A 46,223-nucleotide genomic window follows, 5' to 3' on the forward strand; every position below is an offset into this window, starting at 1 on the left:
CGCCGCCGCCCCGTCTGGCGTCCCGTCGAGCGCCTCAGCGCCGCCGGTGAGGGGCCTTTTACGGATAGCCCCCGGGGCCTGCAAGCGGATTTTTCCAGGCCGAGGGAAGTTTTTTGGAAATCTCTAAAAAACAACATGAACACAGGAGGTTATGAGCCAAAATATTTGCGGGCTCCCGCATCTTCGCGCCCCTTCCCCAGCGTCCGCCAAAGCCGCCGAGATCCTACGCGGATCCAGATATTGCGCGACTCACAGGGTTATCCACAAGCCCGCGCAAATCTGGCTCCGAGTCAGCCCCGACTCGGCCCGCCAAAGCGACGCGAGTCGACTCGAGAGCGGGCCGATGCACAGGCGATGCGAACCATGCGCAGCGTCGCCGCCCCTAGCCTCTCGCCCTTCCGGCGGTACCCAGCCGGCCAAAGCTGCGCTTCTTCAGCCTCAGGGCGAGCAGCAGCACGGCCGCGCCCAGGTAGAGCAGCGGCTCGATCTGGAATCCCTTGGCCAGTAGCACGAAGTGCAAAGCGCCGAGCAATACCGCCGGGTATGTCAGCATGTGGAGCTTGCGCCAGCGCTTGCCCAGTCGCCTGACCGAGAGATTGTTCGAGGTCAGCGCCAGCGGGATCATCAGCGCGAACCCCAGCATGCCGACGGTGATATAGGGACGCTTGACGATGTCGGCCCAGATCTGTGCGAGGATCTGCACGTCGAGGGCCAGCCAGACCAGCAGATGCAGGGTGATATAGAAGAAGGCGAGCAGCCCCAGCGCCCGGCGGAACCGCAGCAGGTTCAGCCCGGCGTAGCGGCGCAGCGGGGTGATCGCCAGGACCAGCAGGAGGATTTGCAGCCCCAGCTCACCCAGCTTGTGTTCGAGCGCACGGATCGGCTCGACTCCGAGCCCTCCGGTGAAGCCGAGGTAGAGGAACCAGGCGACCGGAAGCGGCGCAACCATGTAGAAAAGCCAAGGCGGGAGGCGCCGACTGGCGCTGTTGATCCAGTCAATCATGGCTAGAAGTTCTTCGAGAGGTCCATGCCGTCATACAGGGCCGCGACCTCCTCCTCGTAGCCATTGAACATGAGCGTCGGCTGGCGCTTGGCGAAGAAGCCGCCGCCGATGGGTCGCTCGGTGGCCTGCGACCAGCGCGGGTGGTCCACCTCCGGGTTCACGTTGGAATAGAAGCCGTATTCGCGCGGGTTGGCCTTGTTCCAGGAGGTCGGCGGCTCCTTGTCGGTCAGCGTTACCCGGACGATCGACTTGATCGACTTGAAACCATACTTCCACGGCACCACCAGCCGCAGCGGCGCACCATTCTGGTTAGGGATGTCCTTGCCGTAGATGCCGGTGGCCAGAAGGGTCAGCGGATTCATCGCCTCGTCGAGCCGCAGCCCCTCGACATAGGGCCAATCGAGCACCGGATAGGCGGTGCCGCGCATCTCCTCGGGGCGGTAGAGGGTTTCGAAGGCGACATAGCGCGCACCGGACTGGACGCCCGCGAGTTCCAAAAGGTCGGCAAGCTCGAAGCCGTTCCAGGGCACGACCATCGACCAGGCCTCGACACAGCGGAAACGGTAGATGCGCTCCTCGATGGTCATCTTCGACAGGATGTCCTCGAGCGCGTAGTCGCCAGGGCGGTCGACCATGCCGTCGATGGTCACCGTCCAGGGCTTGATGGTGAGGGCACCGGCATAGGCCTTGGGGTCCTCCTTGTCGGTGCCGAACTCATAGTAGTTATTGTAGCTGGTGATCTCTTCCCAGCTGTTGGGCGTGAGCGCGCCCTCCCCCTCGGCGCGGCCGCGCCCGGCCAGACCGGCGAGCGCGACCCCGGCGGCGCCGCCGATCAGCTGCCGGCGATTCAGCCAATGCACCTCGTCGGTGACGTGATGGTCCTTGAGATCGCCTTTCCAGCGGAACGCCATGGGATGTCCTCCTGCACATCTGCCCCGAAACGGGTTCGGGGCAGACTAGCGGAGAACCGCCGATCCGCCAAACCAAGCGATCTCACGTTGCGGTGTCTCCCCTGTAACTCGGGCGCAGCTTGGAGAAGGGGATCGAACTGCCGTCCGCCTGCACGATACGCACGTGGCGACGGCGCATCTGCCGGGGCTCCGAGACGCCGACCGAATGGGCGATGGTCTCGACCTCCTTGATCACCGCCTTGGCGTAATTGGCGACCTTCTTGTACTTGTCCTCGACCACGAGGCCCTTCTGCAGGCGCGGATCGTGGGTGGTGATGCCGGTCGGGCAGGTGTTGCGGTTGCACTTCAGCGCCTGGATGCAGCCCATCGAGAACATGAAACCGCGCGCCGAGGTGACGAAATCGGCGCCGAGGCAGATCGCCCAGGCGACATCGGCGGGGTTCACCAGCTTGCCGGCGGCGACGATGCGGATACGCTCTTTCAGCCCGTAGCGGTCGCGCAGGTCGACGATGCGCGGCAGCGCCTCACGAATCGGCATGCCGACGAGGTCGATCAGCGGCATGGGTGCGGCACCGGTGCCACCCTCGCCGCCGTCGATCGTGATGAAGTCGGGCGCGCTCTCGGAGCCGCGCTCGGCGATGAGCTGGAACATCCGCTCCCAGTCGTCAGACGAGCCGATCACCGTCTTGAAGCCGACCGGACGGCCCGAGACCTCTCGGATGTGGACGATCATGTCGAGCAGGTCCTCGAAATTGTCGATCTCGCGGTGGCGGTTCGGCGAGATGCCGGGCTGGCCGACCTTGAGGCCACGGATCGCCGCGATCTCTTCATTGACCTTCTCGCCGGGCAGGATGCCACCCTTGCCGGGCTTGGCACCCTGCGCCAGCTTCAGCTCGAACATCTTGACCTGCGGGCGCGCGCCCATGGCGGCGAGCTTGGCGTCGTCGATGTTGCCCTGATCATCGCGGATGCCGAACTTGGCCGTGCCGATCTGGTAAACCAGATCGCAGGCGCCGAGCTCGTGGAAAGGTGCAAGGCCGCCCTCGCCGGTATTGAGCCAGATGCCCGCCTCGGCGGCACCGCGGCTCAGCGCCTCGACCGCCGGGCGCGAGATCGCGCCGTAGCTCATACCCGAGATGTTGAAGATCGAGCGCGCCACGTAGGGGAGCTTCGCGGTCGGCCCGATCACCATGGGCTCGGTCACCGAGAACTGGTCGTCGAGCGGCGGGAAGACCGCGTTCACGAAGATCGGTGTGCCGGGGATATTGAGGTTGCGGGTCGAGCCGAAGGCGACGGTGTTATCCTTGCCCTTGGTGGCATGGTAGACCCAATCGCGCTGCGCACGGTTGAAGGGCATCTCTTCGCGGTCCATGGCGAAGAAATACTGGCGGAAGAATTCGCCGAGCTTGGTAAACCAACCGCGGAAGCGGCCGATCACCGGGTAGTTGCGGCGGATCGCGTCGCCGGTCTGGGTGGTGTCGATCAGATACAGGAGTACCACTGCCAGCACTGCAAAGCCGATGGCCACCAGGAAGACCAGTGCCAGGATCTGCAGAAGGTACATTGCCGCGCCCATAATTTCCTCGGATGTCTATAGAACGTGTTGGTTGTCGAAGCGGGTTCGGCGGCATGGTTACTACGCCCTGCCGGGACAGCAAGGCGCGAATGCCCTAATTTTGGGCTGTTTGAAAACTGTTAGCGCAACATCCTGTGAATGCCTGCTCAGAAGGGTCGTTTGCCTGCAAAAACGCCACCTGGCGTATTCAATCTCCAACCGCTTCTACGGCCCGCCGGCTGCCCTCATGACCGCGAAGGTGATCCAACCGCCGACCCGGCGCGTATCCCCGGTACATCCACGGCACATGGAGGAGTTACCGATGATCCGCATGACATCCCTGACCCTGACCGCAGCATTGCTGACCGCCGCGCCCGCGCTGGCCGACGACCACATGGGCAAGACCATCGTCGAAACCGCGCAGGAGGCTGGAAGCTTTTCGACCCTGCTCGCCGCGGCCGAGGCCGCCGGGCTGGTCGAGACGCTGCGCGGCGAAGGGCCGTTCACCGTCTTCGCGCCGACCGACGCGGCCTTTGCTGCGCTCCCCGAGGGAACGGTCGACACGCTGCTGATGCCCGAGAACAAGGACCAGCTGACCGCGCTGCTGACCTACCACGTGGTGCCGGGCAAGATCATGTCCACCGACCTGAGCAACGACATGACGGCCGAAACGGTTCAGGGCGACAGCCTCGAGATCATGACCGAAGGCGGGGTCACCGTCGACGGGATCAACGTGACCCAGCCCGACATCGAGGCTTCGAACGGGGTGATCCACGTGATCGACGGGGTGCTGATGCCGCAGTAATCCTCCTTGCGGTGCCGGCACCCACTCATCCCCAGCCGGCGCCCTGCGGCATTAGCGAGGGGGCGCGGCAGCCAGCGCCGCGCCCCCTCTTTCGTAGTTGGGACAATGCACCTCCAGCAGCAAAAAGGCCCGCCGAACCGGCGGGCCTTTTCTTACTTTATATATATATACGCGGTTCAGTGGACCACGGCGTCGTCCGGGCGGGGCCGGCTGCTGGCGCCGATGCGATCGCCGATGATCAGCCCATCGGCCCCGGCACTGACCGGCACCGTGTCGCCGTCGTGGATGTCTCCACCAAGGATCATCTCGGCCAGCGGATCTTGCAGTGCGCGCTGGATCACCCGCTTGAGCGGACGCGCCCCGAAGACCGGATCGTAGCCTTCCTCGGCCAGCCACTTCTTCGCATCCGCATCGAGCGTGAGCGTGACCTTGCGGTTCGCCAGACGCTTGAGCAGCCGCGCCAGCTGGATCTCGACAATGCCGTCCATGTCCTCGCGCTTGAGCCGATCGAAGATGATCGTTTCGTCGAGACGGTTGAGGAACTCGGGGCGGAAGTGCGCCCGCACCGCATCCATCACGTCGCGCTTGGCCGCGCCGCTGTCAGCCCCTTCCGGCAGCTGGCTGAGCGCCTGCGAGCCGAGGTTGGAGGTCAGCACGATCAGCGTCTGCTTGAAGTCCACGGTCCGGCCCTGGCCATCGGTCAGCACGCCATCGTCGAGCACCTGCAAGAGCACGTTGAACACGTCCGGGTGTGCCTTCTCGACCTCGTCGAACAGCACCACCTGGTAGGGGCGCCGACGCACGGCCTCGGTCAGCACGCCGCCCTCGTCATAGCCGACGTAGCCCGGAGGCGCGCCGATCAGACGGGCGACCGCGTGTTTCTCCATGAACTCCGACATGTCGATGCGGACCATCGCGTTGTCATCGTCGAAGAGGAACTCGGCCACGGCCTTGGTCAGCTCGGTCTTGCCCACCCCGGTCGGCCCGAGGAACAGGAACGAGCCCAGCGGACGGTTCTCGTCATTCAGCCCGGCCCGCGCCCGGCGCACCGCGTTGGCGACGGCGCGTACGGCCTGGTTCTGGCCGATAACTCGTTTGTGCAGACCATCTTCCATGCGCAGCAGTTTCTCGCGCTCGCCTTCGAGCATCTTGCTGGTCGGAATACCCGTCCAGCGTTCAACAACCTCGGCGATCTGCTCGGGACGCACGGCCTCTTCGACCATCACGTCGCTCTCGCCGCTCTCGGCCTGCTCGAGCTGCTTCTCGAGTTCGGGGATCTTGCCGTACTGCAGCTCACCGGCCTTGGCGAAGTTGCCTTCGCGCTTGGCAATCTCGAGATCGGCGCGCATCCGGTCGAGCTGTTCCTTGACGTCCCGCGCCGAAGCCAGCTTGTCGCGCTCGGCCTGCCACTTGGCGGTCATCTCGGCAGAGCGCTCTTCCTGCTCGGCCAGCTCCTTCTCGAGTTTCTCGAGCCGGTCCTTCGATGCCGCGTCATCCTCGAGCTTCAGCGCCTCGACCTCGATCTGCATCTGCAGGATGTTGCGGTCGATCTGGTCGAGTTCCTCGGGCTTGCTGTCCACTTCCATGCGCAGGCGCGAGGCGGCCTCGTCCATAAGGTCGATCGCCTTGTCCGGCAGGAACCGGTCGGTGATGTAGCGGTGCGAGAGCGTCGCCGCAGCCACAAGGGCAGAGTCCGAGATCCGCACGCCGTGGTGCAGCTCGTACTTCTCCTTGATGCCGCGCAGGATCGAGATCGTGTCCTCGACCGTCGGCTCCTGCACCATCACCGGCTGGAAACGCCGGGCCAGCGCCGCGTCCTTTTCGACGTGCTTGCGGTACTCGTCGAGCGTGGTGGCGCCGACGCAGTGCAGCTCGCCGCGGGCCAGTGCCGGTTTCAGCAGGTTCGAGGCATCCATCGCCCCGTCCGCCTTGCCCGCGCCCACCAGCGTGTGCATCTCGTCGATGAAGAGGATGATCTCGCCGGCGGCGGTTTCGACCTCCTTAAGGATGGACTTCAGGCGCTCCTCGAACTCGCCGCGGTATTTCGCCCCGGCGATGAGCGCGCCCATGTCGAGCGCCAGCAGCCGCTTGTTGCGCAGGCTCTCGGGCACGTCGCCGTTGACGATGCGCAGCGCGAGGCCCTCGGCGATCGCCGTTTTACCCACGCCCGGCTCACCGATCAGCACCGGGTTGTTCTTGGTCCGGCGCGAGAGCACCTGCATCGAGCGGCGGATCTCATCGTCACGGCCAATGATCGGGTCGATCTTGCCGTGCTCGGCGGCCTCGGTCAGGTCGCGCGCGTACTTCTTGAGGGCGTCATAACCCTCTTCAGCGGTGGCGCTATCAGCCGTGCGGCCCTTGCGAATGTCGTTGATCGCCTCGTTCAGCTTCTGCGGTGTGACCGCACCGGCCTCCAGCGCCTCCTTGGCGCCACTACGCTCGATGGCCAGGGCCATGAGAACCCGCTCGACGGGCACGAAGCTGTCGCCCGCCTTCTTCGCGATCTTCTCGGCCTCGTCGAGCACGCGCCCGGTGGCCGAGTCGAGATACACCTGACCGGCGTCGCCCGAGACCTTCGGCTGTTTCGCGAGTTTCTGTTCGAGGGCTTCCATCACCCGCTGCGGCGCACCGCCGGCCCGGGTGATCAGGTTGCTGGCGAGCCCCTGGTCATCGTCCATCAGAGCCTTCAGCAGGTGTTCGGGAACCAGCCGCTGATGGCCTTCCCGCATTGCGATGGTCTGCGCGGCCTGAATGAACCCACGCGACCGTTCGGTGAACTTCTCCAAGTTCATGCTGTCTCTCCTTCCACAAGCGCCCGTCTGGATGTGCCCCGCCTGCCAGGCAGCACGGGGAGGTATCGGGCCTCGGGGTAGAGATGGGCGCAGGCCCTGAACGGTTCAAGAACATCGCGGGTGAAAAAATGCCGCATCAGGGGCTTGGCCGCGAACTCGACGCCGTGTCGCACACTGCTAATTAATCTCTTTGCCGCACCCTGATCCAAGACTTGTCCAGCCCAGTTGGCGCCCAGCAGCAAAAGGATTCAAGCCATGCACGTCGAGCGCGTCGAATTCGACGATTTCCAGCCGATCGGCGCTGCCGGTGCCCGCCGCGACGCCGCGCTCGATCCCTGGATCGAGGGGCCGCACCCCGGGGCGGTGTCGCTGGTCGCCCGAAACGGCCAGCTCCATGTCGCGCTCAGCGCCGGCCCGACTGAGCCGCGCCGCGCCCTCGTCGCCGCGATCCGGCAGCTCTTGCGCATGGCGGACTTTCGCGGTGGCGCCCACCGGCTAACATTCTCCCGGACGCTGCCGCTTGCCGGGTCCACGGGCCGGGCCGGTGCGCCGACCCGGCAGGAGCGCGGGCCTTGACCGCGCGGCCCGGGATCAGCCCGCCTGCCGCAGGTCGTCGATCATTGCGTCGATATCGCCGCGGCGACGGTCGAGCATGGCACCGATCTCGGTCCGCTCGGTGAGCAGCATGTTCACGCCCTCCACATACATGTTGTAGAAGCGCCCCGATTTCTCGCCGACGAAGAAGCTCACCTCGAAGGGCGACTGCCCGCGCAGCTTTGCAACCGTGGCGACCTGGTAGGCGTTCTTCACCTTCTGCGTGCCGGAGACGGTTATCGCGCTGCCGATGAACTTGCGGAACTGCTTGCCGTACTTGCGCGCTGCATAGGCCTGGAAGGCGGCGGTGAAGGCCTTCTTCTGCGCCGGCGTGGCGCGGCGGCCGTCGGCCCCCATCACGTAGGCGGCGATATAAGGCATGTCGCCGTAGCGCACGAAAATGCGCTCGAACTCGGCGATCATCGCGGATTCGGGCGCGCCCGAGGCGATCACCGCATTGACGTCATCGACCAGCCCCTGCACCAGCTTCTCGGCCTGCGCCGCGCTCGCCGCGCTTGTCACGCCCGGCAGCCCCGCCAGCGCGGTGGCGCTCAGCGCCCCGGCAAGAAAACCGCGCCTGCTCGTGAAATGCCTCATCAGAAACCCTCCGTGTCCATGGCCTCGGGATCGATGAACCCCGAGCCTTCGATACTGTCATCGCCCAGCTCGTGCCGCCGCTTCTCGAGCCAGATCACCCGTGCCTGCGCGTAGCTGTCGGCGCTGCCTTCCATCACCGCGTCGATCGCGTCGCCGTAATCGCTGCGCTTGATCATCAGCTCGCCGAGCCGCGCGCCATAGCGGACATAGCGCTGCGGCGAGGGCAGCACATAGGCGAAGGGATCGGTGAAGAAGTCGACGAAAAGCCCCACCGTTTCGCGCTCTGTCGAGGGACCAAGCACAGGCAGCTCCATGTAGCCGCCCTCGGGGAGTCCCCAGACATAGAGCGTCTCGCCGAAGTTGCTGCGGTCCTCGGGCAGCCCCATGGGGCTCGCCACGTCCATCAGGCCGGCGATCCCGAGCGTCGCGTTGATCGAAAACCGCAGCGTGTTGCGCGAGGCCCGCAGCAGCCGTCCCTGCAGCAACTGATTCACCACGGTCTGCGGCAAGGCGACCGTATCGGAGAAATTCACCACCCCATTTTTGACAGGATCTGGCAGGGATTCGACGAATCCGGGCTCTCCGTCGCCCGATAGGCGGGAATAAACCCTCTTGTTGAAAGCATGTACGCGGCGATTGGCGGGTTCTTGCGGATCAAAGACACCGTCGCGCGTTTCGCCGGGTCCGGGAGTCGCGCATGCGGCGAGCCCCGTGATAAGAACCAAGGCCGCAAAAGCCCGAAAACCAGGAGCACGGCCGGTCAGCCCGGGAATTCTCATTAGGAAAAATCCGATCTTGATGTACAAGATCTTCCTACTTGCTATCGCGACGGACCCCAAGGGGCCTCGTATTTCCTGCTGGCCTCGTGTCGTGAAAGTAACATGAAAATTCTTCGAGTCTGCTCCGCAGACGGGATATTCACAATTGGAGAGCGAAATAGCGCTCATGAAAAATAGAGTGAAAGCCGCAGGGGCAGACGAACTCGCATCTGTCCGCAAGCAAAGCCGACCCTACTATTGGTTCGTCGGCATATTCAGTTTCTTTGTCAATCTCTTGATGCTCACAGGCCCGCTCTACATGCTGCAGGTCTACGACCGTGTGCTGGGGTCGCGTTCCGAAGCCACGCTGCTCGCCCTCACCGCGCTGGTCGTCTTCCTCTATGGCATGATGGGCATTCTCGATTACGCCCGCGGCCGGGTCATGGCCCGCGTCGCCGCCCGTTTCCAGGCCGCGCTCGACATGCGCGTGTTTGATGCGGTGATCCGGCGCTCGGCGGTCAAGTCCGACGAGCTCGCCGCCACCGGTCTCAAGGACCTCGAGGCGGTGCAGCGGTTCATCGGATCGCCGGTTCTCATGGCGCTCTTCGATCTGCCCTTCACCCCGCTGTTCATTGCCGGCATCTTCGTCTTCCACGCCTGGCTCGGCTATCTTGCCATCATCGGCGGCCTGATCCTTGTGGTCATTACCCTGCTCAACACCACGCTGAGCCGCAATCCGACCCTCAAGTCGAACCGCGCCGTGCTGCTGGCCGAACAGACCTCCGAGCAGATCCGCCTCGATGCCGAAACCGTGCAGGCCATGGGCATGCGCGGCGCCGCCTTCAACCGCTGGGACAAGGCACGCTCCGAGGCGCTGAGCGGCCAGATCTCGACCAACGACCTCGTCGGCACCTTCACCACGATGACCAAGAGCTTCCGCATGCTGTTGCAATCGGGGATGCTTGGCCTTGGCGCCTATCTGGTGCTGCAGAACGAGCTCACCGCCGGTGCGATGATCGCCGGCTCGATCCTGATGGGCCGCGCGCTCGCCCCGATCGAGCTTGCCATCGGGCAATGGCCGCTGGTCACCCGCGCCCGCAAGGGCTGGGACAACCTGTCTGAGCTGCTGGGAGAGATGCCGCAGGAGCCGACCCGCACCGCGCTGCCGAAGCCGCGCGCCCTGCTCGAGGTGCAGCAGCTCACCGTCGTCCCGCCGGGCGAACAGCAGGCCTCGCTGCGCCTTGTCTCCTTCGACTTGAAACCCGGCCACGCCATCGGCGTGATCGGCTCCTCGGGCGCCGGCAAGTCGACGCTGGCCCGGGCTATCACCGGGGTCTGGCGCCCCGCCGGCGGGCGCATCCGCCTCGATGGCGCGACGCTCGACCAGTACGACGAGGATCTCGGCAAGCACATCGGCTACCTGCCGCAACGGGTCAGCCTGTTCGACGGCACTATCGCCGAGAACATCGCCCGGCTCGCCGACGCCCCCGATCCGCAGAAGATCGTCGAGGCGGCCAAGAAGGCCGACGCCCACGAGATGATCCTCAAGCTGCCCAAGGGCTATGACACCCGCGTCACCGCCACCGGCGGGCGGCTCTCTGGAGGTCAGATGCAGCGCATCGGCCTGGCCCGTGCGATGTACGGCGATCCCGTCATCCTCGTGCTCGACGAGCCCAACTCGAACCTCGACAACGAGGGCAGCGAGGCGGTGAACGCCGCGATCCGCCGCCTCAAGGAAGAGGGCAAGTCGGTGCTCATCATGGCGCACCGCCCGGCCGCGATCCGCGAATGCGACCAGCTGCTGATGCTCGAGCACGGCGCCCGCGTCGCCTTCGGTCCCAAGGACGAGGTGCTCCGCGCGCAGGTCAAGAACCACGAACAGATCACCCGGCACGCCGGGCCCGGAGGTGTCCGCTGATGTCGCAGACAACCGACAAGCGCTTCCCGCTTAAGAAACCGCTTATCCTGGGGCTTAGCGCCCTGCTCATCCTCGTCGGAGGCTTTGGCACCTGGGCGGCAACCACCAACATTTCCGGTGCCATCGTCGCCGGCGGCCAGATCCAGGTCGAGCGCAACCGCCAGGTCGTGCAACACCCGGATGGCGGCGTCGTGCAGGAGATCCTCGTCGACGAGGGTGACACCGTCGAGGAAGGCCAGGTTCTGGTCAAGCTCGACCCGACCCTGCTGCAGTCCGAGCTGAACATCGTCGAGGGCCAGTACTTCGAGCTCGTCGCCCGCCGCGCCCGCCTGCAGGCCGAGCGCGACAATTCCGACGAGCTGGCCTTTGACGAAACGCTGCTCAAGGTGGCCGAATATGACGACGAGGTCGAGGACCTGATCGAAGGTCAGCGCAACCTGTTCTTCGCCAGGCTCGAGTCGCTTCAGCGCGAATCCGATCAGCTGGCCAAGCGCCGCGACCAGATCGTCAACCAGGTCGAGGGCATCGACGCCCAGCAGACCGCGTTGAAAAGCCAGCTTTCGCTGATCGAGCAGGAACTGGGCGACCAGAAGTCGCTGCTCGACCGCGGTCTGGCACAGGCCAGCCGTGTGCTGGCCCTCCAGCGTGAAGAGGCCCGTCTCGCCGGCGAAGTGGGTGATCTCACCGCCCAGAAGGCCGAGGCCGAGGGTCGGACCACCGAGATCGACATCGAGATCCTCAAGCTCGCGACCACCCGCCGCGAAGAGGCGATCACCCAGCTGCGCGACATGCAGTACCGCGAGCGCGAGCTGGCCGAGCAGCGCTCGGCCCTGCTTGAGAAGCTCAAGCGGATGGAGATTCGCGCCCCGGTCAGCGGCGTGGTCTACGGGCTGACGGTCTTCGCGCCGCGCTCGGTGATCCGGGCTGCCGATCCGGTGCTCTACCTGATCCCGCAGGACCGGCCGCTGGTGATCACCGCCCAGGTGCCGCCGATCCACATCGACCAGGTTCACGTCGGCCAGCAGGTGACCTTGCGCTTCTCGGCGCTTGACCAGCGCCGCACGCCCGAGACCTTCGGCACGGTGACGCAGATTTCGGCCGATGCCTTCACCGACCAGAACACCTCGTCCACCTTCTACCGCGCCGAGATCATGCTCGACGACGGCCAGATCGAGCGCCTGCCCGAGGGCACGACCCTGGTCCCCGGCATGCCGGTCGAGGCGTTCCTGCGCACCGCCGACCGCACGCCGATCGCCTACCTGGTGAAACCCTTCACCGATTACTTCTCGAAGGCGTTCCGCGAGTAACCTGCGACAAGACTTTTGATCAGGGGCCGCATCCAACAGGATCGCGGCCCCTTTTCTTTGCCGCCGCCCGGGTCTAGCGTCCGCTCAAATCCAAAGGAGGCCCCCATGACCGACATCACCGCCCGCCTTGAAGAGCTCGGCCTGACCCTGCCCGACGCCCCCGCCCCCGCCGCCAACTACGTACCCTACGTGCAGAGCGGAGCCATGCTCTACGTCTCGGGGCAGATCAGCATGGATGCGGACGGCCTGATCACCGGCAAACTCGGCGACACGCTGGATGTCGAGGCCGGCGCCAAGGCCGCGCAGCGCTGCGCCCTGGCGCTGATCGCCCAGGCCAAGGCGGCCTGCGGCGGCGACCTGTCGAAGCTCAAGCGCGTGGTCAAGCTGGTCGGCTTCGTCAACTCCACCCCCGAGTTCACCGAGCAGCCCAAGGTGATCAACGGAGCCTCGGACCTGATGGTCGCGGTCTTCGGCGATGCCGGCAAGCACGCCCGTTCCGCGGTCTCCGCCGCGTCGCTGCCCATGGGGGTGGCGGTCGAGATCGAAGCGATCTTCGAGCTCGCCTGATGGTCGGGCTGCCCGCTGCCTTTCTCGAGCGGCCCATCGCGCACCGCGCCCTGCACGACCTTGCGACGGGCCGTCCCGAGAATTCCCGCGCCGCCATCTCCGCCGCCATCGCGGCGGGATACGGCATCGAGATCGACCTGCAGCTCTCCTCAGACGGGGTGGCCATGGTCTTTCACGACGAGCGGCTGGAACGTCTGACCGGCGCGCGCGGACTGCTCGGCGCGCGCGATGCCGCCGAATTGTCCTCGCTGAAGCTCAAGGGCGGCGAGGAGGGCATCCCGACGCTCTCCGAGGTGCTCGAGCTGGTTGCCGGCCGTGTGCCCCTGCTCATCGAGATCAAGGACCAGGACGGCGCGCTCGGCCCGGATGTCGGCACGCTGGAGAAGGCCACCGCCGACGCACTGCGCGGCTACGAGGGGCCAGTGGCGGTGATGTCCTTCAACCCCCATTCCATGGCGCGGATGGCGCGGCTCGCGCCGCAGGTGCCGCGCGGGCTGACCACCGACGCCTTCGACCCCGAGGAGTGGTCCGGCGTCCCCGGCTCGCGACTCGAGGAACTGCGCGGCATTCCCGACTACGCCCGCACCGGCGCCTGCTTCATCTCGCACAGCTGGAAGGACCTCGACGCCCAGCGCGTCGCCGAGCTGAAGAAGCAGGGTGCCGCGATCCTCTGCTGGACCATCCGCACGCCCGAGCAGGAGGCACGGGCCCGCGCGGTGGCCCAGAACGTGACCTTCGAACAGTATCTCGCGTGAGCGTGTCTTGATCCCGGCCGCGCCGGGATCAGATACTCCCGCAGATGACCCGAGCCGAGATCACCGCATGACCGATCAGAGCCCCAGCCCGACCTCCGAGCCGCCATCGGGCGACACCATCGCCGTCAATGTGCTGACCTCGCTGGACCAGATCGCCGAGACCGACTGGGATGCCTGCGCCTGCCCCGAGGCGGCGCAGGGCGGGCACCCCGACGATCCCTTCACCACCTGGCGGTTCCTGCGCGCGCTGGAGCGCTCTGGCTCGGTAGGGCGCGGCACCGGATGGGACCCGCGCTACCTGGTGGCGGAAAAGGCGGGACGCATCATCGCCGTCGCTCCGCTCTACGCCAAAGGCCACAGCCAGGGCGAGTACATCTTCGACCACAGCTTCGCCCATGCCTACGAACAGGCGGGCGGGCGTTACTATCCCAAGCTGCAGATCGCCGTGCCCTTCACCCCGGCCACCGGGCGGCGCTTCCTCACCCGCCCCGGCCACGAGGCCGAGGGCATGATGGCGCTGGTGCAGGGCGCAGTGCAACTCACCGCCGAGAACGATCTCAGCTCGCTGCACGTCACCTTCTGCACCGAAGGCGAGGCAATTGCCGGCGAGCGCATGGGGCTGCTGCGCCGCGTCACCCAGCAGTTCCACTGGCTGAACCGGGGCTATGCCGACTTCGACGGCTTCCTCGCCGATCTCAGCTCGCGCAAGCGCAAGGCGATCCGCAAGGAGCGCGCCCGGGCGCAGGCCTTCGGCGGCACGATCCGCACGCTCACTGGCGATGAGATCGAGCCCGAACACTGGGACGCCTTCTGGGCCTTCTACCAGGACACCGGCGGGCGCAAGTGGGGCACGCCCTACCTGACCCGCGCCTTCTTCGACGAGGTGCACGCGACGATGCGCGGCGACGTCGCGCTGGTGATCTGCGAGCGCGAGGGCGTGCCAGTGGCGGGGGCGCTCAACTTCATCGGGAGAGATGCGCTCTTCGGCCGCTATTGGGGCTGCACCGAGGATCACCCCTGCCTGCACTTCGAGGCGTGCTACTACCGGGCCATCGATTTCGCCATCGACCACGTTCTCTCGCGCGTCGAGGCCGGGGCGCAGGGCGAGCACAAGCTGGCGCGCGGATACCTGCCGAGCCAGACCCATTCGCTGCACTGGTTCCCCGACAAGGGGTTTGCCCGCGCCGTGGCGCACTATCTGGAGGCCGAGGCGCGGGCCGTGGATGAGGACATCGAGGTGCTCACCGCCTACGGGCCGTTCCGGAAAGACCACGGGAAGGACACCCAATGACAGAGAAACTCTCAGACACCGGCCGCGCCACCATGCTCGCCCCGCTGCTCGAGAACGGATGGGAGATGAACGCCGCAGAGGATACGCTCTGCAAGACCTTCGAATTCGCCGATTTCACCGAGGCTTTCGGCTGGATGACCCGCGCCGCCCTCTGGGCCGAGAAGTGGAACCACCACCCCGATTGGCGCAACGTCTACAAGACCGTCGAGGTCAAGCTCACTACCCATGACGTGGGCGGTCTCAGCGCGCTCGACGCCAAGCTCGCGCGCAAGCTCGACTCGCTCTGAGCCAAGCGGCAGAGGTGCCCCACGCGGCGCCTCTTCCGCCCCGCACCGCGGCGGGAAGGTCGCAACATGCGTATTTGGAAAGAGAAGAAGGTCAGGTCGCGCTTCTTCCCTTTGCAAATACGCACATCCGGCGGCAGCAGAAGCGCCGCCGGATGCGGTTTCGCTCAGATCGCCGACAGCAGCGCCTCGCCGCCCGACACCTCGCAAGTGCCGCGCCCGGTCTCCTCGTGGAAGACTTTCACCGTGCCGTCCTCGACATACATCGCGTAGCGCTTCGAGCGGCGGATCAGCCCGGCGGGCTCGGCGGTGAACTCCATGCCGATCGCCGAGGTGAAGGCACAGTCCGCATCGGCGAGCAGGGTCAGCCCGGCCTCTGTCGCGCCCGTGGCCTCGCCCCAGGCCTTCATCACGAAGGGATCGTTCACCGAGATGCAGATGATCTCGTCCACGCCCTTTTCGTCAAAGCCACCCTTGGTGCGGATGAAGCTCGGCACATGGGCGACCGAACAGGTCGGGGTGAAGGCTCCCGGCAATGCGAAGATCACCACCTTGCGGCCCGCCAGCTTCTCGCCAAGCGATACCTGTTCCGGGCCGGCCTCGCCCAGTGTCAACAGCTCTGCCTCGGGCAGCCGGTCTCCAGCGGATAGCGCCATGCCGTTTTCTCCATCATTTGCGTTTCCGACAGGGCGAGATATAGGTTTCGCGCAAATCACGGGAAAGCGGAAAAGAGGGCAGCCATGGGGCATGTTGTTGTGATCGGCGCGGGACAGGCCGCGGCCTCGCTGGTGGCGCGCCTGCGCGGCAAGGGGTTCGAGGGCGAGATCACCGTGATCGGCGCCGAGGCCGAGCCACCCTACCAGCGCCCGCCGCTCTCCAAGGCCTACCTGCTGGGCGAGATGGAGAAGGATCGGCTCTACCTTCGTCCTCGTACCTATTACGACGAGCAGAACATCACGCTGATGCTGGGTGAACCCGCCGTCTCGGTCGACACCGAGGCGCAGCATGTCATCGCCGGGGGGGCGCGAGATCGCCTATGACGATCTGGTCTTCTGCACCGGCTCCGCCCCGCGAGGCCTGCCCGCCGCGATCGGCGGCGATCTGGACGGCGTCTGCGTGGTGCGCGGCATGTCCGACGTCGACGCCATGCGCGCCCGCTTCGCGGCGGGCGCCCGCGTTCTGATCGTCGGTGGCGGTTACATCGGGCTCGAGGCGGCGGCGGTCGCCTGCAAGCTCGGCCTGAAGGTGACGCTGGTCGAGATGGCCGAGCGCATCCTGCAGCGTGTCGCCGCCCCCGAGACCTCGGATTGGTTCCGCGCCCTGCACAAGGGCCATGGCGTCGATCTGCGCGAGGGTGTCGGTCTCGGCACGCTGCTCTGCGAAGACGGCAAGGTCACCGCGGCGGAACTGACCGACGGCACCAGCCTGCCCGTCGATTTCGTCATTGTCGGCGTCGGCATCCTGCCCGAGACCTCGGTCGCCGAGGCCGCCGGTATCGAGATCGAGAACGGCATTCGCACCGACGCCTTCGGCCGTTGCTCGGTGCCGCACGTCTGGGCGGCGGGCGATTGCGCCTCCTTCCCGCTCGGCGGCGCACAGCTGCGGCTGGAAAGCGTCGGCAATGCCATCGACCAGGCCGAGGCGGTGGCCGACAACATCCTGGGGGCCGAGGTTCCCTACCAGCCCAAGCCCTGGTTCTGGTCCGACCAGTACGACGTGAAGTTGCAGATCGCCGGGCTGAACGCCGGCTACGACAAGGTCGTGGTGCGGGACGGCAGCGCGGGGCCGGTGTCGCACTGGTACTACCGCGAGGGCCAGCTCATCGCGCTCGACGCGATGAACGATCCTCGCGCCTACATGGTCGGCAAGCGGCTGATCGAGGCGGGCAAGAGTGCCGATCCCGAGGTGGTCGCAGACGCGGGCAGCGACCTCAAGGCGCTGCTGAAGCCATGAGGATCATCGCCGGAGACTGGCGCGGACGCGCGCTCACCGCCGTCGGCAAGGGCGATCCCGGCGCGCATCTGCGCCCCACCACCGACCGGGTGCGCGAGAGCCTGTTCAACATGCTCGGCGGCGGACGCTTCGGCGAGCCCTTCGAGGGCGCGGTGGTGCTCGATCTCTTCGCCGGGACCGGCGCGCTGGGGCTCGAGGCCCTGTCGCGCGGGGCAACCTCGGCGACCTTCGTGGATGACGGCCGCGTGGCGCAGAAACTCATCAAGCAGAACATCCGGCTGCTCGGCTGCGCAGACCGCGCCCGGACGCTGTCGTGCAACGCCACGCGCCTGCCTTCTGCCGAGGCGCCCGCGACGCTAGTCTTTCTCGATCCGCCCTACGGGCTGAACCTCGGCGCCAAGGCGCTGGAGGCCGCACGCGCGCAGGGCTGGCTTGCCCCCGGGGCGCTGATCGTCTGGGAGGAAAGCGGCCCGCAGGACGCGCCCGAGGGTTTCACCCCGCTCGACAGCCGCCGCTACGGCGACACCACGGTCACCCTGCTCGAAGCGCCCTGATCCTTCGTCCCGGGACAACTGCTCCGAAATCGCATGGTGACGTGGAAGGCGGGCCTTTGCCGCCATTTCGCAACCACTTGTCGCGCGGGCCCTGCGTTTCTATAACCGCGACAACTCAAGGGGAGCCGTTCCATGCGTTTCGACCAGCGCCACCTTCTGGGCATCGAGCCCCTCCGTCCCGACGAAATCACCACGCTGCTCGATCTGGCAGATCGCTACGTGACGCTCTCGCGCCAGCGCGAGAAACACGCCACCGCGCTGGCCGGACTGACCCAGATCAACATGTTCTTCGAGAACTCCACCCGCACCCAGTCCAGCTTCGAGCTGGCGGGCAAGCGGCTCGGGGCGGATGTGATGAACATGTCGATGCAGGCCAGCTCGATCAAGAAGGGCGAGACGCTGATCGACACGGCGCTGACGCTCAATGCCATGCACCCCGACCTGCTGGTGGTCCGTCACCCCCATTCCGGCGCGGTGGACCTCTTGGCGCAAAAGGTGAACTGCGCGGTGATCAACGCCGGCGACGGCAAGCACGAGCACCCGACGCAGGCGCTGCTCGACGCGCTGACCATCCGCCGCGCCAAGGGCCGCCTTCACCGGCTCAACATCGCGATCTGCGGCGACATCGCCCATTCGCGCGTTGCGCGCTCGAACCTGCTGCTGCTGCACAAGATGGAGAACCGCATCCGTCTCGTCGGCCCCTCCACGCTCATGCCCTCGGGCATCGCCGACTTCGGCGCCGAGGTTTACGACGACATGGCCGAGGGGCTGAAGGACGTCGACGTGGTGATGATGCTGCGCCTGCAGAAGGAGCGCATGGACGGCGGCTTCATCCCCTCTGAGCGCGAGTATTACCACCGCTGGGGGCTCGACGCCGAGAAGCTGGCCCATGCCAAGCCCGACGCCATCGTCATGCACCCCGGCCCGATGAACCGCGGCGTCGAGATCGACGGCACCATCGCCGACGACATCAACCGCTCGGTCATCCAGGAGCAGGTCGAGATGGGCGTCGCGGTGCGCATGGCGGCCATGGACCTTCTGGCCCGCAACCTGCGCGCCCGCCCCACCGACCTGGCCGTCTGATCGGGGCGCGGCATGACCAGGATGCACATCAACGGCTCGGTGGATGGCGAGGTTCGCCTCTTCCACCTCGACCTGCCGGCGGAAGCGGTCGAGCGCTTCACCACACAGGCCGGCACCGGGGAGTTCCCGATGCAATACGCGCTTGGCGCGCGCAAGCTCCGGCCTTCGCGGATAGACGTGGTCTCGATCCGAGATCTGGGGGAGATGTCGCTCTCGTCCTATCTCGCCGAGGCCTACCAGGTCGGCGGCGAGGACTTCCGCCAGATGAAGCCACGGATCGACGCGCTGAAGGGCCACGTGGTGGTCCTCCCGAGCCCGGCTTTCGATCACACCTCGCAGGACCTGACCATCTCGGCCCCGCTGCGCTGGATCGGCACCTTCAAGGAAGCCGAGGGCGCGAGCCCGCGCGGCGGCAAGCTGCGCAGTGCCGGTGCCCGGGGCAGCATGGATCGCCCCGCCCCCGGCGGCACCGAGCCGCGCAACCGCGCGCTGACCTTCGCCCTTCTCGGGCTCGGCATTCTGGTGGTGCTGGTGCTCGCCATCGTCTTCAGGGCCGCCTGATGCGCCCGCCCGCCGCCCTGACCCTGACCCCGCCCTCCGGAGGCATCGAATGAAAGACACGCTGCTCTACAACGCCCGGCTGATCGACCCCGAGGCCGGGACCGTCACGGAAGGCGCGCTTCTGCTCTCGGGCGGCCGGATCAAAGCCGTGGTCACCTCGGCCGACGAGATCGCGACGCTTGCCGGTCAGACAGACGCGCAGGACCTGAACGGTGCGCATGTGGCGCCGGGCATCGTCGATCTCGGCGTCAAGGTGGGCGAGCCGGGCGAGCGCCACAAGGAAAGCTTCAAGACCGCCGGCATGGCCGCCGCCGCCGGGGGCGTGACCACCATGGTCACCCGCCCCGACACCTCGCCGGCCATCGACACGCCCGAGGTGCTGGAGTTCATCCGCCGCCGTGCCAATGAAACCGCGCCGGTGAACGTTCTGCCCATGGCCGCGCTGACCAAGGGCCGGGAGGGGCGCGAGATGACCGAGCTCGGCTTCCTGCTCGACGCCGGCGCCGTGGCCTTCACCGATTGCGACCGCGTGGTGAGCGACACCAAGGTGCTGTCCCGCGCGATGGGCTACGCCCGCTCGCTCGGCGCGCTGGTCATGAGCCACCCGCAGGAGCCGATCCTGTCGAAGGGCGCCGCCGCCAGCTCGGGCAAGTTCGCCTCGCTGCGCGGCCTTCCGGCGGTCTCGCCGATGGCCGAGCGCATGGGGCTCGACCGCGACATCGCGCTCGTCGAGATGACCGGGGTGCGCTACCACGCCGACCAGATCACCACCGCCCGTGCCCTGCCGGCGCTTGAGCGGGCGAAGAACAACGGCTTCGATGTGACCGCGGGCATCTCCATGCACCACCTGACGCTGAACGAGATGGACGTGGCCGACTACCGCACGTTCTTCAAGGTCAAGCCGCCGCTCCGCTCCGAGGACGACCGGCAGGCGGTGCTGGAAGCGCTGCGCACCGGGCTCATCGACGTCATTGGCTCGTTCCACACGCCGCAGGACGAGGAATCGAAGCGCCTGCCCTTCGAAGAGGCCGCTTCGGGCGCGGTGGGTCTCGAGACCATGCTGCCGGTGCTGCTGCGCCTTTACCACGCGGGCGAGGTCGATCTGCCGGTGCTGTTCCGCGGGTTGTCGCTGAACCCCGCCAAACGGCTCGGCCTCGACTGCGGCCGCCTGAGCGCGGGCGCGCCCGCCGACCTTGTGATCTTCGACGCCGACAAGCCTTTCGTCCTCGATCGCTTCAAGCTGCAGTCGAAATCCAAGAACACCCCCTTCGACGGGGCACGGCTGCAGGGCAAGGTTCTGCAGACCCTCGTCGCCGGCACCCCGGTCTGGAGCGCCTGAAATGCTGCCCGAGATCACCTCTTCGGTCCCCGTTCTGATCCTCTGGGCAGTTCTGGGCTACCTGCTCGGCTCGATCCCCTTCGGCCTGTTGCTGACCCGGGCGATGAACCTCGGCGATCTGCGCAGCATAGGCTCGGGAAACATCGGCGCGACCAACGTGCTGCGCACCGGCAACAAGGCGGCGGCGGCGGGCACGCTGATCCTCGACGGCGGCAAGGGCGCGGTGGCGGTGCTGCTGGCGCGCTGGCTGGCGGGCGAAGACGCCGCGCAACTCGCCGGACTCGCGGCCTTCCTCGGCCATTGCTTCCCGGTCTGGCTCAAGTTCAAGGGCGGCAAGGGCGTGGCGACCTTCATCGGCCTCATCCTCGCGCTGCACTGGCCCGTCGGGTTGATCACCTGCGCCACCTGGCTCGCTGGCGCGGCGATGTCGCGAATTTCCTCGATGGGCGCGCTGATCGCGGCGCTGCTCTCGACCGTCTGGATGGTGCTTTTCGGGCAGATCGAAATGACCGCGCTGACGCTGGTCCTGACGGTGCTGATCTTCTGGCGCCATCGCGAGAACATCGACCGCATCCGCAAGGGCACCGAGTCGAAGATCGGCCAGAAGGGCTGATCGCCAGCACGGCTGGCGCGGCCCGGCTTTGAGCCGGGCCGCCTCTTTCAGAGCTTTCCGCTCAGATGCAGGTCCAGGTCCTCGAGCCGGTCCTGCCCCCAGAACTTCTCCCCTTCCGCGGTGATCCAGAACGGAGAGCCGAAGACCCCGGCCCCCACGGCCTCTTCAAGGTTGGCGGCATAGGTCTCGGCGCCGACCAGAAGCCCGCTGTCGGCCAGCGACGCGTCGAAACCGTTCTCCTCCAGCGCCGCCTTGATCACCGCATCCTCGGCGATGTCCTTTTCCTCGGCCCAGCAGTTCCGCAGCAGCGTCTGGATCAGCCCGCCGACGTTCCCGCCCCCGGCCTTCGCCGCCGCGATGATCGCATAGGACGAAGGGGCGGCATTGGTCGGCCAGAACATCGGCTTGAGGTTCAGCGGCAGCCCGGCCTTCTTCGCCTGCCGCGGCAGGTCCACGTTGCGGTAATCGATCCGCGAGGGATGGCGCTGGCCCAGCGGCGCGCCACCGGTGCGCGGAAAGAGCGCCATGATGTCGAAGGGCTTGTAGACCACCTCGGCGCCATGCTTCGCCGCGACCTCTGCGAACCGCGGCCCAGCGAGGTAGGCAAAGGGCGACAACATTGAAAAATAGTACTGGATTTGTGCCATGGGGTCACATGCCCTTCCGTGTATCTTTGCCCCACGCTAACTGCGTGTTAAGGCGACCGCAACGTCACGAATCTGTCATTCCGTAACGCCGGAGCCTCCTCAAATGCCCACCGTCATCGAACCCAAGCTCATCGCGGGTAATGCCAACAAGCCGCTGGCGAACGCCATCGCCCGCCGCATGTCGCTCTATCGCGGAGGCGCGGTCGGGCTCGTCGATGCCCGCGTCGAGCGGTTCAACGACCAGGAGATCTTCGTCGAGGTCTACGAGAACGTCCGCGGCGAGGACATGTACATCCTCCAGCCGACCTCGAACCCGGCGAACGACAACCTGATGGAGCTGCTGATCATGGCCGACGCGCTCCGCCGCTCCTCGGCTGCGCGCATCACCGCCGTGATCCCCTACTTCGGCTATGCCCGCCAGGACCGCCGTACCAAGGCGCGCACCCCGATCACCGCCAAGCTGGTCGCCAACATGATCCACGAGGCAGGCGTCGAGCGGGTGCTGACCATGGACCTGCACGCCGCGCAGATCCAAGGCTTCTTCGACATTCCGGTCGACAACCTCTACGCCTCGCCGATCTTCGCGCTCGACATCCAGCACCAGTTCAAGGACTCGCTGCAGGACGTCATGGTGATCTCGCCGGACGTCGGCGGCGTGGCCCGGGCCCGCGAGCTGGCCAAGCGGATCAACGCACCGCTCGCCATCGTCGACAAACGCCGCGAGAAGCCGGGCGAGATCGCCGAGATGACCGTGATCGGTGATGTCACCGGCAAGAAGTGCATCATCGTCGACGACATCTGCGACACCGCCGGCACGCTGTGCAAGGCCGCCGAGGTGCTGATGGACCACGGAGCCACCGAGGTGCATGCCTATATCACCCACGGCGTGCTCTCCGGTCCTGCCGTCGAGCGCGTCACCAAGTCGGTGATGAAGTCTCTGGTGATCACCGACTCGATCGCCGCCACCGATGCCGTGGCCGGGGCGCCCAACATCCGCATCCTGCCGACCGCGCCGATCTTCGCACAGGCGATCCTGAACATCTGGAACGGCACCTCGGTGTCGTCGCTGTTCGAGACCGAGGTGCTCGGCCCGATCTACGAAGGCATCCTCTGATGACCTCGCGCCCGCCACTGATCCGGCGGGCGCGCCCCACCGACCTCGGCCAGATCGAAGCCATCGTCGAGTCGGCTTATTCCCCCTACATCCCGCGCATCGGGAAGAAGCCCGGCCCGATGCTCGACGATTACGCCACGCTCATCGCCGCGGCGCGCGTCCACGTGGCAGAGCTCGATGGCGCCATCGCGGCGCTGCTGGTGCTGCTGCCGCAGGAGGACGCGATGCTGCTCGACAACATCGCCGTCTCGCCGCATGCGCAGGGCCTCGGGATTGGCCGGGCACTTATGGACTTCGCCGAGGCAGAGGCCCGCGCCGCGGGCCATGACCGAATCCGCCTCTACACCCATGTCCTGATGACCGAGAATCTCGCGCTCTACCCCCGGCTCGGCTACCTAGAGACCGGGCGGGTGTCTGAAAAGGGATTCGACCGGGTCTATTTCGAGAAGCCTATCTGAGCCCCGCAGAACGTTTTTTTTCCCGACATGCAGAGTCTGCATTGCGGGGTTCTCCTCACGTGACTTGTGAGTCCGCCCTGGAATCCCGATGTGAGCGCCATCACGATATCAGGAGGCCACCATGGCAACGACCGACATTCACAGTCTTCCGACCAAAACCGGCGACAACAGCGTCAGCCGAATGTTCGCCCGCTTCAAGCTCGCTCGTTCGCGCCGCGCCGAATACCACCGCGTCGTCAATGAACTCGAAGCCTTCAGCGACCGCGAACTGGCCGACATCGGCTTTCACCGCGCCAACATCCGCGACATCGCTTGGCAGGCTGCCTACGGCCGCTGACCGCGGCCTAGGCTCCGAAAGACCCGCGGCAGGCTAGTCGATGAGCCAGTCATCGTCGCCCCGCACCTCTCCAACAGCGATCCAAGACAGACGCACGCGCGCCACGCGCGTGTCGGACCATGTGCGGAACACCATGTCGAACCCGGCTTCCGAGACATTCTCGGCCCCGAGGTCGGCACGGATGTTCCCGCCATTGTCGATATCCCACAGCGACAGCGCGACCTGAACGTTCGGCGGGCTGGCGAAGTGCTCGGAAAAGGCGACCCAGCGCCGCCGCTCGCGATCACCCGAGCCGGTCCACATGTCGCCGCCGCTCTCGAATTCCGAAAAAAAGATCCTCGTTGCCCTGATCGATGCCCACCCAGGCGCCGCGCAATTTCCGCATCTGGTCCTTCCCCATCTCGTGCCGCGCAGTCTTGAGCAACACGCGCCCGAAGGAAACGGAAAATTTCCCATGGAGCGCAGGATGTTGCCGGTCAGTTGTCCGGCGTGCAGACGCGAATGCGGTGTCCATCGGGATCACGGGCCACAAAGGTCCGACCGAAGACCGCGTCCAACGGGGCCTGCTCGATCGTGACCCCCATGGCGCGCCAGAGCTCGTGCAGGAGCTCGACCTCGGCATCGTCCGGGACCATGAAGGCCAGTTCGGATCTGTGGCCGCTGCCGCCCGAGACGAAGTCCTTCGCCCCTTCCGACCAGAGCCCCAGAGACAGGCCGTTTCCGAAGGCGAAGGCCGCGTAGGTCGGAAAGACCGCCTCGGGCCGGATGCCGAGCAACCGCTCGTAGAAAGCCGCGCTGACGACAGGATCGGCGACGTAGAAAAGGACGAGGTTGGGTGTCATGTTGGGTGTCATGGGGGGCTCCTGGGCTTGTCTGCGCCCTGCCATAGCCGCTGCCCCTGTCAGGAACTGGCAGCAGGGCAGCAGGGCCCCCTCCTCCGCCGCAAAGCAAAAGGCCCCGCATTCGCGGGGCCTTTGCATGTCTCGAACGCCAGGCTCAGTAGTTGAGGTTGGCCGCTTTCGGGTCGAGCCCGATGTGCGTGCCCACCGCCACCATGTCCTGAAGCAGCTTGGCTGCCTCGTCCACGGGGCCCGGCTCGTTCTCGGGAGCAGCTTCCTTCGCGGCCTTGTAGGCCATGACAGCTTCTTCCACGAGCGCGTCGTAGGTCGCCTGGTCCATGTCGCCATGCGGCACGGCCTTTTCGGCCAGCACGCTGACCGACTGACCGATCTCGGCAAAGCCGCCGGTGACGACGAACTCTTGTGTGCCGGTCTCGGTCTCGACCTTGAGGATGCCCGGACGCAGCGTGGTGATCATCGGCGCATGGTTGGGCATGGCCGTCAGATCGCCCTCGGTGCCCGGAATCTGCACTGCCTTGACGGCAGCCGACATCAGGTTGCGCTCGGGGCTCACCAGGTCGAATTGCATCGTTTCAGCCATTTGGGCCTCCGGTTATTGGGGGGGCGCGAGGCCCCCCTCTGGTCTCAGGCTGCGTCAGCCGCCATTTTCTCGGCCTTCGCGAGCACCTCGTCGATGCCGCCGACCATGTAGAAGGCGCCTTCCGGCAGGTGGTCGTACTCACCGTTCACCACGGCCTTGAAGGACGAGATGGTGTCCTCGAGCGGAACCTGCACACCGTCGGAGCCGGTGAACACCTTCGCCACGTCGAACGGCTGCGAAAGGAAACGCTGGATCTTCCGGGCGCGGGCCACGGTCAGCTTGTCCTCTTCCGACAGTTCGTCCATGCCGAGGATCGCGATGATGTCCTGCAGCGACTTGTAGCGCTGGAGGATCCCCTGCACGGCGAAGGCCACGTCGTAGTGTTCCTGGCCGACAACGGCCGGGTCCATCAGACGCGACGAGCTGTCGAGCGGGTCAACGGCGGGGTAGATGCCGAGTTCCGAGATGGCACGGTTGAGAACCGTCGTCGCGTCGAGGTGCGCGAAGGTGGTTGCCGGTGCCGGGTCGGTAAGGTCGTCCGCGGGAACGTAGACGGCCTGGATCGAGGTGATCGAGCCGTTCTTGGTCGAGGTGATGCGTTCCTGCATCGCGCCCATGTCGGTTGCCAGCGTCGGCTGGTAGCCCACAGCGGAGGGGATACGGCCGAGAAGTGCGGACACCTCGGAGCCTGCCTGCGTGAAGCGGAAGATGTTATCGACGAAGAACAGAACGTCGGTGCCGGACTGGTCACGGAACTGCTCGGCCAGGGTCAGGCCGGTCAGGGCGACGCGCGCACGGGCTCCCGGCGGTTCGTTCATCTGACCGTAGACCAGCGCCACTTGCGACTCCGACAGGTTGTCGGGCTTGATGACGTTGGATTCGATCATCTCGTGGTAAAGGTCGTTGCCCTCACGGGTCCGTTCGCCAACACCGGCGAACACGGAGTAGCCCGAGTGCACCTTTGCGATGTTGTTGATCAGTTCCATGATGAGAACGGTCTTGCCCACGCCGGCGCCGCCGAACAGGCCGATCTTGCCGCCCTTGGAGTAGGGCGCCAGCAGGTCGATGACCTTGATGCCGGTGACCAGGATTTCCGACTCGGTCGACTGTTCGTCGAACTGCGGAGCCGGCTGGTGGATGGCGCGGGTTTCTTCCGCGATGACCGGGCCCTTTTCGTCGACGGGCTCGCCGACGACGTTCAGGATACGGCCGAGGGTCGCGTTGCCGACCGGCACCGAGATCGGGCCGCCGGTGTCTTCCACGGCCTGGCCGCGGACGAGACCTTCGGTTGCGTCCATCGCGATGGTGCGAACGGTGTTCTCACCCAGGTGCTGGGCGACTTCAAGAACCAGTTTCTTGCCGTCGTTTTCGGTGGTCAGCGCGTTCAGAATCTCGGGCAGGTGGTCGTCGAACTTCACGTCGACCACGGCGCCGATGACCTGGGTCACTTTGCCTTTTGCGTTTGCCATTTATCGTCTCCGGTTCTTAGAGCGCCTCGGCGCCCGAGATGATTTCGATCAGTTCGTTGGTGATGACCGCCTGACGCGAGCGGTTGTACTCAATCGTCAGCTTGTCGATCATCTCGCCCGCGTTGCGCGTGGCGTTGTCCATGGCGCTCATCCGAGCCCCCTGTTCCGAAGCCGCGTTCTCCAGCAGAGCCGAGAAGATCTGGGTTGCGACACCACGGGGCAGAAGATCGGCAAGGATGGCTTCCTCACCGGGCTCGTATTCGTAGAGCGTGGACCCGCCAGCATCTCCCTCGGGCGCGTCGAACTGCGCCGGGATCACCTGCTGCGCCGTCGGAACCTGAGAGATCACCGACTGGAACTTCGAATAGAAGATGGTCGCCACGTCGAATTCCTCGTTGTCGAAACGAACGAGGATGTCCTTCGCGATGTTCTGAGCGTCGGCATAGCCGATCTTCTTCACATCGCTCAGGTCGACGTGACCGACGAACAGATCGCCGTAGTCACGCTTGAGCTGCTCACGGCCCTTCTTGCCGACGGTGAGGATCTTCACCGTCTTACCAGCGGCCTTGAGCGTTTCGATATGAGTCCGCGCCTTCTTCACGATGGAGCTGTTGAAGCCCCCGCAAAGGCCGCGCTCGGCGGTCATGACGACGAGCAACTGCACGTCGTCCTTCCCGGTGCCCGAGAGCAGTTTCGGCGCAGTCGCGCTACCGCCCACCGACGCGGCCAGACCACCGAGCAGCGCGTTGAAGCGCTCGGTGTAAGGCCGCGACATCTCGGCCGCATCCTGTGCCCGCCGCAGTTTTGCGGCGGCCACCATTTGCATGGCCTTGGTGATCTTCCGGGTCGATTTGACCGAGGAGATGCGGTTTTTGAGGTCCTTGAGGCTAGGCATAATCCTGTCCTTTCAGGGCGCTCAGGCGTAGGTCGCGGCGAATTCGTCGAGCACTGCCTTCAGCTTGTCCGCGGGTTCACCCTTGATCTTCGGATCTTCGCTTTCGATCCACTCGAGGATGTCCTTGCGCTGGCCGCGCAGGAACGCGAGCAGGGCAGCTTCGTACTTGCCGACTTCCTTGACCGGAACGTTGTCCAGATAGCCGTTGGTGCCTGCGAAGATGATGCAGACGATCTCGGCGTTGGTCAGCGGCGAGTACTGCGGCTGCTTCATCAGCTCGGTCAGGCGCGCGCCGCGGTTCAGCAGCTTCTGGGTCGAGGCATCGAGGTCCGAACCGAACTGGGCGAAGGCCGCCATCTCGCGGTACTGCGCGAGCGACAGTTTCACCGGGCCGGCAACCGAGGACATCGCCTTGGTCTGAGCGGACGAACCCACGCGCGACACCGACAGACCGGTGTTCACGGCCGGGCGGATGCCCTGGAAGAACAGTTCGGTCTCGAGGAAGATCTGGCCGTCGGTGATCGAGATCACGTTGGTCGGGATGAAGGCCGACACGTCGCCGCCCTGGGTCTCGATGATCGGCAGCGCGGTCAGCGAGCCGGAGCCGTGATCCTCGTTCAGCTTTGCCGAACGCTCGAGCAGGCGCGAGTGGAGGTAGAACACGTCGCCCGGGTAGGCTTCACGGCCCGGCGGACGGCGCAGCAGCAGCGACATCTGGCGGTAGGACACAGCCTGCTTGGACAGGTCATCATAGATGATGAGAGCGTGCTTGCCGTTGTCGCGGAAGTACTCGGCCATCGCGGTCGCGGTGTAGGGCGCGAGGTACTGCATCGGAGCCGGGTCGGACGCGGTTGCGGCCACGACGATCGAGTAGTCGATCGCGCCGGTTGCTTCGAGGCGCTTCACCAACTGCGCAACGGTCGAGCGCTTCTGGCCGACGGCCACGTAGACGCAGTACAGCTTCTTGCTGTCGTCATCGCCGGCGGCGTCGTTGTACGACTTCTGGTTCAGGATGGTGTCGAGCGCGATCGCGGTCTTGCCGGTCTGGCGGTCGCCGATGATCAGTTCGCGCTGGCCACGGCCGATCGGGATCATTGCGTCGACCGACTTGAGGCCGGTTGCCATCGGCTCGTGAACCGACTTACGCGGGATGATGCCCGGTGCCTTCACGTCTGCGATGCGACGCTCGGAGGCCGCGATCGGGCCCTTGCCGTCGAGCGGGTTGCCGAGGCCGTCGACCACGCGGCCGAGCAGCGCTTCGCCCGCGGGCACGTCCACGATCGAGTTGGTGCGCTTGACGACGTCGCCTTCCTTGATGTCCCGGTCGGAACCGAAGATCACCACACCGACGTTGTCCGATTCCAGGTTCAGCGCCATACCCATGATGCCGCCCGGGAATTCGACCATCTCGCCCGCTTTAACGCTGTCGAGACCGTGGACACGCGCGATACCGTCACCGACGGAGAGCACGCGGCCAACTTCTGCAACTTCGGCCTCCTGACCGAAGTTCTTGATCTGCTCCTTTAGGATCGCAGAAATCTCGGCTGCTTGGATACCCATTTATCCGACCTCTTTCATTGCATTCTGGAGGGAGTTGAGCTTCGAACGGATCGACGTGTCGACCATCTTCGAGCCCACCTTAACAACGAGACCGCCGATGAGGCTCTCATCCACGGTCGATTTGATCTTCACGTCCGAGCCGATCTGCGACTTGAGGGTCGCGGCAAGCTCGGAGGCCTGAGCCGGGGTCAGCTCGATGGCGGAGGTCACCTCGGCGGTCACCTCGCCCTTCTCTGCCGCGATCATCTCGCGCAGGTGAGCGATCAACTGCGGCAGCGCGAAGAGACGACGCTTGGAGGCCATCAGGCCCAGCGTGTTCGTCAGCACGGGCGCGAGGCCCATCTTCGCGGCGACAGCCATGATGGCCTTGCCCTGCGCTTCGCGGGTGTAGACCGGCGAAGAGATCAGATCCTTCAGCTCGGCGCTCTCGTCGAGTGCGGCGGACAGATCGTCGATACCGCTCTCGAGCTTGTCGAGCGCCTTTTCCTCTTTGGCGATCCCAAAGACCGCCGTGGCATAGCGCGCCGCGATGCCGCTGGAGATCGAAGCTGGTTCAGACACGTCCACCCTTCCGATATGAGGCCCCCGCGACGCACGGAAATGATCCGGCGTCCGGAGGCGTTGTCCCTGCCCTGATGCCCTCAGGGCGTCGAAATCGCCGTCGATCTATCAGAGCCATGGGGACCTCGCAACATGCTAACGGCCATTTAACCATCTGCGGAGCGTGGGTTTTCCGGCTTCTGATCGGTGCCGCGCGGCACTGCGGCAGACAGTGCTATGGAATGTCTCGCTTTTTCGTGAGCAGCGGAAATAATGCGTCACGAGGGCGCAGGTTTTGATCACGCGTCACGCTAGCGCAAACGTATCAACCGGGTCACAATCTTAGGGAGATATGCACGGTTGAGCGCGCCTGCGCGAATCTTTTTTCGCCGCAAACCGCCCTCAGACCGGTTTCGGCTCCTTGCTGGGAACCGGGCTCAGGACCTCCAGCGGGTTGGGCACGCGGACCTTCTCGCCGATGCCCTTGCGCTGCGGCGGGTAACGCTTCGAGGCGCGCACCATGAGCACCCCCCCCGGCCATCACCGCCGGCACCGTGCGGCCGATCCGCTCCCAGACCGGGGCGGTCTTCATCCAGAACCGCCGCGTCGAGGGCGGCTGGTAGAGCACCGAGGCGTTGGAGACGCGAAGGAAGTCATGCGCCCGGAGTTGCGTGTCGAGCTGGCTGAGCGAATAGGGGCGGCCCTGCCCGAAAGGCGTGGTCTCCGAGCGCGCCCAGAGGCCCGAGCGGTTGGGCACGATGAAGAGCACCTCTCCCCCCCGGCCCCAGTGTACGGTAGCACTCGTCGAGCAGCGCGGTGACGTTGGTGCAGGTCTCGAGCCCATGCATGACCACCAGCCGGTCGAGATGCCCGGTCTCCACCGGCCACAGCATCTCCTCGGCCAGCACGGAAACATTGGGCATCCCCGCGGGCCAGCGCATGACCCCCTGCGGCGCGGGCATCAGCGCCATGACCCGACGCGCCTGCGCAAGGTAGGGCCGCAGCACAGGCACCGCGAAACCGTAGCCCGCCACGTTGAGCCCCTGCGCCTCGGGCCAGAATCGCAGCACCTGGTCGCGCAGGGCGCCACGCGCCGCGCGGCCAAGCGCGCTGCGATAGTAGAAGTCGCGAAGCGCCTGCACGTCCGGATGCATTGCGGGCCGTCGTCCCTTGCGTCACTCTGGGTCTCTCTCGCGAGTCACTCTGTCAAAGCCTTGAAGGAAAAGCCATGCCCCTCGAGATCGTCACCGTCCCCTGCCTGAGCGACAACTACGCCTACCTGGTGAAGGGACCCGAGGGCGTGATCCTGGTGGATGCCCCAGAGGCGGCGCCGATCGAGGCGGCGCTCGACGCGCGCAGCTGGACGCTGGACGCGATTCTCATCACCCACCACCACCACGACCACGTCGGGGGAATCGCGGCGCTGCGCGCCCGCTACGGCTGCACCGTCATCGGTCCGCGCGCCGAGGCAGCGAAGATCGAGGGTCTCGACCAACTGGTCGGCGGCGGCGACGAGTTCTCAATCGCGGGCGTCGGCGTGCATGTCATCGACGTGCCCGGCCACACACTGGGCCACATCGCCTTCTACATGCCGCAGGCGCAGGCCGCCTTCACCGCCGACAGCCTCATGGCACTGGGCTGCGGGCGACTGTTCGAGGGCGATGCCGAGATGATGTGGGCCTCGATGCAGCGGCTGATGGCGCTCCCGGCGGACACGATCATTTGCTCGGGCCACGAATACACTTCCGCCAACGCCAGATTTGCGCTTACTATTGAACCAGAGAACGCCGAGCTTAAATCTCGGAGTGACGCCATCGCCAAAGCCCGGACAGAGGGGCGAGCTACCGCCTCCTGCGCGCTGTCCGAGGAACTGGCCACCAACCCTTTCCTGCGACCGGACTCCCCCGAGATCCGCGAGCGGCTCGGCTTGACCGAGGCGACGGACGCCGTTGTCTTTGCAGAAATCCGCGCCAGGAAAGACCGCTTCTAGGCCGCCGCTTTTCACGCCACGTTGCACTCCCCGAGGCAAATGTGAGCGCCGCAAGCCTAGAAAACACTTGAAGGATGGTCCTGATCGACCAAACTTTAACGATAAGAGGCAATGTTGGGCCCAGTGCCCGACGCAGACAGGAAGGAGCACGCCGTGCCTTCATTCTCGAACTCTCTTGAGCAGGCAATTCACTCGGCCCTGGCGCTGGCGAACTCCCGCAGCCACGAATTTGCAACTCTCGAGCACCTTCTCCTGGCCCTCATCGACGAACCCGACGCCGCCCGCGTGATGAAAGCCTGCTCGGTCGACACCGAGGAACTGCGCACCACGCTCGTCGAATTCATCGACGAAGACCTCTCCAACCTCGTCACCGACGTCGAGGGGTCCGAGGCCGTGCCGACGGCCGCCTTCCAGCGTGTGATCCAGCGCGCCGCAATCCACGTCCAGAGCTCCGGCCGCACCGAGGTGACCGGAGCCAACGTGCTTGTCGCGATCTTTGCCGAGCGCGAGAGCAACGCCGCCTATTTCCTGCAAGAGCAGGACATGACCCGTTACGACGCAGTCAACTTCATCGCTCACGGCGTGGCGAAGAACCCCGCCTACGGCGAGAGCCGCCCGGTCACCGGCGCGCAGGAGTCGGAGGAAGAGACGAAAAACGAGAGCGCACAGGCCTCCGACAACAAGGAGTCGGCACTGGCCAAGTACTGCGTGGATCTCAACGCCAAGTCCCGCAAGGGCGACGTGGACCCGCTGATCGGCCGCGAGCACGAAGTCGAGCGCTGCATCCAGGTGCTCTGCCGCCGCCGCAAGAACAATCCGCTGCTGGTGGGTGACCCCGGCGTCGGCAAGACCGCCATCGCCGAAGGCCTGGCGCGCAAGATCGTCAGCGGCGACACCCCCGAGGTGCTCTCGAACACCACCATCTACTCGCTCGACATGGGCGCGTTGCTGGCCGGGACCCGCTACCGCGGCGACTTCGAGGAGCGGCTCAAGGCCGTGGTGACCGAGCTCGAGGAACACCCCGACGCGGTGCTCTTCATCGACGAGATCCACACGGTGATCGGCGCGGGCGCGACCTCCGGGGGCGCCATGGATGCCTCGAACCTCCTGAAGCCCGCGCTTCAGGGCGGCAAGCTGCGCACCATGGGCTCCACCACCTACAAGGAGTTCCGCCAGCACTTCGAGAAGGACCGCGCGCTCAGCCGCAGGTTCCAGAAGATCGACGTGAGCGAGCCCTCGGTCGAGGACGCGGTGAAGATCCTCAAGGGCCTCAAGCCCTATTTCGAGGAGCACCACTCGGTCAAATACACCCAGGATGCGATCCGCACCGCGGTCGAGCTGTCGGCCCGATACATCAATGATCGCAAGCTGCCCGACAAGGCCATCGACGTGATCGACGAGGCCGGCGCCGCGCAGCACCTGGTGGCCGAGAGCAAGCGCCGCAAGACCATCGGCACCAAGGAGATCGAGGATGTGGTCGCGAAGATCGCCCGCATCCCCCCCGAAGAACGTGTCGAAGAACGACGCCGAGGTGCTCAAGGACCTCGAGGCGACGCTCAAACGCGTGGTCTTCGGCCAGGACAATGCCATCGAGGCACTGTCCTCGGCGATCAAGCTGGCGCGCGCCGGCCTGCGCGAGCCCGAGAAGCCGATCGGCAACTACCTCTTTGCCGGGCCCACGGGCGTCGGCAAGACCGAGGTGGCCAAGCAGCTCGCGTCGAGCCTCGGCGTGGAACTGCTGCGCTTCGACATGTCCGAGTACATGGAGAAGCACGCGGTCAGCCGGCTGATCGGCGCGCCTCCGGGCTATGTCGGCTTCGATCAGGGTGGCCAGCTCACCGACGGCGTGGACCAGCACCCGCACTGCGTGCTCCTGCTCGACGAGATCGAGAAGGCGCACCCGGATGTCTACAACATCCTGCTGCAGGTGATGGACCACGGCGCGCTGACCGACCACAACGGCCGGACCGTGGACTTCCGCAACGTGATCCTCATCATGACCTCCAACGCCGGTGCGGCGGAGCAGGCCAAGGCAGCCATCGGCTTCAACCGCGACCGCCGCGAGGGCGAGGACACCGCCGCCATCGAGCGGACCTTCACGCCGGAATTCCGCAACCGCCTGGACGCGGTGATCAGCTTCCAGCCGCTGCCGAAAGAGGTCATCCTCTCGGTGGTCGAAAAGTTCGTGCTGCAGCTCGAGGCGCAGCTCATGGATCGCAACGTGTCGATCGAGCTCACCAAGCCGGCGGCCGAATGGCTGGCTGACAAGGGCTACGACGACAAGATGGGCGCCCGCCCGCTGGGCCGCGTGATCCAGGAGAACATCAAGAAGCCGCTGGCCGAGGAACTGCTCTTCGGCAAGCTGGTCAAGGGCGGCCTGGTCAAGGTCACGGTCAAGGACGACAAGCTCGTGCTGAAGACCGAAGGCCCCGACAAGCTGCGTCTGTCTTCGCGCAAGCCGCCGCTGCTGACCGCCGACTAAAGTCACGGCCTCACATCAAACGGAACCTCCCCGCAGGCCTGGCGGGGAGGGTTTTTTGTTGCCTGCGTCTTATCCGGTGTGGGCTAAGCCAGCCGCGCGCCACGCGGCCCTGCCCTACTTCTCGGTCAGCCCTACTTCTCGGTCAGCTTGAGTTCGATCCGACGGTTCTGCGCCTTGGCTTCTTCGGTGCCGGCACTGTTGATCGGCTGGAACTGCCCGAAGCCATTGGCCGAGAGCCGCTGCGGCGGAATGCCCTCCTTCTCGACCATGTAGCGCACCACCGACAGCGCCCGCGCCTGGCTGAGTTCCCAGTTGTCGGCGAAGGGGGCGCCGGGACGCAGCGGCGTGTCATCCGTGTGCCCATCGACCCGCAGGATCCAGTTGATGCCCGGTGGGATGTCCTGCGCGATGGCGCGGATCAGGCCGGAAATCTTGTCGATCTCCCGCTCGCCCGCGGCCGAAAGCGTCGCCCCACCCGGCGGGAAGAGCACCTCGGAGGAGAAGACGAAGCGGTCGCCCTCGATCCGCACGCCCTCCTGCTGGCCAACGACCTCGCGAAGGCGGCCGAAGAACTCCGAGCGGTAGCGTTCGAGGTCCTGCGCCTGCGCCTCGAGACGCTTGCGCTCGGCTTCCTCGAGCTGGCGGCGCTTGCGCTCCTCGGCGGCCACCCGCGCCAGCGCGGCGTTAAGGTCGGAGCCGAGGTTCTGGATCTGCACCTGCGCCTCGGCGTCCTTCTCGCGGCTGTCGTCGAGCAGCCCTTGCAGCTGCGAGAGCTGCGTGCGCAAAGCCGCGACCTGCTGGTTCAGCAGCTCCGACTGCTTCTGCGCCGTGCTGGCCCGCTCGTCGCTGGCTTCAAGCTCCTTGCGGGCCTGCGCCAGAAGCGCCTGCTGGCGCTCGTCGTCGCTCAGCCCCTCGGCCAGTTGCGCCTCGGCGGCGGCCTTGGCGGCCAGCGCCGCGGCAAGCCGGTCGCGCACCTGCTGGGCATCAAGCTCGACGTCGCTCTGCGCCGCCAGCGCCTCCGCCAGCTTCACCTGCGCCGCGTCGCGCTCCGCGCGTGCCGTCGCCAGCTCGTCGCGCAGGTCCGACAGCTGCCCCGACTGGGTCTCGCCGCTCTGCTGCGCCTCGGAAAGCGCGCTCTCCAGCGCGACGATCTTCGCCTCCAGCTCGTTGCTGTTGTCGGCGGCCAGCGCCGCCGCGAGCCGGGCGTTCAGTTCCGACTCGCCCTCGCGCGCCGCGGCGAGCAGCGTCAGCGTGTCCTCGGCCTTCTTGCGCTGCTGTTCGAGCGCGAGGGTCATGGCGGTCAGTTCGGCCTGCGAACCCTCGAGCCGCTTGCGCAGCGCGGCGGCGGCTTCGGATTCCGCAAGCCGGCGCTGTTCCTCGTCGGTAAGGTCCTGCTGCAGCGCCTCGACCTGCGCCGAGAGCCCGCCCATCTGCACGTCCTGCTCGGCATTCTTCGCCCGAAGATCGGCGATCAGCGCGTCCATCGCCTCGCGCTGCGCGGCGGCGAGCCGGGCCGCCTCGGTCTGCGCGTCCATCTCGGAACGGGCAGAGGCAAGCGCCGTCTGAAGCGCGTCGCGGTCCGAGGTCAGCGAGTCCTTCTCGGCCGTCAGCTCGCCGATCGTCTTCTGCGCCCCGTCGCGCTCGGCGATCAACGAGCCGACCTGCTCCTCGAAACTTGCGATGCGCCCCTGCTGCGCGTCACGCTGCGCAGTGAGCGCGGCGATGATCGACTGCTGCTCGGCAAGTTGCGCGGCATTGTCCGAGAGTGTCGCCTCGAGCTCGCCGAGCTGGTTGGTCAGCGCGGTGTTCTTGCGCTCCTGCACGCCCAGCGCCTGCGCCAGCGCGGCAAGCTCGCCCGAGAGGCTGCTAAGCTCGGTTTCCTGCCCGGTGATGGTCTCGCGCAGCACGAACTGGATCACCATGAAGATGGTGAGCACGAACATCAGCACCAGCAGAAGCCCGGTCATCGCATCGACGAAACCGGGCCAGATATTGGCCTGAAGGCGGGCTCCGGTGCGGCGCGACAGGGCCATGGATCAGCCCTCGGAGCCGCCGGAGCGGGCCGGGTTCGGGCGCACCGCGCGCACCTGCGGGGGCTGCGGACGGGCGATCTGCCCGAGCACGCGGGTCAGCGTCGCGAGATCGGTGCGCAGCTCGGCCATGCTCTCCTGACGGCCGGCGGCCACCTCTTCGAGCAGCCGCAGCATCTGTACGTCGATCGAGCGCAGGCGCATGCGGCTCTCGGCATCCAACCCCTCGGCAGTCTCGCGGCTTTCCAGAACCTCGATTAGCCGCTCCTGCCCCTCGGCAATCCGCGCCAGCGAGTTGTTCGAGGGCGCCGTGGCCTCGAGCCGCTCGGTCATCCGCTCAATGGAATCGGCGAGCTGCCCGAGCCGCCCCTCGATCTCCATCCGGCCCTGCTCGCTCTCGGAATAGAGCGCGGTCATCCGCTCCATCTGGTCGTTCATCTGGTCGAGCACCATGCCGATCAGCGCCTCGTCACCGCCGCCCTCACCCTCGCCCGAGCTGAAGCTGAGCTTGGTGATCGAGCTGAGCCATTCCTCGAGCTCGCGGTAGAAACGGTTCTGCCCGTGCCCGGCGAAAAGCTCCAGAAGGCCGACGATCAGCGAGCCGGCGAGGCCGAGCAGCGAGGAGGCAAAGGCCACGCCCATGCCGCCGAGCTGGCCCTCGAGCCCGCTCATCAGCCGCGAGAAGGTCTGCACGCCGCTCTCACCCTCTGCGGGCACGAGGCTGCGGATGGTGTCGACCAGCGCCGGCACGGTGGTCGCAAGCCCGTAGAAGGTGCCCAGCAGGCCAAGGAAGATCAGCAGCGAGGTGATATAGCGGGTGATCTCCCGCGCCTCGTCGATCCGGGTCGCGACGGAGTCGAGGATCGAACGGGTCGAGGTCGTGGTGATCTGCAGCCGCTTGTCATGCCGCCTCAGCAGCGCCGCCAAGGGAGCCAGCAGCCGCGGTGGGCGCGCCGCGGCCTCGCGCCCCGAGGCGAAGCCCTCGATCCAGCGCACCGAGGTGATCAGCTGCGCGACCTGCAAGAAGCAGGCCAGCACGCCAAGCACGAAGACGAAAAGGATGAAGCCGTTGAGATAGGGGTTCGACTGGAAGACCGGCAGCACCCGCGGCAGCACCAGCACCGCGCCTGCACCGCACAGGCCGAGAACCGCCAGCATCAGGAGGATCTGGCGGACCGGCTGACTGAAATGGGCCTCTGCCTCGAGGTCGCGTCGGTCCATTCTGGGCACCTAGGTAAGTACTATTCTGCGGGGCAGCGTATGCCCTCGCCCCAATCAAGCCAAGCCGTTATCCGTCAGGCCACGCACACGGTCGGCCAACCAGTGCAGCTCGGCATCAGGAATGCCCAGATGTTCGAGGTGCGAGGCGGTATTGTAGAGATATTCGCTGTTCGGCCCGCGCCCGCCGATCGCCTGCGCGATGATCCGCGCCTGCTCCTCTAGGTCGAGCCCGCCGCAATATTGCACGTGATCCGGGTCGATGATGTAGGTCACCGCCTCCACCGCGCGCCCGTCCTGCAGCGTGAGCGGCAGCGTGGCCTCGTAATAAGCGGCCGAGACCAGCTCGCGCTCGCGCAGGTAGGCCAGGGTCGCCGCTTCCGTGCCCGGCTGCGCGCGCAGCGCCAGCCCGTCGCAGGCGGCCGCATGTTCGGCATCGAGCGCCAGCACCAGCCCCGGCGCCTCGGGGGTGCCGCGGTGATGGATCGAGCGCATGCAGAACGAGCGCCGGTAGCCGGGCAACGTCGCATGGACGCTCTCGGCCACCGGAAAGCCGGGATTCCAAAGAAGTGAGCCGTAGCCGAAGACCCAAAGCGCCATCATTCTGGTCCTTTCCGCATGGCGGCTGTAAACACCAATCCTGTCCGTCAGAAAAGGGGCGCGTGGTGAAGAAACTGTTGTTCGCGGTGATCGTGGCCGCACTGGCATGGTCCGGCTTCTGGTTCGTCTCGGTGCATTTCGAGCGCAGGGCCATCGATAGCTGGATGGAGGCGCGCCGGGCCGAGGGCTGGACCGCCACCTACGAAGACCTCTCGCTAACCGGCTTTCCCAACCGCGTCGACGCGCGTCTGAGCGGGCTGGTGCTGGAAAGCCCCGAGGGGCTGCGCTGGGAGACGCCTTTTGTCGACATCTACCGGCTCGTCTACAACTTCGGGCATGAGATCGTCGCCTTCCCGCCACAGATGAGCTTGACCACCGAGCTTGGCGAAACCCAGATCGCTTCTGACGGCATGCGCGCAAGCTTCATCCACGAGGGTGACACCGTCGTGCGCGCCAACTTCGAGAGCAAGACGCTCAACCTCACCGGCGCCACCACGGCCGCGCTGGCCGGGCTGACCGCCGCGCTCACCCGCGAAGAGGACGAGGAGACCAGCTACCGCATCATGGTTGGCGCCGATGCGATCGCCAGCTCGGGCGGGCGCGTCGCCGATGCCATCCGCCTCGACGCGGGGTTCGACACCGACCTGCCGCTGCGCGTCGGCAAGCAGGCCGGCCCGCACCCGCAGCCTCTGCGCGTCGACCTGCACCTCGCAGAGTACAAGGTCGACGACCTGCAGCTCAAGGTGGCGGGCGATGTCGACGTGGACGACGACGGCCGGCTCGACGGGCAGGTCACGGTCAAGGCGGTGAACTGGCGCGAGATGATCGACATGGCCCGGCAGAGCGGCCAGCTGCCCGAGGGCATGGCGCAGGCGCTGGAGGACGGGCTCGGCCTCGTCGCCGGGCTTTCCGGCAACCGCGACACGCTCGACCTGCCGCTGACCCTCGACCGGGGCATCGCCCGGCTCGGGCCAATCCCCCTTGGCGAGGCGCCCCGGCTGCGGTTCCCCTGATCGCCCCCCTGGACAGGCACTTTCCCCGCGCCGCCACGCTTGCGCGGCGCGGCAAAGCCGGGAAGAGTGCAGGCATGACCGACGCACTCGCCACCCGCCCAATGGATGCCCTCGCGCGCCGTATCGACGACAAGCGTGACGATCTGATCGCGCTGACGCAGGATCTCGTCCGCATCCCGACGCTGAACCCGCCGGGGCAATATTACCGCGACATTTGCGATTACCTCGAACGCCGGCTCGCGGCGCGCGGTTTCGCCTGCACGCTGGTGCGTGCCGAAGGCGCCCCCGGTGACAGCGACCGCTACCCGCGCTGGAACATCGTCGCCCGACGCGAGGGCCCCCGGCCCGGCGACTGCGTGCATTTCAACTCGCATCACGACGTGGTCGAGGTCGGCGCCGGCTGGACCCGCGACCCCTTCGGCGGCGCGCTCGAGGGGGACCGCATCTACGGCCGCGGCACCTGCGACATGAAGGGCGGGCTCGCCGCCTCGATCATCGCCGCCGAGGCCTTCCTCGAAGAGCATCCCGATTTTACCGGCGCGGTCGAGATCAGCGCCACGGCGGACGAGGAATCCGGCGGCTACGGCGGGGTGGCCCATCTCGCGAAAGACGGCTGGTTCTCGCCCAACCGGGTGCAGCACGTGATCATCCCCGAGCCGCTCGACAAGCACCGCATCTGCCTCGGTCACCGCGGCGGCTGGTGGGCCGAGATTGAGACCAAGGGCGAGATCGCCCATGGCTCCATGCCCTTCCTCGGCGATTGCGCCATCCGCCACATGGGCGCCGTGCTCGACGCCTTCGAGGAAACGCTTTTCCCCGCCATGGCCGCCCGCGTCACCGAGATGCCTGTGGTTCCCGAGGGCGCGCGCAACTCGACGATGAACATCAACTCGATCCATGGCGGTCAGGACGAACAGCACGAGGGCCTTCCCGCCCATTGCGTGCCCGACAGCTGCCGCATCGTGATCGACCGGCGCTTCCTGATGGAAGAGACCGTCGAGGGCGTGCAGGACGAAGTCGTGGGCCTGCTCGAAGATCTGAAATCGCGCCGCCCGAACTTCGACTACGAGATCCGCGAGCTGAACCGCGTCATCCCCTCGATGACCGAGAAGAGCGCCCCGGTGGTCACCACCGTGGCCGAGGCGATCCGCGAGGTTCTGGGACAGGACGCCACCTATGTCGCCTCGCCCGGCAGCTACGACCAGAAGCACATCGACCGCATCGGCAAGCTGAAGAATTGCATCGCGTACGGGCCGGGCGTGCTGGAGCTGGCGCATAAGCCCGATGAATGGATCGGCGTGACCGACATGCTCGACAGCGCCCGCGTCATGGCCCGCAGTCTCGAGAGGCTTCTGCTGCGCTGACCTCCCGGCGCCGGGCATCTTCAAACGCCGGACTGCCTCCGGCGGGGAGATTGGGCCAGGAAAAAAGCCGAAGGGCGCGCGCCCTTCCGTCTTCTAGGGTCAAATATCCCGGGGGTCCGGGGGCAGCGCCCCCGGTCCGGCCTCAACCCAGCGCGATATTGTCGATCAGCCGCACCCCGCCGAGCCAGGCGGCGGCGAGCAGGCGAGCGGGCCGGGTGGGGTGTTCCAGTGGCGCGAGCCGTCCGCGCTACGCAGCTCGATGTATTCGAGCTCGGAGAAGCCCGCCTCGCGCAGCGCCGCCTCGGCCTGGAAGCGCACCGGCCCGAGGCTCTCGCCCTCGGCCAGCCGCTCGGCCACCTGCCGCAGCACCCGGTTCAGCGCCGGAGCGGCGGCGCGGGTCCCGGGCGGCAGCAGCACGTTGCGGGACGACAGCGCCAGCCCGTCGGCCTCGCGCACGGTGGGGCAGCCAATGACCTCGGTCAGCAGGTCGAGATCGCGCGCCATGCGGGTGACCACCTGCAGCTGCTGGTAGTCCTTCTCGCCGAAATAGGCGCGGTCGGCGAGGGTCTGCAGGAAGAGCTTGGCGCAGACCGTGGTGACCCCGTCGAAGTGCCCGGGACGGTGCGAGCCGCAGAGACCGTCGGTCAGCCCCGAGACGAGCACCGAGGTGGCGAAGCCCTCGGGGTAGATCTCCTCCGCCCCCGGCACGTAGATCGCGTCGACCGCGTAAGGCGCGAGCTTTTCCGCATCGGCCACTTCCGTGCGGGGGTAATTCTCGAGGTCGGAGGCAGTGTTGAACTGCTTGGGGTTGACGAAGATCGTCACGATCACCCTGTCGCACCCCGCCTTCGCGGCCTCCACGAGGCTCAGGTGACCGGCGTGCAGCGCGCCCATGGTTGGCACCACGCCGACGCTCTCGCCGGCGGCTTTCCAGCCCTGCACGGCGTCGCGCAGCGCCGCCTTGGTTCTCAGGATGGGAGCGGTCATCTGGTCTTCTCCGGTGCTTCTTCGGCAAAGACATGCTCGGGGCCGGGGAATTCCCGGGCGCGCACCTCCGCCGCATATTCCTCGATCGCCGCCTCGGCCTGGTGACCGAGTGCCGCGTAGCGTTTCACGAATTTCGGTTTGAAGGCGGTGAAGGCCCCCAGCATGTCGTCGACCACGAGGATCTGCCCGTCGCAGTTCGCCGAGGCACCGATGCCGATGGTGGGGATCGGCAGCTCTGCGGTGAGCCGGTCGGCAAGCGCCGCCGGGACCTTCTCGAGAACCACGGCAAAGGCCCCGGCTTCTGCCACGGCACGGGCGTCGGCGATCAGCGCCTCGGCCGCGGCACCGCGGCCCTGCACCTTGTAGCCGCCGAGCGTGTTGATCGATTGCGGGGTGAGACCGACATGACCCATCACCGGGATGCCGCGCTGCACCAAGAATCCGATTGTCTGCGCCATATGCGTGCCGCCCTCTAGCTTGACCGCACCGGCGCCGGTCTCGGCCATGATCCGCGCGGCATTGTGGAAGGCCTGCTGCGGGCCCTCCTCGTAGCTGCCGAAGGGCATGTCGACGACCATCATCGCCCTGTCGAGCCCGCGCTTCACCGCCTGGCCGTGCAGGATCATCATCTCCAGCGTGACGCCCAGCGTCGAGGGCAGCCCGTGCAGCACCATGCCGACGGAATCCCCGACCAGCACGAAATCGCAATGGGCGTCCATGGCCTGCGCCATCGGGGTCGTATAAGCAGTGAGGCTGACCAGCGGCACGCCGCCCTTGCGGGCGCGGATGTCCTCGGGCAGCGGGGCTCTCTTGCGGACCGTGGCGCTCATGGACGTCTCCTCTCGTCTGGGGCTCCTCGCGCGGGATGGGGCCGTTTAGCAGGCCGGACGGATCCGATCCAGACCGCAAACCGTGTCGCCGCTTGCACAAACGGGGCAATTGCGCGCAGTCTTGCCGGAGTTTCGCCCGCCCGGCCCCGACACAGGAGTTGCCTTGCCGATGACCCGACCGATCACCCGTTTCAGCCTCTCCCTCGCCGCGCTGCTGCTCGGCTCTGCCGCCTTTGCGCAGCAGGACGATCTGATCATCGCGCTGCAGCTCGAGCCGCCGCATCTCGACCCGACCGCCGCCGCCGCCGGGGCGATCGACTCGGTGCTCTACAGCAATGTCTTCGAGGGGCTGACCAAATTCGCCGAGGACGGCTCGATCCACCCGGGCCTCGCCGAAAGCTGGGACATCTCCGAGGACGGCACCAGCTACACCTTCCACCTGCACGAGGGTGTCAGCTTCCACGACGGCACCGCGATGGACGCCGAGGACGTGAAGTTCAGCCTCGACCGCGCCCGGGCCGAGGACAGCCAGAACGCCCAGAAGGCGCTCTTTGCCGGGATCGACGAGGTCACGGTGATCGACCCGCAGACCGTGCAGGTCACCCTCAAGGCGCCCGACGGTGCGTTCTTGTTCAACATGGCCTGGGGCGACGCGGTGATCGTCGCGCCCGAGAGCATCGAGGCGATCAAGTCAAACCCCGTCGGCACCGGTCCCTTCACCTTCACCAGCTGGACGCAGGGCGACAGCATCAGCCTCACCCGTAACGAGAGCTACTGGGGCGAGACGCCGGCGCTGAGCCGGGCCACCTTCCGCTTCATCTCCGACCCGACCGCCGCCTTCGCCGCGATGATGGCGCAGGACATCGACGCCTATGCCGGCTTCCCGGCGCCAGAGAACCTGCCGCAGTTCGAGGCCGACCCGCGCTTCCAGGTGCTCGTCGGCTCGACGGAGGGGGAGACGATCCTGGCGATGAACAATGGGCTCGAGCCCTTCGATGATCCGCTGGTGCGCGAGGCGGTGGCCCATGCCATCGATCGGCAGGCGATCATCGACGGCGCCATGTTCGGCCTCGGCACGCCGATCGGCACGCATTTCGCCCCGCACAATCCCGATTACGTCGACCTGACCGCCCTGTCCAACTACGACCCCGAGACCTCGAAGACCCTGCTCGCCGACGCGGGCTATCCCGACGGTTTCACCACCACGCTGAAGCTGCCGCCGCCCTCCTATGCCCGCCGCGGCGGCGAGATCATCGCGGCGCAGCTCCGCGCGGTCGGCATCCAGACCGAGATCACCAACCTCGAATGGGCGCAATGGCTCGAAGAGGTCTTCCGCGGCAAGGACTTCGGCCTGACGATCGTCAGCCACACCGAACCGATGGACATCAACATCTACGCGCGGCCCGACTACTACTTCCAGTACGACAATCCGGACTTCCAGGACCTGATGGCGAAGCTGACCGCGACCACCGATCCGGCAGCCCGCTCGGAAATGCTGAAGCAGGCGCAGCGGATCATCGCCGAGGACCATGTCAACGCCTACCTCTTCCAGCTCGGCTTCCCGACGGTGGCGGATGCCAAACTGCACGGGCTGTGGAAGAACCAGCCGACGCAGGCGACCGATCTGACCGGGGTCTACTGGGACGAGTGATCCGAAGGACGAGGCGGGGGCTCTGCCCCCGCACCCCCGGGATATTTGAGCCTAGAAGAAAGGACGGCGCGGCGCCCCTGTCCCTTTTTCAGCTGTTTCTTCTAGGCAAAAATATCCCCGCCGGAGGCATCCTTCGTGCGCCGCACGCGCGGCGCCGCGTCAGGCGACCAGCCGTTCGGCCTTTTTCAGGTTCACCGAAACGAGCTGGCTGACGCCCTGCTCCTGCATGGTCACGCCGAAGAGCCGGTCCATCCGGCTCATCGTCACCGCGTGGTGGGTGATGATCAGGAAGCGGGTCTCGGTACGGCGGCACATCTCATCGAGCAGGTCGCAGAAGCGCGTGACGTTGGCGTCGTCGAGCGGCGCATCGACTTCGTCGAGCACGCAGATCGGTGCCGGGTTGGCGAGGAACACCGCGAAGATCAGCGCCAGCGCGGTCAGCGTCTGCTCGCCGCCCGAGAGCAGCGAGAGCGTCGAGAGCTTCTTGCCCGGCGGCTGGCACATGATCTCGAGCCCGGCCTCGAGCGGGTCGTCGCTCTCGACCATGACGAGATTTGCCTCGCCGCCGTTGAAGAGATGGGTGAAGAGCAGGCGGAAGTTGGCGTTGACCTGCTCGAAGGCGGTCAACAGCCTCTCGCGCCCCTCGCGGTTCAGCGACGAGATGCCCGAGCGCAGCGTGCGCACGGCTTCCTCGAGGTCGGTCTTTTCCTGCGCCAGCGTGTCATGCTCGGTCCGCACTTCGCGGGCATCTTCCTCGGCGCGCAGGTTGACCGCGCCGAGCGCGTCGCGCTGTCGCTTGAGGCGGTTCACGTCGGCCTCGATCGCCTCGGAGGCCGGCATGTCCGAGGGCGCCACGTCGAGCCGCGTCAGCAGCTTCTCGGGGGTCGTCTCCTGCTCGTCTTCGATACGCTCGGCGGCGGCGGCGACGGTCTCGCGTGCGGCCTCGACCCGGGCCTCGGCGCCGGCGCGGGCCTCGCGCGCCTCGGAGGCGGCGCGTTCCGCATCACGCTCGGCGGCGATGGCCGCTCGCATGGCGCTCTCGGCGGCGGACAGCATGTCGACGGCGAGCCTGCGGCGCTCCTCGGCCTCCTCGATCGAGCGGACGAGATCGTCGCGCTTGCCGGCAAGCTCGTCCGGCACCGCGCGGGCCTCGGCCAGCTCGCGTTCATGCGTGGCCTTGCGGTCAGATAGCTCGGCGCTGCGCTTCTCGGCCGTCTCCAGCCGGTGCCGCCAGCCCGAGAGCTCCTTGGTCACGTTCTGCTGCCGGCCCTTGCGCGCCTCGCCCTCGCGGCGCAGCTCGTCATGCGCCGAGCGGCGGGTCATCATGGTCATGCGCGCCGCCTCGACGGTCATCCGCACGTCCTCGGCCAGCGCGCGGGCGCTTTCAAGATCGCCGAGTTCCGACAGGGCGCGCTCGGCCTCCAGCACCTGCTTGCGCGCCGCCTCGGCCTCGCCTGCGTGGCGGCTGACCGCCAGCCCGAGGCTTTCCAGCCGGCTCTCGGCCATGCTGCGCTCGCTTTCGGCGCGGTTGAAGGCGCGCATGGCCTCGTTGACCTCGCGGTCGGCCTCGCGCCGGGTCTCGCGCGCCACCTTGTCGGCACGGGTGAGATCGGCGAGCCGGGCCACCAGCGCATCATGCGCCCCACGCATGGCCACGACCTGCGCCTCGGCCCGCTCCATCTCGGTCTTCAGAACCTCGTGCCGGTTGAGCTGTTCGAGCCGCAGCGCGGCGGCCGACGGCGCATCCTCCGCCCCGGCGCGGAAGCCGTCCCAGCGCCAGAGATCGCCCTCGCGGCTGACGAGGCGTTGGCCGGGCTTCAGCAGCGGCTGCAGGCGTGTGCCCTCGGCGCGGTCGACAAGGCCGATCTGGCCCATCCGCCGCATCAGCACACCCGGCACGGTGACATGTTGCGACAGCGCGCTCACCCCCTCGGGCAGCATCTGCTGGTTTTCATAGCGTGGCAGTTCCACCCAGCCGGACGCCGCGCCCGCGCCGACCTCGGGCGCGCGCAGGTCGTCGGCGAGCGCGGCGCCGAGCGCCTTCTCGAAGCCCTGCGCCACCTGCAGCCGGTCAAGCACCTGTCCGCCCTCGGCGGTGTCGCGGTCGAGCAATCGGGTCAGCGCGCCGACCTCGGCGCGCAAGGCGCTCAGCTCGCCTTCGGCCTCGGCAGCGCTCGGCACGGGCCTCGGCCTCGCGCGACTGGCAGTCGGTGCGTGCCTCGTCGGCCTGCGCCAGCAGTTCCTCCGCGCGGGCGGCCATGCCCTGCGCGCCCTCGGAGCGCTCCTGCGCATCCTCCATGGCGCCGGTCGCTCGGCCAGCGTGCCGCGCGCCTCGGCCACGGCGTCGCGCGCTTGCCG

Annotated in this window: 40 protein-coding genes and 6 pseudogenes; 24 read left to right on the plus strand and 22 right to left on the minus strand. The window is 66.6% G+C overall.

The genetic code is table 11. From position 1 onward, the window contains the following. Positions 1 to 382 precede the first annotated feature (382 nt). From msrQ to CLG85_RS19765, 3 genes are all read right to left on the minus strand, one after another. On the minus strand, positions 383 to 1,003 hold the full coding sequence (msrQ, locus tag CLG85_RS19755) for a protein-methionine-sulfoxide reductase heme-binding subunit MsrQ (protein ID WP_260349899.1): 621 nt from the start codon (positions 1,001 to 1,003) through the stop codon (positions 383 to 385). A gap of 2 nt (positions 1,004 to 1,005) precedes the next feature. After that, positions 1,006 to 1,914: a protein-methionine-sulfoxide reductase catalytic subunit MsrP gene (gene msrP, locus CLG85_RS19760; RefSeq protein WP_260349900.1), complete on the minus strand. Its 909-nt coding sequence runs from the start codon at positions 1,912 to 1,914 to the stop codon at positions 1,006 to 1,008. A gap of 82 nt (positions 1,915 to 1,996) precedes the next feature. Then, entirely contained in the window at positions 1,997 to 3,478 is a 1,482-nt protein-coding gene (locus CLG85_RS19765; protein ID WP_235865452.1) for an FMN-binding glutamate synthase family protein, read from the minus strand. Positions 3,479 to 3,791: 313 nt separating this feature from the next. On the opposite strand from CLG85_RS19765, the gene CLG85_RS19770 reads away from it, so the two are divergent. Next, a complete protein-coding gene (locus tag CLG85_RS19770; protein ID WP_095883212.1) occupies positions 3,792 to 4,274 on the plus strand; it encodes a fasciclin domain-containing protein in 483 nt (160 codons plus the stop codon). A gap of 176 nt (positions 4,275 to 4,450) precedes the next feature. On the opposite strand, the gene clpB is transcribed toward CLG85_RS19770, so the two are convergent. Further along, the gene (gene clpB / locus CLG85_RS19775) at positions 4,451 to 7,066 is read right to left on the minus strand and encodes an ATP-dependent chaperone ClpB (RefSeq protein ID WP_095883213.1); all 2,616 of its coding nucleotides are present in this window, start codon (positions 7,064 to 7,066) and stop codon (positions 4,451 to 4,453) included. Between the two features lie 255 nt (positions 7,067 to 7,321). Here clpB and CLG85_RS19780 point away from each other — a divergent pair, with 255 nt between their 5' ends. Then, a complete protein-coding gene (locus tag CLG85_RS19780; protein ID WP_260349901.1) occupies positions 7,322 to 7,642 on the plus strand; it encodes a hypothetical protein in 321 nt (106 codons plus the stop codon). A gap of 15 nt (positions 7,643 to 7,657) precedes the next feature. Here CLG85_RS19780 and CLG85_RS19785 read toward each other — a convergent pair whose 3' ends face one another. Then, positions 7,658 to 8,257, minus strand: a complete 600-nt coding sequence (locus CLG85_RS19785; protein ID WP_176476439.1) for an ABC transporter substrate-binding protein — start codon at positions 8,255 to 8,257, stop codon at positions 7,658 to 7,660. Then, positions 8,257 to 9,204 (minus strand): MlaA family lipoprotein, encoded by a 948-nt coding sequence (locus tag CLG85_RS19790; RefSeq protein WP_311735012.1) that lies wholly within the window; start codon positions 9,202 to 9,204, stop codon positions 8,257 to 8,259. Before CLG85_RS19790 ends, CLG85_RS19785 begins: the two co-directional genes overlap by 1 nt. Between CLG85_RS19790 and CLG85_RS19795 the strand changes: the two genes are divergently transcribed. The 6 genes from CLG85_RS19795 to CLG85_RS19820 all read left to right on the plus strand — a co-directional run bounded on the left by CLG85_RS19795 (position 9,203) and on the right by CLG85_RS19820 (position 15,140). After that, a complete protein-coding gene (locus CLG85_RS19795) occupies positions 9,203 to 10,933 on the plus strand; it encodes a type I secretion system permease/ATPase (protein WP_095880416.1) in 1,731 nt (576 codons plus the stop codon). The two genes, CLG85_RS19790 and CLG85_RS19795, sit on opposite strands and share 2 nt — an antisense overlap. Continuing rightward, on the plus strand, positions 10,933 to 12,240 hold the full coding sequence (locus CLG85_RS19800) for an HlyD family type I secretion periplasmic adaptor subunit (protein ID WP_095880417.1): 1,308 nt from the start codon (positions 10,933 to 10,935) through the stop codon (positions 12,238 to 12,240). Before CLG85_RS19795 ends, CLG85_RS19800 begins: the two co-directional genes overlap by 1 nt. 105 nt (positions 12,241 to 12,345) lie before the next feature. Next, on the plus strand, positions 12,346 to 12,807 hold the full coding sequence (locus CLG85_RS19805) for a RidA family protein (protein ID WP_095880418.1): 462 nt from the start codon (positions 12,346 to 12,348) through the stop codon (positions 12,805 to 12,807). Then, positions 12,807 to 13,562 carry a glycerophosphodiester phosphodiesterase family protein gene (locus CLG85_RS19810; protein WP_095880419.1) on the plus strand — a complete coding sequence of 252 codons (756 nt, stop codon included), beginning with the start codon at positions 12,807 to 12,809 and terminating at the stop codon, positions 13,560 to 13,562. Before CLG85_RS19805 ends, CLG85_RS19810 begins: the two co-directional genes overlap by 1 nt. Positions 13,563 to 13,629: 67 nt before the next feature. Further along, positions 13,630 to 14,853 carry a GNAT family N-acetyltransferase gene (locus tag CLG85_RS19815; RefSeq protein WP_095880420.1) on the plus strand — a complete coding sequence of 408 codons (1,224 nt, stop codon included), beginning with the start codon at positions 13,630 to 13,632 and terminating at the stop codon, positions 14,851 to 14,853. Then, positions 14,850 to 15,140 carry a 4a-hydroxytetrahydrobiopterin dehydratase gene (locus tag CLG85_RS19820; RefSeq protein WP_095880421.1) on the plus strand — a complete coding sequence of 97 codons (291 nt, stop codon included), beginning with the start codon at positions 14,850 to 14,852 and terminating at the stop codon, positions 15,138 to 15,140. The genes CLG85_RS19815 and CLG85_RS19820 overlap by 4 nt, the downstream gene beginning before the upstream one ends. Before the next feature lie 164 nt (positions 15,141 to 15,304). Here the strand turns inward: CLG85_RS19820 and CLG85_RS19825 are convergent, their stop codons facing one another. Further along, entirely contained in the window at positions 15,305 to 15,793 is a 489-nt protein-coding gene (locus CLG85_RS19825) for a peroxiredoxin (protein ID WP_095880422.1), read from the minus strand. 84 nt (positions 15,794 to 15,877) lie between these two features. Between CLG85_RS19825 and CLG85_RS19830 the strand changes: the two are divergent. From CLG85_RS19830 to plsY, 6 genes and pseudogenes are all read left to right on the plus strand, one after another. After that, positions 15,878 to 17,090 (plus strand): annotated as a pseudogene (locus CLG85_RS19830) (NAD(P)/FAD-dependent oxidoreductase). Further along, entirely contained in the window at positions 17,087 to 17,644 is a 558-nt protein-coding gene (rsmD, locus tag CLG85_RS19835) for a 16S rRNA (guanine(966)-N(2))-methyltransferase RsmD (protein WP_095880424.1), read from the plus strand. Before CLG85_RS19830 ends, rsmD begins: the two are co-directional and overlap by 4 nt. A 132-nt stretch (positions 17,645 to 17,776) precedes the next feature. Next, a complete protein-coding gene (locus tag CLG85_RS19840) occupies positions 17,777 to 18,727 on the plus strand; it encodes an aspartate carbamoyltransferase catalytic subunit (RefSeq protein WP_095880425.1) in 951 nt (316 codons plus the stop codon). 12 nt (positions 18,728 to 18,739) lie between these two features. Next, positions 18,740 to 19,288 carry an aspartate carbamoyltransferase catalytic subunit gene (locus CLG85_RS19845; protein ID WP_260349902.1) on the plus strand — a complete coding sequence of 183 codons (549 nt, stop codon included), beginning with the start codon at positions 18,740 to 18,742 and terminating at the stop codon, positions 19,286 to 19,288. A 49-nt stretch (positions 19,289 to 19,337) separates the two neighbouring features. Continuing rightward, positions 19,338 to 20,627 carry a dihydroorotase gene (pyrC, locus tag CLG85_RS19850; RefSeq protein ID WP_095884510.1) on the plus strand — a complete coding sequence of 430 codons (1,290 nt, stop codon included), beginning with the start codon at positions 19,338 to 19,340 and terminating at the stop codon, positions 20,625 to 20,627. Position 20,628: 1 nt separating this feature from the next. Next, complete coding sequence (plsY, locus tag CLG85_RS19855; RefSeq protein WP_224847881.1) at positions 20,629 to 21,240, plus strand: glycerol-3-phosphate 1-O-acyltransferase PlsY; 612 nt, start codon at positions 20,629 to 20,631, stop codon at positions 21,238 to 21,240. A gap of 47 nt (positions 21,241 to 21,287) precedes the next feature. On the opposite strand, the gene CLG85_RS19860 is transcribed toward plsY, so the two are convergent. Continuing rightward, a complete protein-coding gene (locus CLG85_RS19860) occupies positions 21,288 to 21,887 on the minus strand; it encodes a 2-hydroxychromene-2-carboxylate isomerase (protein WP_095880798.1) in 600 nt (199 codons plus the stop codon). Positions 21,888 to 21,990: 103 nt separating this feature from the next. On the opposite strand from CLG85_RS19860, the gene CLG85_RS19865 reads away from it, so the two are divergent. The 3 genes from CLG85_RS19865 to CLG85_RS19875 all read left to right on the plus strand — a co-directional run bounded on the left by CLG85_RS19865 (position 21,991) and on the right by CLG85_RS19875 (position 23,796). Further along, positions 21,991 to 23,001, plus strand: coding sequence for a ribose-phosphate pyrophosphokinase (locus tag CLG85_RS19865; RefSeq protein ID WP_095880797.1), 1,011 nt, complete (start codon positions 21,991 to 21,993; stop codon positions 22,999 to 23,001). Further along, entirely contained in the window at positions 23,001 to 23,459 is a 459-nt protein-coding gene (locus tag CLG85_RS19870) for a GNAT family N-acetyltransferase (RefSeq protein WP_176476469.1), read from the plus strand. The genes CLG85_RS19865 and CLG85_RS19870 overlap by 1 nt, the downstream gene beginning before the upstream one ends. Before the next feature lie 121 nt (positions 23,460 to 23,580). Continuing rightward, positions 23,581 to 23,796, plus strand: coding sequence for a DUF1127 domain-containing protein (locus CLG85_RS19875; RefSeq protein ID WP_095880796.1), 216 nt, complete (start codon positions 23,581 to 23,583; stop codon positions 23,794 to 23,796). Positions 23,797 to 23,829: 33 nt separating this feature from the next. Here CLG85_RS19875 and CLG85_RS19880 read toward each other — a convergent pair whose 3' ends face one another. From CLG85_RS19880 to CLG85_RS19915, 8 genes and pseudogenes are all read right to left on the minus strand, one after another. Further along, a complete protein-coding gene (locus tag CLG85_RS19880; RefSeq protein ID WP_311735013.1) occupies positions 23,830 to 24,099 on the minus strand; it encodes an H-type lectin domain-containing protein in 270 nt (89 codons plus the stop codon). Between the two features lie 173 nt (positions 24,100 to 24,272). After that, positions 24,273 to 24,650 (minus strand): VOC family protein, encoded by a 378-nt coding sequence (locus tag CLG85_RS19885; protein WP_235865293.1) that lies wholly within the window; start codon positions 24,648 to 24,650, stop codon positions 24,273 to 24,275. 142 nt (positions 24,651 to 24,792) lie between these two features. After that, entirely contained in the window at positions 24,793 to 25,236 is a 444-nt protein-coding gene (locus CLG85_RS19890) for a F0F1 ATP synthase subunit epsilon (RefSeq protein ID WP_095880795.1), read from the minus strand. Positions 25,237 to 25,280: 44 nt separating this feature from the next. Further along, positions 25,281 to 26,705 carry a F0F1 ATP synthase subunit beta gene (atpD, locus tag CLG85_RS19895; RefSeq protein WP_095880794.1) on the minus strand — a complete coding sequence of 475 codons (1,425 nt, stop codon included), beginning with the start codon at positions 26,703 to 26,705 and terminating at the stop codon, positions 25,281 to 25,283. A 16-nt stretch (positions 26,706 to 26,721) separates the two neighbouring features. Continuing rightward, positions 26,722 to 27,600: a F0F1 ATP synthase subunit gamma gene (locus tag CLG85_RS19900; protein ID WP_095880793.1), complete on the minus strand. Its 879-nt coding sequence runs from the start codon at positions 27,598 to 27,600 to the stop codon at positions 26,722 to 26,724. A gap of 21 nt (positions 27,601 to 27,621) precedes the next feature. Beyond that, positions 27,622 to 29,160 (minus strand): F0F1 ATP synthase subunit alpha, encoded by a 1,539-nt coding sequence (atpA, locus tag CLG85_RS19905; RefSeq protein ID WP_095880792.1) that lies wholly within the window; start codon positions 29,158 to 29,160, stop codon positions 27,622 to 27,624. Next, a complete protein-coding gene (locus CLG85_RS19910) occupies positions 29,161 to 29,727 on the minus strand; it encodes a F0F1 ATP synthase subunit delta (RefSeq protein WP_095880791.1) in 567 nt (188 codons plus the stop codon). A 375-nt stretch (positions 29,728 to 30,102) separates the two neighbouring features. Continuing rightward, positions 30,103 to 30,854 (minus strand): annotated as a pseudogene (locus tag CLG85_RS19915) (methyltransferase domain-containing protein). A gap of 74 nt (positions 30,855 to 30,928) precedes the next feature. Here CLG85_RS19915 and gloB point away from each other — a divergent pair. From gloB to CLG85_RS27835, 4 genes and pseudogenes are all read left to right on the plus strand, one after another. Then, on the plus strand, positions 30,929 to 31,690 hold the full coding sequence (gene gloB / locus CLG85_RS19920) for a hydroxyacylglutathione hydrolase (protein WP_095880789.1): 762 nt from the start codon (positions 30,929 to 30,931) through the stop codon (positions 31,688 to 31,690). A gap of 111 nt (positions 31,691 to 31,801) precedes the next feature. Continuing rightward, positions 31,802 to 32,170, plus strand: a pseudogene (locus tag CLG85_RS28100) (Clp protease N-terminal domain-containing protein); the annotation flags it as partial. Between the two features lie 399 nt (positions 32,171 to 32,569). After that, a pseudogene (locus CLG85_RS27830) lies at positions 32,570 to 33,127 on the plus strand (AAA family ATPase); the annotation flags it as partial. Positions 33,128 to 33,200: 73 nt separating this feature from the next. Next, a complete protein-coding gene (locus CLG85_RS27835; protein ID WP_375796941.1) occupies positions 33,201 to 34,172 on the plus strand; it encodes an AAA family ATPase in 972 nt (323 codons plus the stop codon). A gap of 131 nt (positions 34,173 to 34,303) precedes the next feature. On the opposite strand, the gene CLG85_RS19930 is transcribed toward CLG85_RS27835, so the two are convergent. From CLG85_RS19930 to CLG85_RS19940, 3 genes are read right to left on the minus strand one after another with little or no spacing between them, the layout of a single operon-like run. Beyond that, positions 34,304 to 36,205, minus strand: coding sequence for a peptidoglycan -binding protein (locus CLG85_RS19930; RefSeq protein WP_260349903.1), 1,902 nt, complete (start codon positions 36,203 to 36,205; stop codon positions 34,304 to 34,306). 3 nt (positions 36,206 to 36,208) lie between these two features. Further along, positions 36,209 to 37,423 carry a biopolymer transporter ExbB gene (locus tag CLG85_RS19935; RefSeq protein WP_095884304.1) on the minus strand — a complete coding sequence of 405 codons (1,215 nt, stop codon included), beginning with the start codon at positions 37,421 to 37,423 and terminating at the stop codon, positions 36,209 to 36,211. A 54-nt stretch (positions 37,424 to 37,477) separates the two neighbouring features. Beyond that, positions 37,478 to 38,020 carry a gamma-glutamylcyclotransferase gene (locus CLG85_RS19940; RefSeq protein WP_224847918.1) on the minus strand — a complete coding sequence of 181 codons (543 nt, stop codon included), beginning with the start codon at positions 38,018 to 38,020 and terminating at the stop codon, positions 37,478 to 37,480. A gap of 65 nt (positions 38,021 to 38,085) precedes the next feature. On the opposite strand from CLG85_RS19940, the gene CLG85_RS19945 reads away from it, so the two are divergent. Both CLG85_RS19945 and CLG85_RS19950 read left to right on the plus strand, forming a co-directional pair. Further along, a complete protein-coding gene (locus tag CLG85_RS19945; protein WP_260349904.1) occupies positions 38,086 to 39,033 on the plus strand; it encodes a DUF2125 domain-containing protein in 948 nt (315 codons plus the stop codon). Between the two features lie 74 nt (positions 39,034 to 39,107). Further along, entirely contained in the window at positions 39,108 to 40,397 is a 1,290-nt protein-coding gene (locus tag CLG85_RS19950) for an acetylornithine deacetylase/succinyl-diaminopimelate desuccinylase family protein (RefSeq protein ID WP_260349905.1), read from the plus strand. A gap of 142 nt (positions 40,398 to 40,539) precedes the next feature. Here the strand turns inward: CLG85_RS19950 and panC are convergent. Then, a pseudogene (panC, locus tag CLG85_RS19955) lies at positions 40,540 to 41,384 on the minus strand (pantoate--beta-alanine ligase). Next, positions 41,381 to 42,214 (minus strand): 3-methyl-2-oxobutanoate hydroxymethyltransferase, encoded by an 834-nt coding sequence (gene panB / locus CLG85_RS19960; RefSeq protein WP_095884287.1) that lies wholly within the window; start codon positions 42,212 to 42,214, stop codon positions 41,381 to 41,383. The pseudogene panC and the gene panB overlap by 4 nt, the downstream one beginning before the upstream one ends. A 169-nt stretch (positions 42,215 to 42,383) precedes the next feature. Here panB and CLG85_RS19965 point away from each other — a divergent pair, with 169 nt between their 5' ends. Then, positions 42,384 to 43,865: an ABC transporter substrate-binding protein gene (locus CLG85_RS19965; RefSeq protein ID WP_095884288.1), complete on the plus strand. Its 1,482-nt coding sequence runs from the start codon at positions 42,384 to 42,386 to the stop codon at positions 43,863 to 43,865. Between the two features lie 159 nt (positions 43,866 to 44,024). On the opposite strand, the pseudogene CLG85_RS19970 reads toward CLG85_RS19965, so the two are convergent. After that, positions 44,025 to 46,223: pseudogene (locus CLG85_RS19970) on the minus strand (coiled-coil domain-containing protein); the annotation flags it as partial.

This window comes from Alloyangia mangrovi (assembly GCF_002300555.2).
Taxonomy (GTDB): domain Bacteria; phylum Pseudomonadota; class Alphaproteobacteria; order Rhodobacterales; family Rhodobacteraceae; genus Salipiger; species Salipiger mangrovi.

Bases quoted from the DNA above. Each gene is read 5' to 3' on its own strand.
- CLG85_RS19765 (WP_235865452.1), bottom strand. From the start codon at position 3,478: ATGTACCTTCTGCAGATCCTGGCACTGGTCTTCCTGGTGGCCATCGGC.
- CLG85_RS19795 (WP_095880416.1), top strand. From the start codon at position 9,203: ATGAAAAATAGAGTGAAAGCCGCAGGGGCAGACGAACTCGCATCTGTC.
- clpB (WP_095883213.1), bottom strand. From the start codon at position 7,066: ATGAACTTGGAGAAGTTCACCGAACGGTCGCGTGGGTTCATTCAGGCC.
- CLG85_RS19780 (WP_260349901.1), top strand. From the start codon at position 7,322: ATGCACGTCGAGCGCGTCGAATTCGACGATTTCCAGCCGATCGGCGCT.
- plsY (WP_224847881.1), top strand. From the start codon at position 20,629: ATGCTGCCCGAGATCACCTCTTCGGTCCCCGTTCTGATCCTCTGGGCA.
- CLG85_RS19840 (WP_095880425.1), top strand. From the start codon at position 17,777: ATGCGTTTCGACCAGCGCCACCTTCTGGGCATCGAGCCCCTCCGTCCC.
- CLG85_RS19810 (WP_095880419.1), top strand. From the start codon at position 12,807: ATGGTCGGGCTGCCCGCTGCCTTTCTCGAGCGGCCCATCGCGCACCGC.
- CLG85_RS19870 (WP_176476469.1), top strand. From the start codon at position 23,001: ATGACCTCGCGCCCGCCACTGATCCGGCGGGCGCGCCCCACCGACCTC.
- panB (WP_095884287.1), bottom strand. From the start codon at position 42,214: ATGAGCGCCACGGTCCGCAAGAGAGCCCCGCTGCCCGAGGACATCCGC.
- CLG85_RS19930 (WP_260349903.1), bottom strand. From the start codon at position 36,205: ATGGCCCTGTCGCGCCGCACCGGAGCCCGCCTTCAGGCCAATATCTGG.
- CLG85_RS19790 (WP_311735012.1), bottom strand. From the start codon at position 9,204: ATGAGCGCTATTTCGCTCTCCAATTGTGAATATCCCGTCTGCGGAGCA.
- CLG85_RS19890 (WP_095880795.1), bottom strand. From the start codon at position 25,236: ATGGCTGAAACGATGCAATTCGACCTGGTGAGCCCCGAGCGCAACCTG.
- CLG85_RS19770 (WP_095883212.1), top strand. From the start codon at position 3,792: ATGATCCGCATGACATCCCTGACCCTGACCGCAGCATTGCTGACCGCC.
- CLG85_RS19800 (WP_095880417.1), top strand. From the start codon at position 10,933: ATGTCGCAGACAACCGACAAGCGCTTCCCGCTTAAGAAACCGCTTATC.
- rsmD (WP_095880424.1), top strand. From the start codon at position 17,087: ATGAGGATCATCGCCGGAGACTGGCGCGGACGCGCGCTCACCGCCGTC.
- CLG85_RS19845 (WP_260349902.1), top strand. From the start codon at position 18,740: ATGACCAGGATGCACATCAACGGCTCGGTGGATGGCGAGGTTCGCCTC.
- atpA (WP_095880792.1), bottom strand. From the start codon at position 29,160: ATGGGTATCCAAGCAGCCGAGATTTCTGCGATCCTAAAGGAGCAGATC.
- gloB (WP_095880789.1), top strand. From the start codon at position 30,929: ATGCCCCTCGAGATCGTCACCGTCCCCTGCCTGAGCGACAACTACGCC.
- CLG85_RS19820 (WP_095880421.1), top strand. From the start codon at position 14,850: ATGACAGAGAAACTCTCAGACACCGGCCGCGCCACCATGCTCGCCCCG.
- CLG85_RS19785 (WP_176476439.1), bottom strand. From the start codon at position 8,257: ATGAGGCATTTCACGAGCAGGCGCGGTTTTCTTGCCGGGGCGCTGAGC.
- CLG85_RS19885 (WP_235865293.1), bottom strand. From the start codon at position 24,650: ATGACACCCAACATGACACCCAACCTCGTCCTTTTCTACGTCGCCGAT.
- CLG85_RS19940 (WP_224847918.1), bottom strand. From the start codon at position 38,020: ATGGCGCTTTGGGTCTTCGGCTACGGCTCACTTCTTTGGAATCCCGGC.
- CLG85_RS19935 (WP_095884304.1), bottom strand. From the start codon at position 37,423: ATGGACCGACGCGACCTCGAGGCAGAGGCCCATTTCAGTCAGCCGGTC.
- atpD (WP_095880794.1), bottom strand. From the start codon at position 26,705: ATGGCAAACGCAAAAGGCAAAGTGACCCAGGTCATCGGCGCCGTGGTC.
- CLG85_RS19860 (WP_095880798.1), bottom strand. From the start codon at position 21,887: ATGGCACAAATCCAGTACTATTTTTCAATGTTGTCGCCCTTTGCCTAC.
- CLG85_RS19825 (WP_095880422.1), bottom strand. From the start codon at position 15,793: ATGGCGCTATCCGCTGGAGACCGGCTGCCCGAGGCAGAGCTGTTGACA.
- CLG85_RS19950 (WP_260349905.1), top strand. From the start codon at position 39,108: ATGACCGACGCACTCGCCACCCGCCCAATGGATGCCCTCGCGCGCCGT.
- CLG85_RS19875 (WP_095880796.1), top strand. From the start codon at position 23,581: ATGGCAACGACCGACATTCACAGTCTTCCGACCAAAACCGGCGACAAC.
- CLG85_RS19805 (WP_095880418.1), top strand. From the start codon at position 12,346: ATGACCGACATCACCGCCCGCCTTGAAGAGCTCGGCCTGACCCTGCCC.
- CLG85_RS19900 (WP_095880793.1), bottom strand. From the start codon at position 27,600: ATGCCTAGCCTCAAGGACCTCAAAAACCGCATCTCCTCGGTCAAATCG.
- CLG85_RS19815 (WP_095880420.1), top strand. From the start codon at position 13,630: ATGACCGATCAGAGCCCCAGCCCGACCTCCGAGCCGCCATCGGGCGAC.
- CLG85_RS19880 (WP_311735013.1), bottom strand. From the start codon at position 24,099: ATGTGGACCGGCTCGGGTGATCGCGAGCGGCGGCGCTGGGTCGCCTTT.
- msrQ (WP_260349899.1), bottom strand. From the start codon at position 1,003: ATGATTGACTGGATCAACAGCGCCAGTCGGCGCCTCCCGCCTTGGCTT.
- CLG85_RS19965 (WP_095884288.1), top strand. From the start codon at position 42,384: ATGACCCGACCGATCACCCGTTTCAGCCTCTCCCTCGCCGCGCTGCTG.
- pyrC (WP_095884510.1), top strand. From the start codon at position 19,338: ATGAAAGACACGCTGCTCTACAACGCCCGGCTGATCGACCCCGAGGCC.
- msrP (WP_260349900.1), bottom strand. From the start codon at position 1,914: ATGGCGTTCCGCTGGAAAGGCGATCTCAAGGACCATCACGTCACCGAC.
- CLG85_RS19865 (WP_095880797.1), top strand. From the start codon at position 21,991: ATGCCCACCGTCATCGAACCCAAGCTCATCGCGGGTAATGCCAACAAG.